The 57,671-nt window shown below is 69.6% G+C and carries 44 protein-coding genes and 3 pseudogenes (1 of these 47 running past the window's edge); 35 read left to right on the top strand and 12 right to left on the bottom strand.

The features are described from left to right. The 5 genes from FPZ47_RS03400 to FPZ47_RS03380 all read left to right on the top strand — a co-directional run. Positions 1-794 carry the 3' portion of a serine/threonine-protein kinase gene (locus FPZ47_RS03400; RefSeq protein WP_144949013.1) on the top strand. It extends 1,273 nt beyond the left edge of the window, so 794 of the gene's 2,067 nt are visible here — the last part of the coding sequence; the start codon falls outside the window, past its left edge; it ends in the stop codon at positions 792-794. Between the two features lie 46 nt (positions 795-840). Next, the gene (uvrB, locus tag FPZ47_RS03395) at positions 841-2,997 is read left to right on the top strand and encodes an excinuclease ABC subunit UvrB (RefSeq protein WP_144949009.1); all 2,157 of its coding nucleotides are present in this window, start codon (positions 841-843) and stop codon (positions 2,995-2,997) included. 100 nt (positions 2,998-3,097) lie between these two features. After that, the gene (locus FPZ47_RS03390) at positions 3,098-3,373 is read left to right on the top strand and encodes a YgaP family membrane protein (protein ID WP_144949080.1); all 276 of its coding nucleotides are present in this window, start codon (positions 3,098-3,100) and stop codon (positions 3,371-3,373) included. A 370-nt stretch (positions 3,374-3,743) separates the two neighbouring features. Next, positions 3,744-5,024, top strand: coding sequence for an NAD(P)/FAD-dependent oxidoreductase (locus FPZ47_RS03385; protein WP_144949006.1), 1,281 nt, complete (start codon positions 3,744-3,746; stop codon positions 5,022-5,024). 76 nt (positions 5,025-5,100) lie between these two features. Then, complete coding sequence (locus FPZ47_RS03380) at positions 5,101-5,730, top strand: class I SAM-dependent methyltransferase (protein WP_144949003.1); 630 nt, start codon at positions 5,101-5,103, stop codon at positions 5,728-5,730. Between the two features lie 53 nt (positions 5,731-5,783). Here the strand turns inward: FPZ47_RS03380 and FPZ47_RS03375 are convergent, their stop codons facing one another. After that, the gene (locus FPZ47_RS03375; protein ID WP_144949000.1) at positions 5,784-7,361 is read right to left on the bottom strand and encodes a mannosyltransferase; all 1,578 of its coding nucleotides are present in this window, start codon (positions 7,359-7,361) and stop codon (positions 5,784-5,786) included. A gap of 307 nt (positions 7,362-7,668) precedes the next feature. Between FPZ47_RS03375 and FPZ47_RS03370 the strand changes: the two genes are divergently transcribed. Then, positions 7,669-8,112 carry a universal stress protein gene (locus tag FPZ47_RS03370; protein WP_144948998.1) on the top strand — a complete coding sequence of 148 codons (444 nt, stop codon included), beginning with the start codon at positions 7,669-7,671 and terminating at the stop codon, positions 8,110-8,112. A 13-nt stretch (positions 8,113-8,125) separates the two neighbouring features. Here the strand turns inward: FPZ47_RS03370 and FPZ47_RS03365 are convergent, their stop codons facing one another. Further along, positions 8,126-8,812, bottom strand: coding sequence for an MBL fold metallo-hydrolase (locus FPZ47_RS03365; RefSeq protein WP_145039326.1), 687 nt, complete (start codon positions 8,810-8,812; stop codon positions 8,126-8,128). A 106-nt stretch (positions 8,813-8,918) separates the two neighbouring features. Between FPZ47_RS03365 and FPZ47_RS03360 the strand changes: the two genes are divergently transcribed. Next, positions 8,919-9,707 carry a hypothetical protein gene (locus FPZ47_RS03360; protein WP_144948991.1) on the top strand — a complete coding sequence of 263 codons (789 nt, stop codon included), beginning with the start codon at positions 8,919-8,921 and terminating at the stop codon, positions 9,705-9,707. A gap of 63 nt (positions 9,708-9,770) precedes the next feature. On the opposite strand, the gene FPZ47_RS03355 is transcribed toward FPZ47_RS03360, so the two are convergent. Continuing rightward, positions 9,771-10,802: a DUF2293 domain-containing protein gene (locus FPZ47_RS03355; protein WP_144948988.1), complete on the bottom strand. Its 1,032-nt coding sequence runs from the start codon at positions 10,800-10,802 to the stop codon at positions 9,771-9,773. Positions 10,803-10,930: 128 nt separating this feature from the next. On the opposite strand from FPZ47_RS03355, the gene FPZ47_RS03350 reads away from it, so the two are divergent. Beyond that, positions 10,931-11,599 carry a helix-turn-helix domain-containing protein gene (locus tag FPZ47_RS03350; RefSeq protein WP_144948985.1) on the top strand — a complete coding sequence of 223 codons (669 nt, stop codon included), beginning with the start codon at positions 10,931-10,933 and terminating at the stop codon, positions 11,597-11,599. A gap of 89 nt (positions 11,600-11,688) precedes the next feature. Here FPZ47_RS03350 and FPZ47_RS03345 read toward each other — a convergent pair whose 3' ends face one another. From FPZ47_RS03345 to FPZ47_RS03325, 5 genes and pseudogenes are all read right to left on the bottom strand, one after another. Further along, positions 11,689-11,949: a Txe/YoeB family addiction module toxin gene (locus tag FPZ47_RS03345; protein ID WP_144948983.1), complete on the bottom strand. Its 261-nt coding sequence runs from the start codon at positions 11,947-11,949 to the stop codon at positions 11,689-11,691. Then, on the bottom strand, positions 11,946-12,194 hold the full coding sequence (locus FPZ47_RS03340; RefSeq protein ID WP_144948980.1) for a type II toxin-antitoxin system Phd/YefM family antitoxin: 249 nt from the start codon (positions 12,192-12,194) through the stop codon (positions 11,946-11,948). The genes FPZ47_RS03345 and FPZ47_RS03340 overlap by 4 nt, the downstream gene beginning before the upstream one ends. 144 nt (positions 12,195-12,338) lie before the next feature. After that, positions 12,339-13,250: pseudogene (locus FPZ47_RS03335) on the bottom strand (DEAD/DEAH box helicase family protein); the annotation flags it as partial. Between the two features lie 220 nt (positions 13,251-13,470). After that, a complete protein-coding gene (locus FPZ47_RS03330; protein ID WP_144948977.1) occupies positions 13,471-13,908 on the bottom strand; it encodes a type II toxin-antitoxin system VapC family toxin in 438 nt (145 codons plus the stop codon). Further along, complete coding sequence (locus tag FPZ47_RS03325; RefSeq protein ID WP_144948974.1) at positions 13,905-14,174, bottom strand: hypothetical protein; 270 nt, start codon at positions 14,172-14,174, stop codon at positions 13,905-13,907. The genes FPZ47_RS03330 and FPZ47_RS03325 overlap by 4 nt, the downstream gene beginning before the upstream one ends. Before the next feature lie 113 nt (positions 14,175-14,287). On the opposite strand from FPZ47_RS03325, the pseudogene FPZ47_RS29220 reads away from it, so the two are divergent. Then, positions 14,288-14,749: pseudogene (locus tag FPZ47_RS29220) on the top strand (hypothetical protein); the annotation flags it as partial. Between the two features lie 555 nt (positions 14,750-15,304). Here FPZ47_RS29220 and FPZ47_RS03315 read toward each other — a convergent pair. Further along, positions 15,305-17,878 (bottom strand): SEC-C domain-containing protein, encoded by a 2,574-nt coding sequence (locus FPZ47_RS03315; RefSeq protein ID WP_144948968.1) that lies wholly within the window; start codon positions 17,876-17,878, stop codon positions 15,305-15,307. Between the two features lie 117 nt (positions 17,879-17,995). On the opposite strand from FPZ47_RS03315, the gene FPZ47_RS03310 reads away from it, so the two are divergent. The 3 genes from FPZ47_RS03310 (at position 17,996) to uvrA (ending at position 21,784) form a co-directional block, all read left to right on the top strand. Continuing rightward, positions 17,996-18,256 (top strand): type II toxin-antitoxin system VapB family antitoxin, encoded by a 261-nt coding sequence (locus FPZ47_RS03310; RefSeq protein WP_144948965.1) that lies wholly within the window; start codon positions 17,996-17,998, stop codon positions 18,254-18,256. Next, positions 18,253-18,648 (top strand): type II toxin-antitoxin system VapC family toxin, encoded by a 396-nt coding sequence (locus tag FPZ47_RS03305; RefSeq protein ID WP_144948962.1) that lies wholly within the window; start codon positions 18,253-18,255, stop codon positions 18,646-18,648. The genes FPZ47_RS03310 and FPZ47_RS03305 overlap by 4 nt, the downstream gene beginning before the upstream one ends. 220 nt (positions 18,649-18,868) lie before the next feature. After that, the gene (gene uvrA, locus FPZ47_RS03300) at positions 18,869-21,784 is read left to right on the top strand and encodes an excinuclease ABC subunit UvrA (RefSeq protein WP_144948959.1); all 2,916 of its coding nucleotides are present in this window, start codon (positions 18,869-18,871) and stop codon (positions 21,782-21,784) included. A 75-nt stretch (positions 21,785-21,859) separates the two neighbouring features. On the opposite strand, the gene FPZ47_RS03295 is transcribed toward uvrA, so the two are convergent. From FPZ47_RS03295 to lysX, 3 genes are all read right to left on the bottom strand, one after another. Then, positions 21,860-22,111 carry a PspA/IM30 family protein gene (locus FPZ47_RS03295; protein WP_144948956.1) on the bottom strand — a complete coding sequence of 84 codons (252 nt, stop codon included), beginning with the start codon at positions 22,109-22,111 and terminating at the stop codon, positions 21,860-21,862. 14 nt (positions 22,112-22,125) lie between these two features. After that, complete coding sequence (locus FPZ47_RS03290; protein ID WP_210419825.1) at positions 22,126-23,571, bottom strand: alpha/beta hydrolase; 1,446 nt, start codon at positions 23,569-23,571, stop codon at positions 22,126-22,128. Between the two features lie 117 nt (positions 23,572-23,688). Further along, complete coding sequence (gene lysX / locus FPZ47_RS03285; RefSeq protein WP_246133284.1) at positions 23,689-27,006, bottom strand: bifunctional lysylphosphatidylglycerol synthetase/lysine--tRNA ligase LysX; 3,318 nt, start codon at positions 27,004-27,006, stop codon at positions 23,689-23,691. Positions 27,007-27,415: 409 nt separating this feature from the next. Between lysX and infC the strand changes: the two genes are divergently transcribed. The 23 genes and pseudogenes from infC to FPZ47_RS30560 form a co-directional block, all read left to right on the top strand. Beyond that, positions 27,416-28,024, top strand: a complete 609-nt coding sequence (gene infC, locus FPZ47_RS03280) for a translation initiation factor IF-3 (RefSeq protein ID WP_144949073.1) — start codon at positions 27,416-27,418, stop codon at positions 28,022-28,024. 39 nt (positions 28,025-28,063) lie between these two features. Further along, positions 28,064-28,258: a 50S ribosomal protein L35 gene (gene rpmI, locus FPZ47_RS03275; RefSeq protein WP_144948950.1), complete on the top strand. Its 195-nt coding sequence runs from the start codon at positions 28,064-28,066 to the stop codon at positions 28,256-28,258. Positions 28,259-28,337: 79 nt separating this feature from the next. Then, entirely contained in the window at positions 28,338-28,727 is a 390-nt protein-coding gene (gene rplT, locus FPZ47_RS03270) for a 50S ribosomal protein L20 (RefSeq protein WP_144948948.1), read from the top strand. A gap of 16 nt (positions 28,728-28,743) precedes the next feature. Then, positions 28,744-29,541: a TrmH family RNA methyltransferase gene (locus FPZ47_RS03265; RefSeq protein WP_144948945.1), complete on the top strand. Its 798-nt coding sequence runs from the start codon at positions 28,744-28,746 to the stop codon at positions 29,539-29,541. A gap of 117 nt (positions 29,542-29,658) precedes the next feature. Next, a complete protein-coding gene (locus tag FPZ47_RS03260) occupies positions 29,659-30,588 on the top strand; it encodes an adenylate/guanylate cyclase domain-containing protein (protein ID WP_144948942.1) in 930 nt (309 codons plus the stop codon). Between the two features lie 9 nt (positions 30,589-30,597). After that, complete coding sequence (locus tag FPZ47_RS03255; protein WP_246133283.1) at positions 30,598-31,401, top strand: rhomboid-like protein; 804 nt, start codon at positions 30,598-30,600, stop codon at positions 31,399-31,401. A gap of 159 nt (positions 31,402-31,560) precedes the next feature. Beyond that, positions 31,561-32,604 carry a phenylalanine--tRNA ligase subunit alpha gene (gene pheS, locus FPZ47_RS03250; protein WP_144948939.1) on the top strand — a complete coding sequence of 348 codons (1,044 nt, stop codon included), beginning with the start codon at positions 31,561-31,563 and terminating at the stop codon, positions 32,602-32,604. Next, positions 32,604-35,099 (top strand): phenylalanine--tRNA ligase subunit beta, encoded by a 2,496-nt coding sequence (pheT, locus tag FPZ47_RS03245; protein WP_144948936.1) that lies wholly within the window; start codon positions 32,604-32,606, stop codon positions 35,097-35,099. The genes pheS and pheT overlap by 1 nt, the downstream gene beginning before the upstream one ends. A 403-nt stretch (positions 35,100-35,502) precedes the next feature. Next, positions 35,503-37,203 (top strand): PE family protein, encoded by a 1,701-nt coding sequence (locus FPZ47_RS03240; RefSeq protein WP_144948933.1) that lies wholly within the window; start codon positions 35,503-35,505, stop codon positions 37,201-37,203. Positions 37,204-37,449: 246 nt separating this feature from the next. After that, positions 37,450-39,054 carry a PE family protein gene (locus FPZ47_RS30155; RefSeq protein ID WP_210419823.1) on the top strand — a complete coding sequence of 535 codons (1,605 nt, stop codon included), beginning with the start codon at positions 37,450-37,452 and terminating at the stop codon, positions 39,052-39,054. 150 nt (positions 39,055-39,204) lie between these two features. Further along, positions 39,205-40,308: a PE family protein gene (locus FPZ47_RS30150; RefSeq protein ID WP_144948931.1), complete on the top strand. Its 1,104-nt coding sequence runs from the start codon at positions 39,205-39,207 to the stop codon at positions 40,306-40,308. A 158-nt stretch (positions 40,309-40,466) separates the two neighbouring features. Further along, positions 40,467-42,041, top strand: coding sequence for a PE family protein (locus tag FPZ47_RS03225; RefSeq protein WP_144948928.1), 1,575 nt, complete (start codon positions 40,467-40,469; stop codon positions 42,039-42,041). Positions 42,042-42,449: 408 nt separating this feature from the next. After that, positions 42,450-47,690, top strand: a complete 5,241-nt coding sequence (locus FPZ47_RS03220) for a PE family protein (RefSeq protein ID WP_168209347.1) — start codon at positions 42,450-42,452, stop codon at positions 47,688-47,690. A gap of 117 nt (positions 47,691-47,807) precedes the next feature. Continuing rightward, positions 47,808-48,867: pseudogene (argC, locus tag FPZ47_RS03215) on the top strand (N-acetyl-gamma-glutamyl-phosphate reductase). Next, positions 48,822-50,057 carry a bifunctional glutamate N-acetyltransferase/amino-acid acetyltransferase ArgJ gene (argJ, locus tag FPZ47_RS03210; RefSeq protein ID WP_425461782.1) on the top strand — a complete coding sequence of 412 codons (1,236 nt, stop codon included), beginning with the start codon at positions 48,822-48,824 and terminating at the stop codon, positions 50,055-50,057. Before argC ends, argJ begins: the two are co-directional and overlap by 46 nt. After that, the gene (gene argB / locus FPZ47_RS03205) at positions 50,054-50,977 is read left to right on the top strand and encodes an acetylglutamate kinase (protein ID WP_144951487.1); all 924 of its coding nucleotides are present in this window, start codon (positions 50,054-50,056) and stop codon (positions 50,975-50,977) included. Before argJ ends, argB begins: the two co-directional genes overlap by 4 nt. Continuing rightward, positions 50,974-52,173 (top strand): acetylornithine transaminase, encoded by a 1,200-nt coding sequence (locus FPZ47_RS03200; RefSeq protein WP_281291834.1) that lies wholly within the window; start codon positions 50,974-50,976, stop codon positions 52,171-52,173. The genes argB and FPZ47_RS03200 overlap by 4 nt, the downstream gene beginning before the upstream one ends. Next, the gene (gene argF, locus FPZ47_RS03195) at positions 52,170-53,093 is read left to right on the top strand and encodes an ornithine carbamoyltransferase (RefSeq protein WP_144951490.1); all 924 of its coding nucleotides are present in this window, start codon (positions 52,170-52,172) and stop codon (positions 53,091-53,093) included. The genes FPZ47_RS03200 and argF overlap by 4 nt, the downstream gene beginning before the upstream one ends. Then, a complete protein-coding gene (locus FPZ47_RS03190) occupies positions 53,090-53,584 on the top strand; it encodes an arginine repressor (RefSeq protein WP_144951492.1) in 495 nt (164 codons plus the stop codon). Before argF ends, FPZ47_RS03190 begins: the two co-directional genes overlap by 4 nt. 26 nt (positions 53,585-53,610) lie before the next feature. Then, positions 53,611-54,807, top strand: coding sequence for an argininosuccinate synthase (locus FPZ47_RS03185; RefSeq protein WP_144951493.1), 1,197 nt, complete (start codon positions 53,611-53,613; stop codon positions 54,805-54,807). A gap of 79 nt (positions 54,808-54,886) precedes the next feature. Beyond that, the gene (gene argH / locus FPZ47_RS03180; RefSeq protein WP_144951496.1) at positions 54,887-56,302 is read left to right on the top strand and encodes an argininosuccinate lyase; all 1,416 of its coding nucleotides are present in this window, start codon (positions 54,887-54,889) and stop codon (positions 56,300-56,302) included. 118 nt (positions 56,303-56,420) lie between these two features. Continuing rightward, positions 56,421-57,482 carry a type III polyketide synthase gene (locus FPZ47_RS03175; RefSeq protein ID WP_144951498.1) on the top strand — a complete coding sequence of 354 codons (1,062 nt, stop codon included), beginning with the start codon at positions 56,421-56,423 and terminating at the stop codon, positions 57,480-57,482. A 45-nt stretch (positions 57,483-57,527) separates the two neighbouring features. Beyond that, on the top strand, positions 57,528-57,671 hold a 144-nt coding region (locus tag FPZ47_RS30560; RefSeq protein WP_168209346.1), incomplete at its 3' end, for a polyketide synthase docking domain-containing protein.

The raw sequence follows: 57,671 nt of genomic DNA, 5'->3' as shown, positions 1-57,671 counted from the left end.
CGGTGCCCGGCGCCGCACCGCCGGCGAGAACCGGCGGGCCGGCGCTGGACGGCACCTACCGGTTGACCTACGACCACGGCAAGCAGACCGCCAACGGCATCCCGATTCGTCACGACGGGACCGGCGCCGACTGGTGGGCCTTCCGTTCGGCGTGCACGACCAACGGGTGCGCGGCCACCGCGACCCGGCTCGACGACGCCACTCACCAGACGGCCGCCACGACCGGCGGCGGCCACACCGACACGCTGCGCTTCGTCGGCGGCTACTGGCAGGGCACCCCGCAGCAGCAGCGGGTGGGCTGCACGCAGCCCGACGGGCGAACCCGGGCCACCCAGCAGGAAACCATCGCATGGTCGTTGGCGCCGCAGGCCGGCGGGACGCTGCGCGGCACGGTCACCGAGGCCGTGCTCAGCAACGAGTGCGGCGCACGGGGAGCGGTGGTGCGGGTACCCGTGGTGGCCACCCGGGTCGGTGGCGTGCCGCCGGGCGTGCACCCGGCCGACCCCACCGGGGCGGCCGGCGCCGCGAACCCGCTCCCGGCGCCGGGGGCGCCGCCCGTCCTGGGCGGGCTGTGCGCCGACATCGACAAGCTGGCCTACGACCCGACCAACAACGAGCAGATCGTGTGCGAGGGCAACGCCTGGGCCAGGGCCCCCATCACGAACGGGGTGCACGCCGCCGGAAGCTCCTGCGACCGCCCCGGGCTTCCGGCGTTCGCCATGACCACCTCCAACGACGGGCACCTGCTCGAATGCGACCCGGTCACCCGGGTGTGGACCCGCCCCGCCGGGTAGCGCCGGCTCCGGGCCGCGTGTCGGTGGGTCGCTCTACCCTGGACACATGGCTTTTGCTACCGAGCACCCGGTCGTCGCGCACTCGGAATACCGGGCGGTCGAGGACGTGGTGCGCAGCGGGGCGCGCTTCGAGGTGGTCAGCCCCCACGAGCCCGCCGGCGACCAGCCGGCCGCCATCGACGAGCTGGAGCGGCGCATCCGGGCCGGCGAGCGCGACGTGGTGCTGCTCGGCGCCACCGGTACGGGTAAATCGGCGACCACCGCGTGGCTCATCGAGCGACTGCAACGGCCCGCGCTGGTGATGGCGCCGAACAAGACGCTGGCCGCGCAGCTTGCCAACGAGCTGCGAGAGATGTTGCCGCACAACGCGGTCGAATACTTCGTGTCGTACTACGACTACTACCAGCCGGAGGCCTACATCGCGCAGACCGACACCTACATCGAGAAGGACAGCTCCATCAACGACGACGTCGAGCGGCTGCGGCACTCCGCGACGTCGTCGCTGCTGTCGCGCCGCGACGTGGTGGTGGTCGCGTCGGTGTCGTGCATCTACGGCCTGGGCACCCCGCAGTCCTACCTGGACCGCTCGGTGGAACTGCAGGTCGGCACCGAGGTGGCCCGGGACGCCTTGCTGCGGCTGCTGGTCGACGTCCAGTACACGCGCAACGACCTGTCGTTCACCCGCGGCGCGTTCCGGGTGCGCGGCGACACGATGGAGATCATCCCGTCGTACGAGGAGCTGGCGGTCCGCGTCGAGTTCTTCGGCGACGAGGTCGAGGCGCTGTACTACCTGCACCCGCTGACCGGCGAGGTGATCCGCCAGGTCGACTCGCTGCGAATCTTCCCGGCCACCCACTACGTGGCCGGTCCCGAGCGGATGGCCCAGGCGATCGCCACCATCGAGCAGGAGCTCGCCGGGCGCCTCGCCGAGTTCGAGGCCCAGGGCAAGCTGCTGGAGGCCCAGCGGTTGCGGATGCGGACCAACTACGACATCGAGATGATGCGTCAGGTCGGTTTCTGCTCCGGCATCGAGAACTACTCGCGCCACATAGACGGGAGGTCGGCCGGGTCCCCTCCCGCCACGCTGCTGGACTACTTCCCGGAGGACTTCCTGCTGGTCATCGACGAGTCACACGTCACCGTGCCGCAGATCGGCGGCATGTACGAGGGCGACATGTCGCGCAAGCGAAACCTGGTGGAGTACGGGTTCCGGTTGCCCTCGGCGGTCGACAACCGGCCGCTGACCTGGGAGGAATTCGCCGACCGCGTCGGGCAGACGGTGTACCTGTCGGCCACGCCCGGCCCCTACGAGCTGGGCCAGGCCGGCGGCGAGTTCGTCGAGCAGGTGATCCGCCCCACCGGCCTGGTGGACCCGAAGGTGGTGGTCAAGCCGACGAAGGGCCAGATCGACGACCTCATCGGCGAGATCCGCAAACGCACCGCCGCCGACCAGCGGGTGCTGGTGACCACCCTGACCAAGAAGATGGCCGAGGACCTCACCGACTACCTGCTCGAGATGGGCATCCGGGTGCGCTACCTGCACTCCGAGGTCGACACGTTGCGCCGCGTCGAACTGCTGCGCCAGCTGCGGTTGGGCGAATACGACGTGCTGGTGGGCATCAACTTGCTGCGGGAGGGCCTGGACCTGCCGGAGGTGGCGTTGGTGGCGATCCTCGACGCGGACAAGGAGGGCTTCCTGCGGTCGTCGCGCAGCCTGATCCAGACGATCGGGCGCGCCGCCCGCAACGTCTCCGGGGAGGTGCACATGTACGCCGACACCATCACCGCGTCGATGAAAGAGGCCATCGACGAGACCGAGCGGCGACGGGCCAAGCAGATCGCCTACAACGAGGCCCGCGGCATCGACCCACAACCGCTGCGCAAGAAGATCGCCGACATCCTCGACCAGGTCTACCGCGAGGCGGACGACACGGACGTCGGGATCGGCGGGTCGGGCCGCAACGCCTCCCGCGGCCGGCGCGCGCAGGGGGAGCCCGGACGCGCGGTGAGCGCGGGCGTGTTCGAGGGTCGCGACACCGCGAACATGCCGCGCGCCGAGCTGGCCGACCTCATCAAGGACCTCACCGCGCAGATGATGGCGGCCGCCCGCGATCTGCAGTTCGAGTTGGCCGCCCGGTTCCGCGACGAGATCGCCGACCTGAAGAAGGAACTGCGGGGGATGGACGCCGCCGGCCTCAAGTGACGGATGGTTTGTTTCGCACTTGGCGGGGAACCCCTGACAAAACCAGGCCGTCCGGGATGGCCGCCTTGTGTGCCACGACGCGGGAGGGGTTGAAGTGTTGATGCAGATCGGCCGAGGCACCGCACCGATTGAACGGGGAGCGTTCGGGATGCCCCGGCCGCAAGGTTGGCCGGTGGAGCGGATCATTCACCTGTTGGCGGGTGGCATGGTGCTGGTGACTCTGGCTCTGGGGCGAAAATATTCAGCCCGTTGGAGGATTCTTACCGGTTTCGTGGGAGTCAACCTGCTGCTCGACGCGGCGGTGGGCTGGTGCCCGACCAGTGTTCTGCTGCATCGAATCGGCATCCCCACCGAGATCGAGCGGGAGTCTCGTTGAACCACGTAGTGGTAGCGGATGGTTTGGCTTCTGCGGACGAGGTCTTGCGAGATGACGTTGGCATTGGCCAGTCGCTGGTCTTGCTGCGTCGACACCTCATCGCCGTGGATGCGGTTACGGGAGCGAACGCGCGGGTGATGTTGGTTCGCCTGGCCAGTCGATTGTCGCCGAGATCGGTTGCAGCGGAAGAGTCAACACAAAGGAGGTACAACATGATTAGAATTAGAAGTCCGGCTGCCGTGAGGCCAATGCCGAGTCTCGCCGTCGACATCGACCGACCGAGTTTCCCCGGCCTCGGCGGGGCCCGAACCGGTTGGCGCCCTCCGGGTGATCGGGGCGCGGGTGGCCAGGCCGCAGGGGCGGTGGCGTCATGAGCCGCGCGCGTCCTGGGGTGGTGATCCTGGGCAGCAGCTTCGCGGGGCTGACCACCGCACGCTTTATCCGGGCACAGTGCGGCGAGGCGGTCGACATCACGGTGATCGACCGCAACCCGTACCTGATCTTCGTGCCGAACATTCCGATGGAGGTGTTCGCCGATCACGACCCGCTGGTGACGATGAACATGGAAACGGTCCGGTTCCATGACCGCGACGGCAATGCGTTCATCAACGCCTCGGTAACCGCCATCGACCCCGACGCCAAGCAGGTGGTTTTCACCCCGGCCGATCGCGCGGGCTCGGCGCCCGAGGCAATCCGCTACGACTATCTCGTGGTGGCACTGGGCAACCGACTGGCCTATGACCGGATCGAGGGTTTCGGCGAGTTCGGCGACACCGTCTCCAGCGGACACTACGGTAACAAATTGCGGCGCAAGCTTTTCGGCGGTGGTTATCGGGGCGGTCCGATCGCGATCGGGTCTGCCCGATTCCACCAGGGCCTCGAGCACAAGCCCGACTGGCTGCCGGTCGCCGAGGCAGCCTGCGAAGGGCCACCGCTGGAGTTGGCGCTGTCGATGGAGCACTGGCTCGGCGAGCACTCGATGGGCGACGCCCACAAAATCACGTTGTTCACCCCGGGTGGCACGATCGCCGAGGACGCCGGTGAACAGATCGTGAAGGAGTTCCTGGGGCTGGCCACCGACATGGGTTTCGGATACCTGTCCGACACCGAGGACGTCTCGCGACTCACTGCCGACGGCATCGAGTTCGCCAACGGCCACAGCGTGGAAGCCGAATTGAAGATCCTCATGCCCGACTGGGTGCCGCACGCATTTCTGAAGGATCTGCCGATCACCGACGAGTACGGTTTCGTGCTCACCGGCACCGACATGCGCAACTCCGATCATCCCGAGGTTTTCGCCGTGGGTGACGCCGCAGCGCTGACCGTGCCCAAGCTCGGTTCGCTCGGCCACCAGCAGGCCGAGATCGTGGCCCGCCAGATCGCGGTCGAGGTCGGAAGCCTCGACCGGGCCCAGATCGGTGACGCCTATCGACCTGAGATCATCTGCTTTGGCGACATGGGCGGACACAAGGGTTTCTACATCCATTCCGACACCTGGTACGGCGGAAAGACCAGCGTCTTCAAGATGGGCTACGCGGCGTGGGCGATGAAGATGGCGTTCAAAGAGATGTACTTCCGAACCGGCGGCAAGCCCGCCTCTTGGGGGATGCCCGCCACCGAGTTCACCATGGACCGGCTGCCGCTCCCGTGACGACTGTGGGCGTTGCCTTAGGTCAGCGGCCCATCGCTACGACACCGTTTGATAGACAGCAGGATTAGAGCATGCCATGGATGTGCAGGCGTGGGATAGCCGCTACGGCGAGGCCGGACTGTTGTGGGGGATCGAACCGAACAGGTTCGTCGCCGCTGAACTCGCTGAGGCATCGCCGGGACGCGCGCTGGATGTGGCGTGCGGTGAGGGCCGAAACGCGATCTGGTTGGCCGGCCGCGGCTGGCACGTCGTCGGTGTCGACTTCTCCGTGCGGGGACTGGAGCGGGCAGCGCAGTTGGCGAGCCACGCCGGGGTCGCCGACCGGGTCGACTTCCAGCGGGCCGATGTGGTGAGCGAGGCGCTGCCGACCGGATCGTTCGACGCGGTCATCGTCGCCTATCTGCAGCTGGCGCAGGGCGCGCGTCGGGCCGCGCTGCGCAACGCCGCGGCAGCGGTTGCACCCGGTGGCACGCTGCTCGTCGTAGGCCATGACACCACCAACCTCACCGAGGGAGTCGGCGGGCCTCAGGATGCCGAGGTGTTGTTCTCCCCGGATGACGTGGTCGCCGACCTCACCGGCCTGACGGGGTTCGTGGTGCAGAAAGCGGAGCGGGTTCGGCGGCCGGTCCCCGACGCCGAGCGGGACGCGGTCGACTCGTTGGTGCGCCTGCGACGCGAAACCCGCGACGAAGAGAGCCGCACATGATCTGCCGACGGGTGTTGGGCGACCGGGAGCCGGCCTGAACGCTCGGACCGCCGTCACCGTGTCGACTTGACCACCTGCGAGTAGTGGAACTGCCAGCGCTCGACGATGTGGAACCCGAGGTAGCCCGGGAAGCGGTACGCGGGGGCGCGTCCGAACGTCCCCGGCGGCAACGACGACCCGGCCTGGTGATCCGGCAGCGCACCGTCCTTGTTGGTGATGGTCCAGATCGTGGAGCACTGGTTGATCTTGGCCGTCGTCAGCCACACCGCGACGTGCCCGTCCCACAGCCAGCCCACCTTGGGCCCGTACGCGCCGCGCCCGACGTCGATCAGCGACCGGAATGCCCCCGGCCGCGTGGCGAGCAGCGCGCGGACCGGCCCGGGCCGCCAGCCCACGGTGTTGTCCACCAGCAGGCAGTCCCCCGCAGCGGCATGGGAGCCGATCAGGTCGGCCACCTGGCTGTAATCCCAGCCCTCTTTGGCGTACGGCCAGCGCTGGATGAACAGGTAGTTCGGCACCGCGGCGACGGCGAGCACCAGCACCACCCCGGCCATCGGCCACGGCCTGCGGGCGATCGTGGTGATGCAGACCGCCATGATGACGGCCACCGCGGGCGTGGTGAGGATCAGGTAGCGCGGGAAGTAGATCGGTTCGGCGACGGCCGAGTACCCGACGACGAGGCCGGTCGGGACCAGGATCCACGCCGCGCATAGGACCACCAGGTTGCGCGTCGCGCCGGCCGGGGCGGATACGCCGCTCAGCCGGGCCGCGGCCGCCGCGACGACCAGCACGGCCGCGAGAACGGCGAAGGGAACGCTGTGGTCGAAATACTGCCGCAGGACGATGTCGAAGGCGTAATGCCAGCTGACCGGGAAGAGCCAGTTGACCTGGAAGACCTGGCCGTGGGCGAACACGAGGAACGGTGTCATCAGCCCGACCGCGGCGGCCGAGGCGACGGCCCACCGGATGACCGGCGACTTGCGGGCCCCTGCGGGGGCCAGCAGCGGCAGCGCCACGGCGTACACGGTCACCAACAGGATCAGGTTGAGGCTGAGCAGGATCGACACCGCCAGGCCCAGCGCATACCCCACCCACAACCGCGCCGCGTTGCGCTGGACGGCGGCGACGAGCAGCACGGTCAGCCACATGGCCGCCGCGACCGCGAACGCGTAGGACCGTGCTTCCATCCCCGCCCAGGTGATGCGCGGCAGGATGGCGAACACGGCACCGGCGCACACCGCGGTCGCCCGCGGCGTGAACTGCCTGGTGAACACCGTGACGCCGGCGGCGGCGGCGCCCACGGCCAGCGCGCTGGGCAGCCGCGACCAGAATTCGGTGGGCGGGAAGATCGCGAACCAGCCGTGCATCACCAGGTAGTAGAGGCCGTGGACGGCGTCGATGCGGCCCAGCAGCCGCCACAGCTCGGGCAGCGTCCGGCTCGCCGCCGCCGAGATCGTCGCTCCCTCGTCGAACCACAGCGAAGGCCGGCACGCCCAGGCGGCGCTGACGACGGTGGCGAGCGCGGCGACCGCCCACGGGTCGAGCAACCTGCCGCATGGCAGGCGCCGCTCCGCGGCTCCCGCGGCCCCGGGGGTCTCAGAAACGCGCTGCTCGAGAGTGTGCATGGACATGACGCCTCTTACTGTAGGGCGCGGCCGATTACCTGTTCACCGGGCGCGCGCCGCGCCGGTGGCCGCGGCGCCGGCGCGGCAGACCCGCCCGCGGTCGGCGAAAATGGTGAAAAGCGCTGCAAATCAAGGCTTCCCGGATTCGTCGGGGACATTTCACGATTTGCCATCGGGGAGGATTGTCCGTCGGCCCGACGCGGACCCGCAAACGCTGGTCCTGCCGCGCCACGCGCAGGTGCGAATCTTTTCCCTGCGCGATGGGCAAACGCGATACTGTCATCTGGCTGACCAACCGGAAATGGGAGGGTGAATGGGCGCCTATCAGGTCGTGGTGGTAGGAACTGACGGCTCGGACTCGTCGATGCGCGCGGTGGATCGGGCGGCGCAGCTCGCCGGGCTCGACGCCAAGTTGATCATCGCGTCGGCGTATTTGCCCCAGCAGCAGGACGCCCGGGCCGCCGACGTCCTGGGGTCGGAGAGCTACAAGGTGTCCGGCACCGCGCCGATCTACGCGATCCTGCGCGACGCCAAGGAGCGCGCGCTGGCGGCGGGCGCCAAGAACGTCGACGAGCGGCCGATCGTCGGCGCCCCGGTCGACGCCCTGGTGCAGCTGGCCGAGGAGGAGAAGGCCGACCTGCTCGTCGTCGGCAACGTCGGCCTGAGCACCATCGCGGGACGGCTGCTGGGATCGGTGCCGGCCAACGTGTCCCGGCGGGCCAAGGTCGACGTGCTCATCGTGCACACCACGTCGTGACGAGCCGCCGGCCCTAGAAGCCGCGTTCGCGCCATTCGCGCAGGTGGGGGCGTTCGGCGCCCAGCATCGTGTCGTCGCCGTGACCGGGATAGACCACGGTGGCGTCGTCGTACACGTCGAAAACCCGGGTGGTGACGTCCTCGAGCAGCTGGGTGAAATCCCCGGGCTGCCACGTCTTGCCCACGCCGCCCGGGAAGAGGCAGTCGCCGGTGAACAGCTGGGTGACGCCGCCGGTCGCCTCGCCGTCGAGGGCCAGCGCGACCGACCCGGGCGTGTGCCCGCGCAGGTGGATGACGTCGAACGTCAGCTCGCCGATCTGCACCGTGTCGCCGCCGGCCAGCAATCGGTCCGGTTTGACCGGCAGCGCTTCGGCGTCGATCTCGTGGGCGGCGGTCGGGGCGCCGGTCGCCTCGGCGACCGCCGCCAGGGCCTGCCAGTGGTCGAAGTGCTGATGGCTGGTCACGATCAGCGCGATCTTGGGCGCGTAGCGGCGGATGAGGCCCAGCAGCGTGTCGGCGTCGTTGGCCGCGTCGATCAGCAGCGTCTCCCCGGTCGCGGAGCAGGTCACCAGGTAGGCGTTGTTGTCCATCGGCCCCACCGAAGCCTTGATGATCGTGGCGCCGGGCAGGATGCGGCGGGCGGCGGTGCCGGGGTCGACGTGTCCGGTGTAGTCGCTGTGAAGGTCGTCGGGGGCAGACATACCGTCGAGATTACGGGTGCGCCCCACCGAAGCGCGATCACTACGCAACTCCCAAGGAATCGTGGCGCGGGTGCGATCGTGCGTGCGACGACTCACTCCTGATCGTTTGGACGGTCCCTCGCGCAGCCGTGACTTCCTGCTCGGTCTCGCAGGTGTCGGCTGGGGTGGCGATCTTGATAGGCTTGTGCCCATGCTGGCAGCTCGCAGCGACATGACGATCGACGAAGTGCTCCCGCAGTTCCTGGCCGAGCAGCGAAAGCGGCTCGCGGAACGGACGTATCGCCGGTATGAGGAGGTCGTCGAGCTGCTGCGGGATTGCCTCGACGGGTACGCCTACCAGTCCCTGGACGACATAGAGCGTCACCGCTGGGAGGAGGAGTTCGCGAGCCACGAGGACGGTGCCTTCTGCCGCCTGTTCGGTCCGGAGAAGATCGCGGAGAACCTCGGCGAATTCCTCGACTACTTCATGGTGCGCAAGGTGATCGCCGGCCAGGATCTGCTGAAGGCTGCCGGCACGGTCACGGGCAAGTTGGTGCGTTGGCTCGGGGAGCGCGGCTACATCGACGGATCATCCGCCGATCAGGCTGGTGAACAAGCCCGTGAGGCCGCGCGCGATCTGCCGATGGCCGATCGCCTGGGCGCGCTGCTGCACGACGTCACCCGGCAGGCGCCTGCCATCGACCCGGATCACGTCGACGCCGGGGACTGGGTCGAGGACTACCTTCAGATCGTCGAGGTGGGGCCCGGCAAGATCTGGTTCGAGAATGGTGTCGGGCCGATCGCCGTGCCGCGAAAGGCAAGCGATCTCGCCCGCCCCGGCTGGTCGGTGTTCGTCACCGCGGCGAGAATTGCCAAGCGCTGGCACTTGCTCGAGGTCGGTGTCGTCTACCCCTGACATTCAGAGAGTCCCGCGGCGCCGCTTCGCCGGGATCCTTGCCAATGCCGCAGCGCCTGTCCATCAACCCCAGGTGCGCAGCACCTCGTCGACGCGTTCGTGTACCTGACGTCGAGCGGTTTCGCGGTCGATACCTGACATCAGCAACTGGTCGTAGTCGGTGTCGACGTGCCGGACCGAGGCCGCAACGGCACGTGTTACCGCCCCCGGATCGAGTGCCCGCCCTGCCGCGCTGCGTCCGATCCGCCCGCTGCCGCGGCTCGCCGCGTGACGCGCGATTGCCTCGGCCCGGCCGGCGGGGCAGCGCGGAAATCGTGCCCGGATGGCGGCGGCGAGGTCGGCCTGGAACCGCACGTCCTCGTCGGCCCTGCCCAGGGCGTTGCGATCCCTGCGGCGGGCGCGTATCTCCGCGTCGGACAGGCATTCCTGTTCTGCACGCTCAATCGCATCAGGCTCGACCAGAATTCCTGTGCGCTCGTAGCGTTTGCGTGACCGGCTCCACCGCACCACCACCGCCGAAAGGCGGCTGGCTCGCTTTGCACGCCTGGTCAGCGCGGCATCGCCGGCGGGCAGGAAGACCAGATGTGCCAGATCGGCGCAGTCCACACACAGCGGGCCCGCGTCCTCCATGAACAGCACGTCGCCGGTACCGCCGCACGATGTGCACGTCCATTCGTTGACCGCCCAGATCACGACAAGGTCCGGCGGACGGCTCTGCCGTTCGACCGTGCGCTGGGACAACTCCGGCGCCACCCAGTGCGTCCGATACGCCCGCTCGATTCCGTCGTCGCCGCTGACGCTGAATCGAAGCGGGCGCCGATCGCGAGTCCGGGCGAGGTAAGCGGTCTCTGACGGATTGAGGCTGTTGTGTTGCGCCCAGCGCCGCAACTCCGTCATCGCCGCCGTGATCTTGGGCAGGTTTGCCTGCACGACGCGCTCCAACGAGTCGACCCGGCCCTGCCGCCACCTGTCGAGGTGTGAAGGCGCCAGCCAGCCCAGGCCGAGCAGCACATCGATCGCGCTGACGTACCGCTGTCGGGTCAGCGCCTCCTCGGCGGTTAGCCTGACTCGCCGCTCCAGATCCTGACGTGCCATAGCTCGTTCGACCCTAGCCCGCCGGCATCACCGGCGTGGTGCTCGGCCGGCCGGTGAATTTCCGGATTTCCCGGCGTGTCGTCGGCCTGCTGACGGCCGTGCGCCCTCGACTGAGAAATACTGCAGGCATGAGTGATGATGTGCTGCTGCAAGACGTTCGGCGCTTGCGGGCGAAAGGCGCCTCGCCCAAAGAGATCGCCCGAAAGTTGCGGGTGTCGCCCGCCAAGGTCGCACCGCTGGTCCGGTTGATCGCCGCGCAGGACGCCGAGTCCCAACCCCGGCCCGACGTCGCCGAGTGTTGGATCAGCCCGGGGTGGCACGACGGGCTGACGTTCGCGCCGCACCCGGACTGGCCCGTCGACCCGGCTGCCGCAGACAGCGGGGGCGGGCTGGTCACGGTGATGGTGGTGCGCCCAGACCAGCGGTCCCGCAGCCGCGTGTGCGTGTACCTGGTCGACACGTTCTGCCTCGGCGTCAAAAACGCGATGGGCCCCGAAACGGTGTCCACCAACAAGCTGACCAAGCTTCGCCACACGGTGTTTGCCGGATACGACGGGCTCGCCGTGTCCGCACCACTGGAGTTGGCCCAACATCTGGTGTTCGGCGCGATCGAATTCGCACGTGGGCTCGGATTCGAACCCCATCCCGACTTCGCGGCCGCGGCCGACCACCTCGGTGTGTGGTCGGGGCCCTGCCCGATTGAGTTCGGATACAACGGATCTCCGTATTACATCGAGGGTCCGTACGACGATGTCGGCGCCATCGCGAAGACGCTGGTCGGCACCCGGACCAGATAAGCACGCGCCCCTTTGCCGGCTCGAAGAGCGGCGAATCCTGTTGCGCTGCAACATTTAGGCGAAGTCGCCAACACCGCCGCAGCAGCTGCTCACTTGGTGTAGCGGTAACGCGCCTGCAGGACGACAATTGCGGTGTCGGTCACGAGGTAAACCAATCGGTGCTCCTCGGTGATGCGCCGTGACCATCCGGCTTGAATTCCATATTTCAGTGGTTCGGGCTTACCTATCCCGGTGTGCGGATCGCGCACGGTGGCGTCGATCAGCTTGTTGAGGCGCTTCAATGTGGAACGGTCGGTGTCTTGCCAGTGGCGGTAGTCCTCCCACCCCTGCGGCGTGAAAAGCAGATTCACTCGCGATCAAGGGGTTGCTCGGTGACCTCCCCGCGCCGATAGGCCTCGTGGGCGTCGAGAAGCCGACGGGCGTTGGCAGGGGAACGAAACAGATACGCGGTCTCCACCCAGGCCGCATAGTCATCTGCTGACATCAGGACCGCGTTTCCGCGCTTGGAGATGATCTCGACGGTTGTCCTGTCACTGTTGACTTGCTCAATGAGAGGGAAGAGCCTCTTGCGGGCCTCGCTCGCGGTGAGAGCCATGACCATCACCTCCGATTTCTCTGGTACAAAATATTGTACCGCATGATCCGGTTCGCGGTCGGTCGACCGGCGGAACTACCCGCTACTTCGACCTGAAAAAGTCGCGCCGGTACTGAGCCGCGGTGTTGGGTAGTGCCTGTACGGTTGCGTGTCCTTGCCGGTCGCGCCCAGGTCGCGCAGCACCCGGCCCACCATCGCCTTCGGGGTCTCCTTGAACGGGTCGTCGGTGCGATCGCCCTTGAGGAGCAGGCGCGTGTTGCGCGCGACGTTGCGAATCTCCTTGGCGTCCTTGAGCTGAAAGGCGTGAAAATTCGTGATCACGATACGGGCCTGCTCCAGGCCGCCCTTGAGGTCGGCGGGGATCAAGTCACGAAGGTCGTAGTAATTCTCGGGGTCCTCCGGCAGCAGCACCCGCAGCCGGTCCCTGATAGTGATGCCCGGCGTGACGACCAGGAAGCGGTTGCAGAAGCGAGCGTCCCGCGGTGTCTGCGCCTTGTTCAGCGTCTGCCAGGCGATCAGCATCGCCATCACCACGGTCTTGCCCGCGCCGGTCGCCATCTTCAACGCGGCTCTCGGCAGCCCGCCGTTGTGGGCGTCGTTGTGCGGTTGAAGTCGCCGACGCCAATCGGTCACGCCCTTGCGGCCGGCGACCTCGGTGAGGAAGATCGCCGTCTCGGCGGCCTCACGCTGACAGAACAGCACCCTGTTCTTCCCGGTCCGGGTCGGCCCAGTGCTGCAGGTCGGCCCAGTGCTGCAGCAGCTTGCGGCTGATCGGCGTAACCCCGGAGTGTCCCCACCTCTGCGCCACGCGGCGACGTCGCGGCGAAGGTCGTTGATCAGGCTGTTCCGCTCGCGCCGCTCGCCCGTGGCGTCGAAGTCGAACGCGCTTTGCCCTGCGTCCGTGCCCTTCTTGGCTACCGTGATGGGGATGAACGACTCGCTGGGCCGGCGGCCCTCGCGGACCTGGCCCGTCGGGCCTTGGGGGCCCACCTCGTAATAGCGGTCGGGCTGCTCGTAGGGCGAGTTGAGGATCGGATTGTCGATCGATTCACTCACCACGGTGCTCTTTCCTGCTCGGTTTCCTTGTGCAGATCCTGCCAGCAACGGGAATATGCGTGCGCGAAAAGTGTCATCGTCGGCCACGATAGAACGCGCTACCGACACAGCGCCCAGCGAGCAGCGGGAATGCCGAATTCCTCTCCCTCAGGTAATTTGCGCTCGGTCCAGCACGCGGGAGATCCTCTCGGGGCATGTCCCGGTGGACTTGCTCATCGGATCAGCGGTCACCGCCGCGTGCCGGTTGGACCGTGATGATCGGGCAGCCGATCGGGGCGCCGGATCGTTCGATGCGAGCATCACTGGTGAGCAGCGCGGCCCCGTGACGTTCCGCGCTGGCGAGGTAGATGGCGTCGGGATATCGCAGGAAGGTTTGGGCGAGTGCCCACGCGCGCCTGACGTCGGTCCAGGGCGTGGCTTCGATGGTGATCTCCAGGGCCTCCGCGTCCAGCAACGCCTGTTCGATCTCGGCGGCCTGCAACGGATGCCCAGGTCGGTTTGCGGCTGCCGCGAGGCCGGACAGGATCTCTACGGCCAGATGTCCCGGGGCCAGGAGAGATTCGGAAGCGGGGTGATCGGCGAGTGCCTGGCGGGCTGCCTGACCCCGAGCCCCGGAGTCGGTCACCGCGTCAATGACTACCGAGGCGTCCACGATCACGTGGCACGGCCCAATTGCGCCCCTCGCGCTGCGTACGCGTCATCGATGGCGTCGAGCACCGCTTGACGGTCCTGCTCGTCGACTTCGCGCTGATTTACCAGCCGTGCCGCGACCCGGCGCAACGCTTCACGTCGGCGCAGATGAGCGGCCTGCGCGTGCACTGCCTCAAGCAGGTAGGCCTGTAGTGACATATTTCGCGCAGCCGCCGCGGACCGGATCTGGTCGAGGTCATCAGACGGAACATCGCGGATCAGCACACTGGGCACCGTGAGATGCTATTACCAGTGATATCGATATTGCAAGCAACGTAGAGCCTCGGGTCAACATCCCGGCGGTGTATCTCAGACTGGGCATAATCACCCTCGTGGCAGCCAAGCGCATGGACCGCGAACAATTCTTCGGAGTGGTGTCCGGGCTCGACGAGGAACGCCTGCGCAAGGCGTTGTGGAATCTCTACTGGCGCGGCACGGCGAACGTGCGGGAGCGCATCGAGGTCGAGCTGGCCGGCGACGGGAAGGCTCGGCCGCCGCGGCGCGCACCGGCGCCGGCCGATCCGGAGACGGTGCGCGACGAGGTCGACGACTTCGTGTCGCTGGCCCGGGCGGGCGCTTACCTGGGCGGGGACCGGCGGGTGACACCGCGCGAGCGGTCACGCTGGCGCTTCACCTTCAAGCGGCTCGCCACCGAAGCCCAGGATGCGCTGCGCGCCGAGGATGCCGGGCCCGCGGCGTCCGCGCTGGAGCAACTGATCGACCTGGCTTGCGACGCCCGCGGTTACGACTATTTCCGCTCCGAGGATCCGGTGGCGGCGGCGGGTTTCGTCGTCTCCGATGCGGCGGCGGGGTTGTGGGCCTGGACGTGGGAACGCCAGGGGTTTCAGGCATTCGCCGAAACCGCTGCACCGCAGTTGATTCGGTGGGAGTCCCGGCACGGCTGGACCCGCTACGGTGACGGCCCGGTCAGGGCGAAGGAGACGACGCTGGCCGTCGTGCTCGCGCGGATGCTGCGCGTTGCCGACACCTGGGAAGGCTTCGCCGAACAGTACGTGCGGGCGCTGGACCGGCTGTCGGGCGGCGGCGCATCGGCGCGCCGAACCCGGAGTTCCGGCGACGCCGGGCGGGAGCGGGCGGGCGCGCTGGCGGACTGGCACGGCCTGCTGCTGGAAAATCTCGCGGACACCGACGGCGGCCCGCTGGACAGGATCGCCGCCCACGCCGCGTTGGGCGGTCCTGAGCAGACGTTTCTGGCCGCGCGGCTCGCGCACCGCCGCGGCAACACCGACATCGCCCGCGACCTGGCGGCACGGTGTCTGCACACGCTGCCCGGCCACCAGCAATTCCGCGAATTCGCCGCGGAGGTCGGCGTGACGCCCCCGGTGTGAACGCCGCCAGCCCGGCTACCGCAGGCCGAGCGCGGCGCGCAGCCGGTCGGCGTCCATGCCGCCGCGGGCGGCCGCGCCGGCGGGAAAGCTGTCGAGGAGTTTGATCAGGTCGCCGCGCCGGGTGGGGTCGTCGGCGGCTTGGCGCGGCGTATACCCGTTGAGTGCGGGGATGGGCTCATTGATCCAGCGGGTTTCGTATTCGCGGATGAACTCGCCGAGAAACCCGGCCACCTCGGGGTCGTCGGGGTCGAGCGCGCCCGCGCCGGTAGTCGGCAGCTGTTTGGCCAGCTTGGCCGCCTCGCGGGTGTCGCGCACGGGGCGCCGGTCGTCGTCGAGCACCCTCATCGCCGGATCGAGGCGTGCCAGCGTGGCCAGCACGCGATCCATCCGCTTTTCGCTGTTGGTCTCGATGCGCAGCGTGTCGCCGTCGAGGACCAGGGTGGCGCGGATCCGTTGCAGGCCATCGGTAATGACGTGCTCGAACCACTGCGCCGGCTCCTCGCCGTCGACCCGGTCGTAGGCCTCGTCGAGCGCGCCCTGGATGCCGGCCGGGTCACCGACGCGCACGACGGCCTCGCAGATGGCCAGCGGATCGCCCTCGGTGTTGACCAGCGTCGGCGGCGCGAACCGGCGGGTCAGCTGCGCCACCAGCGTCACCGGGTCGGGTTCGTTGTCGAGCAGCGCGATCAGCGGGTCTCGCTCGTGCAACGCGACCGGTTCGATCCCGCCGAAGATCACCATCGCGTCCCCGGTGGGCATCACGCGGGCGCACACCAGCTGCCCGGGCTGCAGTTGACGGCTGGCCGTCCGCTCGACCACCTCGTGGGTGTCGCCGGTGCGCACGTCGCGCACGGTGACGCCCTGGCCGGGCCGCACCTGCTCGACCTCGAACACCGACCGTTCCACCAGCAGCCATTGCTGCGCCAGCAGCCGCTCGTCGTCGGGCAGCAGCGAGCCGCGCACCTCGAGGAACTCCGCGAACGCGCCGCCCTCGAACAGCACCGCGTCCAGCACCAGGGGATCGGCCAGCGCCGCGGCCAGCGCGTCGTCGGGGTCGTCGTCGTCGGGGTCGTGATACCGCCAGCGTTCGTAGTTCACCTCGGCCAGCAGGCCGGTCCAGCCGCTCACCAACGTATGGTGGCACGCCTTTGCATACAACCAGTTCACCCGCTCGGCCAGCGGCAGTTCCTCGCGGCCGAGATGGCATTTCTTGTACTTGCGGCCCGACCCGCACCAGCACGCCTCGTTGCGGCCCAGGTCGCGGCGCGGCTGGGCGCGGTGCCGCTCCAGCAGCTCCACCAGCGGGTGGTCGGGTTCGACGCCGGCGCGGCGCAGCAGCGCCAACCCGCGTTCGGCGTCGCCGCGATCGGAGGCGACGCGGGCCAAATCGACCAGTACCGGCGGCCAGTCGGTGTTCATCGACTCGGCCGCCAGCAATTCGCGTTCGGCCGCGTCGACATCGCCGGTCCGCTCGTGGGCGACGGCGCGCAGCCACCGCAACGCCACCCGCGCCGAGCGGGGCACCTTGGGCTCCAACACCTCGGCGAACAGGCCCAGCGCGGCCGCCCCGGCCGGGTCGGCGTGGACGGTCTCGGCCACCAGCAGCTGCGCCAGCAGCGGGTCGGCCAGCGCGGCGCCGAGCTGACCGCCCAGCTCGAGGAACGGGCTGGTCGCGGGCTCGGTCGCGTCCCCGCCGGCTTCGGACGCAACGTCCTGCGGCGGTTCGTCGGCGCCGAGCAGCACCAGCGCCATCCGCTCATGCAGCTTGATCAGCGTGTACAGCGCGAATGCGTCGTCGGGGTCGAGATCGTGGCGCAGGGCCAGCACCGCGCACCCGCGGTCGAACTGCCACACGGCGAAGTCGAACCCGGCGGGTGCCAGCCACTCGCCTTGATGTGCTAGACCGCAGTTTTCGGCGATCTCGCACAGCGGTGCCAGCGGCTCGGTGAACACCGCGGGATCTTCGGCGCACGCGGTCCAGACCGCCTCGGCGAAGAACGTCGGCTCGTCGGGGTCGAGCAGGTCCGCCAGCCGGGCGCCGACGCCGGCGCCGGGCGTGGGTGTGCCGATCAGCTCGACCGCGAGGCCGTCGGCGGTCAGCCGCATCCCGACCAGGTCGCCCGCGGCGGCCCCCAGCGCCGCCAGCGTGCCCGGCTCCAGCAGCAGCGCCCCGTCCGGGTCGACCGCGGTGGCCGGGATGTCACGCTCTTCGAGCAGTTCGTCGTCGAACGAGTCCAGCACCAGCTGCACCGCCGAGCCGTCGGCGAGCCGGCCGAACTGCTCGTGCTCGCAGAGCGTGATGATCGGGTCCAGGTCCGGGGTCACCGCGAGCAGGTCGTGGACCGCCTCGTTCGCGCCGAGCCGGTGAGTGAACACCCGCCCAGCCAGCAGCGTGGGCAGCCACCCCCATCGATCATCAGCCAACTGCACTGCACGGCAATCGATTTCCAGCCGAAGCGCGCCCAGGACGGCGTCCGAGTTGGTCACGCCGGCATCCTGCAGCCGACGTGCGATGTCGTCCTCGTGCAAGGGGCCGTGTTCGGCCAGGATTGCCGCCAGGGTCTGCATCGGATCGATCTTTGCCGCCATGCCGGCCACTCTATGTCGCGCCAGGCCCAGCCGCGCCGACGGCCACGAGCTTAGGCTGGCAGTGCCCAGCCGTACTCTGTGATGCCGGTGCCATTGCCGGGGTAGAAAGGTACCAATGTGGCGCTGAACATCAAAGATCCGTCAGTGCACCGGGCGGTCAAGCAGATCGCGAAAATCACCGGTGAATCTCAAGCTCAGGCGGTGGCGATTGCGGTGAACGAGCGCCTGGCCAGACTGCAGAGCGACGATCTCACCACCCGGCTCTTGGCCATCGGCCATAAGACCGCGACCCGGATGAGCCCAGAATCGATGAGCCCAGAGTCAAAGCGGCTCGACCACGCTGCTCTGCTCTATGACAGGCGAGGTCTGCCGGCGTGATCGTCGACACGTCGGCGATCACTGCGATTCTGAGGGAAGAGCACGACGCCGCGGTCTACGCTGCCGCGATCACCACTGCCGATACACGCAGACTGTCTGCAGTTAGCTACCTCGAATGCGGGATAGTCCTGGACTCCCAGCGTGACCCGGTCGTTAGCAGAGGCCTCGACGACCTCATCGGCGAAGCCGATTTCATCATCGAACCGGTGACCGAACATCAGGCACACCTGGCCCGCCGGGCATACGCAGATTTCGGCAATGGCAGCGGCCACCCCGCGGGATTGGACTTCGGCGATTGCATCTCCTATGCCCTGGCGATCGACAGACGCGAGCCGCTGCTGCGGAAAGGCAACGACTTTGGGCACACGGGCGTCCAAACGGCGCTGGACTGATGGTGGTCGGCTACAGCCGTCAGGAATACGCACCGAGATGCCAAGCGCGAAGTCGAGAGACATGACCGACCGAAAATCAAGATCAACAACCACTGCCTACAAATCTGTCGCGCGCCCCCGCACTTACCGCGGTACGGGTCCGGCGCTGCATGTCGGCGTGGGCGCATAGCATGGATCGCGCCGTGCGCAGTAAACGCCTCGTGGCAAGGAAAGGGGCAGTGTGGCTGAACGCCTGATCGTCAAGGGCGCCCGCGAGCACAACCTGCGTGGCGTCGACCTCGACCTGCCCCGCGACGCGCTGATCGTGTTCACCGGGCTGTCCGGGTCGGGCAAGTCGTCGCTGGCGTTCGACACGATCTTCGCCGAGGGGCAGCGCCGCTACGTGGAGTCGCTGTCGGCCTACGCCCGCCAGTTCCTGGGCCAGATGGACAAGCCGGACGTCGACTTCATCGAGGGCCTTTCCCCGGCGGTGTCGATCGACCAGAAGTCGACCAACCGCAACCCGCGGTCGACGGTCGGGACGATCACCGAGGTGTACGACTACCTGCGGCTGCTGTACGCGCGCGCCGGCACGCCGCACTGCCCGGTCTGCGGGGAGCGGATCGCCCGCCAGACCCCGCAGCAAATCGTCGACCAGGTCCTGGCGATGCCGGAGGGCACCCGGTTCCTGGTGCTCGCTCCGGTGGTGCGCACCCGCAAGGGCGAGTTCGCCGACCTGTTCGAGAAGCTCAACGCCCAGGGCTACAGCCGGGTGCGGGTCGACGGCGTGGTGCATCCGCTGACCGATCCGCCGAAGCTGAAGAAGCAGGAGAAGCACGACATCGAGGTGGTGGTGGACCGTCTCACCGTCAAGGCCGGCGCCAAGCAGCGGCTCACCGACTCGGTGGAGACGGCGCTGAACCTGGCCGACGGCATCGTGGTGCTGGAGTTCCCCGATGATCGGGCCCATGAACACGACCGCCCCCGCGAGCAGCGGTTCTCCGAGAAGCTGGCCTGCCCCAACGGGCACGCGCTGGCGGTCGACGACCTGGAGCCGCGGTCGTTCTCGTTCAACTCGCCCTACGGGGCGTGCCCCGAGTGCAGCGGCCTGGGTATCCGCAAGGAGGTCGACCCCGAGCTGGTGATCCCGGATCCGGACCGCACGCTGGCCGAGGGCGCGGTGGCGCCGTGGTCGGCGGGTCACACCGCGGAGTACTTCACCCGGATGATGGCCGGGCTCGGCGAGGAGCTCGGCTTCGACGTCGACACCCCGTGGCGCAAACTGCCGGCCAAGGCGCGCAAGGCGATTCTGGAGGGTTCCGACCACCAGGTGCACGTGCGCTACCGCAACCGCTACGGCCGTACCCGTTCGTACTACGCCGATTTCGAAGGCGTGCTGGCGTTCCTGCAGCGCAAGATGGCGCAGACGGAATCCGAGCAGATGAAGGAGCGCTACGAGGGCTTCATGCGTGACGTGCCCTGCCCGGAGTGCGAGGGCACCCGGCTCAAGCCGGAGATCCTCGCGGTGACACTGGCCGCAGGGGAGGGTGGTGCCAAGTCGATCGCCGAGGTCTGCGCGCTGTCGATCTCCGAGTGCGCGGATTTTCTTCAGCGCCTCACCCTGGGCCCGCGGGAGCGGGCGATCGCCGGGCAGGTGCTCAAGGAAATCCAGTCGCGGCTGGGTTTTTTGCTCGACGTCGGGCTGGAGTACCTGTCGCTGTCGCGGGCGGCGGCGACGCTGTCGGGCGGCGAGGCCCAACGCATCCGGCTGGCCACCCAGATCGGGTCCGGCCTGGTGGGGGTGCTCTACGTGCTCGACGAGCCGTCCATCGGGCTGCATCAGCGCGACAACCGTCGACTCATCGAAACCCTCACCCGCTTAAGGGATTTGGGGAACACGTTGATCGTGGTCGAGCACGACGAGGACACCATCGCCCACGCCGACTGGGTCGTCGACATCGGCCCGCGGGCCGGCGAGCACGGCGGTCAGATCGTGCACAGCGGAACCTACAGCGAACTGCTGACCAACAACGACTCTCTGACCGGCGCCTACCTGTCGGGCAAGGAGAGCATCGCGATTCCCGCCGTGCGGCGTCCCGTCGACCCGCGCCGGCGGCTGACTGTCGTGGGCGCGCGCGAGCACAACCTGCGCGGCATCGACGTGGCGTTCCCGCTGGGCATGCTAACCTCGGTGACCGGCGTGTCGGGTTCGGGTAAGTCCACGCTGGTCAACGACATCCTGGCCGCGGTGCTGGCCAACCGGCTCAACGGCGCCCGGCAGGTCCCGGGCCGCCACACGCGGGTCACCGGGCTGGATCACCTCGACAAGCTGGTGCGGGTCGACCAGTCGCCGATCGGCCGCACCCCCCGCTCCAACCCGGCCACCTACACCGGGGTGTTCGACAAGATCCGCACCCTGTTCGCGGCCACCACGGAGGCGAAAGTCCGTGGCTACCAGCCCGGTCGGTTCTCGTTCAACGTCAAGGGCGGCCGTTGCGAGGCCTGCACCGGTGACGGCACGATCAAGATCGAAATGAACTTCCTGCCCGACGTGTACGTGCCCTGCGAGGTGTGCCGCGGCGCCCGGTACAACCGGGAAACCCTTGAGGTGCACTACAAGGGCAAGACGATCGCCGAAGTGCTGGACATGTCGATCGAGGAAGCGGCGGAGTTCTTCGAACCGATCAGCAGCATTCACCGCTACCTGCGCACGCTGGTCGACGTCGGGCTGGGTTACGTCCGGCTCGGCCAGCCCGCTCCGACGCTGTCCGGCGGCGAGGCGCAGCGCGTCAAGCTGGCGGCCGAACTGCAGAAGCGCTCGACCGGGCGGACCATCTACATCCTCGACGAACCCACCACCGGGCTGCATTTCGACGACATCCGCAAGCTGCTGAACGTCATCAACGGCCTTGTCGACAAAGGCAATACGGTCATCGTCATCGAGCACAACCTGGACGTGATCAAGACGTCGGACTGGATCGTCGACATGGGCCCGGAGGGCGGCTCCGGGGGCGGAACCGTTGTCGCACAAGGCACTCCGGAGGACGTTGCCGCGGTCCCGGAAAGCTACACCGGGAAGTTCCTCGCCGAGGTCGTCGGCCGTGCTCCCGCGCGCGCCCCGCAGCGGCCCGGCCGGCGGCGCAAAGTCACGGCCTGAGTCTGCGGTCACCGCGCCGAAACTGCACCCGGCGCGGGCGTTCGTCGCATCCGAACGCGCTGACCGCAGACTCGATCAGCCCGGCGGGCGGTCGCCGTCGTCGACGCGCATCGACTCCCGGATCTGCGCCAGCCGCTCGGCGGCCGCGCGGCTGCGCTGCGCGTACTGCTCCTCGACCGATCGCCCCTCGGGCGACTCGGCGTCCAGTTCGGCGGCGCCCAGCGACGTCGCGTAGCGGTCCTCGATCTTGTCCCGGACGGATTCGAAGGTGGGCACACCGGCGTCGTCGTGTCCGGCGCCGGCAACGGCTTCAGGTTCGTCGGGCATGCGACTCCGGGCGGCTACCTGGTGGAGCCGCCGCGGGAACGCTGGGCCGGAACCACCACCGGGGCGGAGGCCACAGCGGGCGGCGACGCACCGGGCAACGGGGTCCGCGGCACGCCCGGGGTGCCGATCTGGCCGGACAGCCAGGGCAGCGCCGCCGCGAAGGCCCGGTCGGCGAACGGCCAGTCGTGCCGGCCCGGTTGGGGAAGCACGGCGCAGTCGATCCCGTTGGCGCGACCGAGTGCGCACAGCGAGTAGGCGGCCGCGGTCTGGTTGGTCGGGTTGGCGGCGGCGTCGCGGCCGGCGAGGCGCATCGCGCCCGTGTCGGCGATCGCCACGTCACGGCGTGGTGCCGACGGACCGTCTGCCGAGATCGCGAACCATCCGGCCACCCGGGTGTAGGGCCCGTGCCGGGTGATCACCGTGGTCGGGTCGAAGGCCGCCCACGCGTCGCCGTTGCCGCCGAACAGTCTGGCGATCGTCTGCGCCTTGTTCCCGGCGTTGGGGGAAAGGTCCCCCGCGATGTCGACGAACGCGCTGAACATCTCGGGGTGCATCACGGTGAGGTCCACGGCGCAGGTGCCGCCCATGGACCAACCCGCGACGCCCCAGTGCGCGCGGTCGGGGCTGACCCCGAACGTGGAAACCAGGTATGGGACGACGTCTTTGGTGAGGTGGTCGGCCGCGTTGCCGCGCACCCCGTTCACGCATTCGGTGTCGTTGTTGAACGCGCCGCCGGAATCGACGAACACCAGCACGGGCGCCTTGCCCTCGTGCGCGGCCGCGAAGTCGTCGATCGTCTTGACCGCGTTGCCCGCGCGCGTCCAGTCCGCGGGCGTGTTGAACTGTCCGCCGATCATCATCACCGTCGGCAGGTGCGGCGGTGGGCTCGCGGCGAACCAGGCGGGCGGAAGGTAGACGAGCTCACCCCGGTGCTTGAAATGCGATGCCACCGAGGGGATCGCGACCGGCAGCACGCTGCCGTGCGACGGCCGGGTGCCTTTGGCCGCCATCGCGGTGACGGTGGCCTGGTCGGTTTGGTCGGGCAGCGGGCCGGAAACCATTTGATTCCAGGCGGATTGCACGGTGGGGAAGTAGCCGACCCACAGGTTGACCGCCAGCGCGGCGCTGAGCAGACACAGCGGCACGGCCGTCAGGGCCGCGCCGCGCCGCCAGCGGCGCGCGCTGCGCCAGCCCAGCGGGAGCAGCGCCGCGGCCATCCCCGTCAACGCGATCCAGAGCCAGACCGCGGCCGGTGCCGGGTCGTTGGAAAGACCGCGGTCGGCGAGGTACCAGTGCGTCGTGTACGCCGCCGCACCGCCGACCGATGCGGCCACCGGCAGCCGCACCGTGCACCAGCGCCGGGATCGCCGGCCGACGGCCAGCGCCAGGATCACCGCGGCGACGACCTGGGTGGTGACGGGCACCCAGCCATGCATCACTGAGATGTGGCCACTTGCCATCAGCTGCGCCGCGGCGTGGTTGGACGCTGTCACATGAACGATTGTGGTCCATCGTCAGCCACGCTGGAACGTATTCACCGAATGTTCGCCGTGGACTCGTTGGGAGTCGCCGCCCGGCTAGTGCGGCTTTGCCAGCGGGAACGGCAGCGTCTCGCGGATGCTGCGGCCGGTGATCAGCATGACGACGCGGTCGATGCCCATTCCCATCCCGCCGGTCGGCGGCATCGCGTACTCCATGGCTTGCAGAAAGTCCTCGTCGAGCTGCATGGCCTCGGGGTCCCCGCCGGCGGCCAGCAGCGACTGCTCCTGCAGGCGGCGCCGCTGCTCGACCGGGTCGGTCAGCTCGCTGTAGGCGGTGCCCAGCTCAACCCCCCACGCCACCAGGTCCCACCGCTCGGCCACGCCGGCCCGGCTGCGGTGCGGCCGGGTCAACGGCGACACGGACGTCGGGAAATCGGTGTAGAACGTCGGCCGCTCGGTGCGGTCCTCGACCAGGTGCTCGTACAGTTCGAGCACCACCGCGCCGGCATCCCAATGCGGCCGGTAAGCAATGTGCGCGGCGTCGCACAGCCTGCGCAGCGCCGCCAGGGACGTGTCGGGGTCGACGCGTTCGCCGAGCGCTTCGGACACGGCGTCGTGCACCGACTTCACCGGCCACATACCGGAGATGTCCACCGGTTCCAGGTCGGCGCCGTGGGCGCCGCCGCGGGGCCGCATCACGATCTGCTCGCCGTGGGCGGCCGCGGCGGCATTCTGGATGAGTTCGCGGCAGCCGTCGATCCACACCGTGTAGTCGGCATGCGCCTGGTAGGCCTCCAGCAGGGTGAACTCCGGGTTGTGGCTGAAGTCGACACCCTCGTTGCGGAACGCCCGGCCCAGCTCGAACACCCGCTCCATGCCGCCGACGCACAACCGCTTCAGGTAGAGCTCCGGGGCGATGCGCAGGAACAGGTCCATGTCGTAGGTGTTGATGTGGGTGACGAACGGGCGGGCGGTGGCGCCGCCGTGGACCTGCTGCAGGATCGGTGTCTCGACCTCGATGAATCCCTTGGCGAACAACGTGTCCCGCACCGAGCGCACGACGCTGCTGCGCGCCTTGATCAGCTCGCGCGACTCGGGATTGACCGCCAGGTCGACGTAGCGGGTCCGCACCCGAGCCTCCGGGTCGGTGAGCCCGTTCCACTTGTTGGGCAGCGGCCGCAGGCACTTGCCGAGCATCCGCCAGTCGCGGACGATCAACGAGCGGGTCCCGTTTTTGCTGAAGCCCATGTGCCCGGTCATTTCGACGAGGTCGCCGAGGTCGACGGCGCCGGTGAAGTCGGGGGCGTCGCCGTCCAGTCGGGAACTCTCGAGCAGCACCTGCAGTTCGCCCGACCAGTCCCGCAACTGCGCGAACAGCACGCCGCCGTAATCGCGTATCCGCAGAATCCGGCCGGACACCGAGACGGTCTCCCGGTCGTCGGCCTCGAGCGCCGCGGCGATGGTGTGGCTGGGTGGAGCGCCCACCGGGTAGGCGTCAACACCGCTGCGCTGCAAGGCTTTCAGCTTGGACAGGCGCACCCTTACCTGCTCGGGCAGGCGGCCGTGCGACCGCTGCCCGTCGGCCTCCGCGCGCCGCAGCCCGCTCACGTCGGGTGCCGACCCGTCGGCGTGCAGCAGCCCGGACTCGACCAGCCGGGCCGGCACGGCCGGGTGGTGGCCGGTGTGCGCCTTGTCGCGCCGGCTGAACGGCAGGACCAGGAAGCCCTCCGCGATCACCGAGGCGACGCCGACCCGCGGGATCAGCCGGGCGTCCTCGTAGCACGCGTACCGGGGAACCCATTCGGGCTGGTACTTCATGTTCGAGCGGTACAGCGTCTCCAGCTGCCACCACCGGGAGAAGAACAGCAGCAGCCCGCGCCAGAGCCGGGCGACCGGGCCGGCGCCGAGCTGGGCGCCCTGTTCGAACGCCGACCGGAACATCGCGAAGTTCAGCGAGATGCGGATGATGCCCAGCTGTTCACCGCCCAGCGCCAGTTCGCTGACCATGAGCTCGATGGTCCCGTTGGGGGACTGCGGGGAGCGGCGCATCAGGTCCAGCGAGACGCCGGTGGTTCCCCACGGAACCAGCGACAGCATCGCGACGACCTTGCCCTGGCGATCGAGCGCCTCGACCAGCAGGCAGTCCCCGTCGGCGGGGTCGCCGAGCCGGCCCAGCGCCATCGAGAAGCCACGTTCGGAGGCGGTGTCGCGCCACGCGTTGGCGCGTTCGATGGTCGCGGTCATCTCGTCGGCGGGAATGTCGCGATGCCGTCGGATCCGCACCGTGAGCCCGGCCCTGCGGGCCCGCGTGACCGCCTGGCGCACCCCGCGCATGTCCGGCCCGGACAACCGGTAGTCGGCGGTCCGCAAGATGGCCTCGTCACCCAGCTCCAGCGCGTTGAGGCCGGCCTCACGAAAAGCCTGCGCCCCCTCCGAACTGGCGCCCATGACGCCGGGTGCCCAGCCGTATGCCTTGCAGAGGCTCAACCACGCGGCGATGGCCTGCGGCCACGCTCTGCGGTCACCGATCGGGTCGCCGCTGGCCAGGCAGACCCCGACCTCGACCCGGTAGGTGATGGCGGCGCGGCCGCTGCTCGCGAACACCACCGACTTGTCGCGGCGCGTCGCGAAGTATCCCAGGGAGTCGTTGTTGCCGAACAGCTCGACCAGCCCGCGGATGGCGGACTCGTCCTCCCCGGTCAGCGCGTTCTCGGCGCGCTGGGACTGGAACAGCACGATCGTCGCCGCGATCAGCGCGAGCGCGCCGAACAACCCGAAGATCGCGTTGAGGATCAGGTGCGGCCGGCCGCTGAACAGGTCCGAATCGGCCAGGGCGAAGCCGAACACGCGGTTGACCACGTAGGGCAGCCGGTCCTGGCGCGCCAGCGACCCCGGCCAGAGCTCGACCAGTCCCCAGGACACCACGATCCCGATCGCCTCGGCGACAACCAGCACCGCGGCCGCCTTGAACAGTGCGCCGCTGCGCACCTTGGCCCAGAACTCCCGATACGCCAGCACCAGCACGACGGCCGCCACGACGTGCACCGCGAACCCCAGGTTTTCGCCGAGGATCTCGGCCGGGGTGTTGTCGCCCGCGGCGATCTCGCCGGCATTGAGCACCGCCGAAAGGACCATGTTGCCCAGCAACAGCACCCAGGCGATGCGCTTGCGTGCCGTCAGGGCGGCGGCCAGCAACGCCAGGACGAACGACCAGGCGACGCTGGTGTCGGGGAAGTTGAACAGGTAGCTGTTGATGAATTCCCGCGGCACCCTGATCAGCACGCGGACCAGCGGCGACACGCTGGCCACCAGCGACAGCGTCGCGATGACGCCCACGGTCCAGCCGGCGGCCGCCGGGACCCAGTGATACCGGGAAGTCGACCGGCTGCCGGAACGAGGCGTAGCGACAGTCACAGACCGCGAGGATATTCGCTCAATCCTGGAAAAGCCTTGCGAAGCGCCCGGCATGGCGCACGGACTTCGGCGGCGGGTGCGGGCCACCGACAGGCGCAAGTGCGGGGAAAGGCTCCGGTGCTGCTAAACTCACCTCTGCGACCATCCTGGCGAACGCCTGGAAAGTTAAGTGGAGTCCCACTCCCACCGCTGGCCGGCAGAATTGACGAGGCTCAGCGGTCCGGTCACAGGCACCTCCGGTGCGTGTTCCGCGGTGACGCGGGCGGCTTGGCTGTTCTCGCCGCGATCGGTCGGCATGGGCCCTGCTGGAGCAGGGCTTTTTTGCTGGTGGTGTGGTTCTCCCCTGGCGGATCCGGACGGCCCGGGCGCTGGTCGTGACTACCCGACAACGCCCACCCAGGGAGGCCCCATCAGCACTGAGACCCGCGTCAACGAGCGCATCCGCGTACCTGAGGTCCGATTGATCGGCCCAGGGGGGGAGCAGGTGGGCATCGTGCGCATCGAAGACGCACTGCGCGTCGCCGCGGACGCCGATCTCGACCTTGTCGAAGTTGCCCCGAACGCCAGACCACCGGTCTGCAAGATCATGGACTACGGCAAGTTCAAATACGAGACGGCGCAAAAGGCGCGCGAATCCCGCCGGAACCAGCAGCAGACCGTCGTCAAAGAGCAGAAGCTGCGACCCAAGATCGACGACCACGACTACGAGACCAAGAAGGGCCACGTGGTGCGCTTCCTGGAGGCGGGGTCGAAGGTGAAGGTCACCATCATGTTTCGCGGACGTGAGCAGTCGCGGCCCGAGTTGGGCTACCGGTTGCTCCAGCGGCTGGGCGCGGACGTCGCCGAGTACGGATTCGTCGAAACGTCGGCCAAGCAGGACGGCCGCAACATGACGATGGTGCTGGCGCCGCATCGGGGCGCGAAGACCCGCGCCAGGGCGCGGCATCCGGAAGGACCGGGGGCCGGGCCGGCACCGGATTCCGACGGAAGCGATGAACCCACGCCTTCATCGAACTGACCTGAGACCCGGACAGCAGACCAGCAGAACGGAAGAGACATGCCCAAGGCCAAGACCCACAGCGGGGCGACAAAGCGGTTCCGGCGCACCGCGACCGGAAAGATCGTCCGCCAGCGCGCCAACCGCCGGCACCTGTTGGAGCACAAGTCGACAAAACGGACTCGGCGGCTGGATGGCCGCACGACCGTTTCAGCCAACGACACCAAGCGTGTCAAATCGATGCTGAACGGCTGACCGACGCGCCGGGCCGGGACGCGAGCGACCCGGCACCGGCACCTGACCAGTTACACCCGAACGAGAGTGGGAACATCTCATGGCACGCGTAAAGCGCGCGGTCAACGCCCAGAAGAAGCGGCGCAGCATCCTGAAGGCCTCGAAAGGCTATCGGGGTCAGCGCTCCCGGCTTTACCGCAAAGCCAAAGAACAGCAGCTGCATTCACTGAACTACGCCTACCGCGACCGCCGGGCGCGCAAGGGGGAGTTCCGCAAGCTGTGGATCTCGCGGATCAACGCGGCCGCGCGCGCCAATGACATCACCTACAACCGGCTGATCCAAGGGCTCAAGGCCGCGGGCGTCGACGTGGACCGCAAGAACCTCGCCGACATCGCGGTCACCGACCCGGCGGCGTTCAGCGCGCTCGTCGAGGTGGCTCGCGCGGCGCTGCCCGAGGACGTCAACCGTCCGTCGGGAGAGGCTGCCTGAGTCCGGGCGCCCTTCGGTGCTGACCGAGCGCTCGGCCCGGGTGGTCGCGGCGGTCAAACTGCATCGCCACGTCGGGCGCCGGCGTGCGGCGCGATTCCTGGCCGAAGGCCCCAACCTGGTCGAGGCCGCCGGCCTGAGCGGGCTGGTCCGCGAGGTCTTCGCCACCGAACCGGCGGCGCAGCGGCACGCCGCGCTGGTGGGCGCGCTGGAATGCCCGGTCCACCTCGTGACCGAGCGGGCCGCCAAGGCGCTCTCCGAGACCGTCACGCCGGCGGGCCTGGTCGCGGTGTGCGAACTGCCGGGAACCCGGCTCGAGGAGGTGCTGGCCGGGCGGCCCCGGCTGGTCGCGGTGGCCGTCGAGATCGGCGAGCCGGGCAACGCGGGCACGCTGATCCGCATCGCCGACGCCATGGGCGCGGGGGCGGTGCTTTTCGTCGGCCACGGCGTCGACCCGTACAACGGCAAATGCCTGCGGGCGTCGGCCGGCAGCATGTTCTCGGTGCCGGTCGTCGTCGCGCCCGACGGGCACGACGCCCTCGCGGCGCTGCGCGGCGCCGGCCTGCAGGTGCTGGCCACCGCGCTGGACGGTGAGACGCGTCTGGACGACACCGACCGGTTGCTCAGCGCGCCGACGGCGTGGCTGTTCGGGCCGGAATCCCACGGCCTGCCGGCCGAGTTCGCCGCGGCCGCGGACCACCGGGTGTGCATCCCGATGGCGGGCGGCGCCGAGAGCCTCAACATCGCCGCCGCCGCGGCGATCTGCCTCTACCAGAGCGCGCGGGCCCTGGGTCTGCTGACGCCGGCCTGCCCGTAGGGGGCTACCGGCCCCCGCCCGGCCGATCACGGCCTGAGCGGCCCTTTCGTTGCGACGTGCGACACATGGGGCGCGTGTCGTTGCCTGCCTCCGCGAGAAGCACCTAACGTGGGATGAGTGGAAGTCGCGCCCCCCGATCCGGACACGGGCGAAGTCGAAGAACCGGTGGCAACCGCGGCGCCCTCGACTCTTCGGCGGCTCCCTCCGGTGTCGATACAGAACGCCACCCAGTGGTGGCACACCACCAACCACAACCCCGGGGTGGTCGGCCTGATCCGGCGGGCCCGCCGGATGCTGCCGGGTGATCCCGAGTTCGGCGATCCGCTGTCCACCGCGGGCGACGGCGGACCCCGTGCCGCGGCACGCGCCGCCGACCGGCTGCTGGGCGATCGTGGTGCCGCGTCGCGCGAGGTCAGCCTGGGTGTGCTGCAGCTGTGGCAGGCGCTGACCGAGGCGGTCTCCCGGCGTCCGGCCAACCCGGAGGTGACGCTGGTCTTCACGGACCTGGTCGGGTTCTCGTCCTGGTCGTTGCAGGTCGGTGACGACGCGGCCCTGACGTTGTTGCGGCAGGTCGCGCAGGCCATCGAGCCGCCACTGCTGGACGCCGGCGGGCACATCGTCAAACGGTTGGGCGACGGGCTGATGGCGGTGTTCGGCGACCCGACGGTCGCCGTGCGGGCCGCGCTGGCAGCCGACAAGGCGCTGCGATCGGTCGAGGTGGCCGGCCACACCCCGCGAATGAGGGTGGGCATCCACACCGGACGCCCGACGCGGATGGCCTCGGACTGGCTCGGCGTCGACGTCAACATCGCGGCCCGTGTGATGGAACGGGCCACCAAAGGTGGAATCATGGTGTCCGGTTCGACGTTGGACCTCATACCCCAGACCGAACTCGACGCCTTGGGCATCTTCGCAAAACGCGCACGTAAACCCATGTTTGCGGCCCAGCCCGCCGGGCTGCCCGCAGACTTGGCGATCTATCGCCTCAAAGCCCGCAGGGAGTTGGCAGTTTCCGATGACAGCGACCAAGCCGAATCACAGGCATAGTGGGTGTCGATGATCTACGGCATCTTGTCCCGGCTCGGCCGGGTCCGGTTCACCGTCGGCTACGTGGCCGTGCTGCTGGCCGTCAGTTCCGCGCTGATCGTCCTGGGTCCCCAGGCGCGCGCGGTGATCATTCAGCACGCCAGCACCAACCTGCACAATCTGGCCCGTGGGCACCTGGGCACCCTGCTGGGTAGCGCCCTGGTCGTCGATGCCGGTCCGCTGTACTTCTGGCTGCCGTTTCTGACGTGCATGCTCGTCCTCGCCGAGCTGCACCTGCGCACCATCCGGCTTTTCGTGGCGTTCGTCGTCGGCCATATCGGGGCGACGCTGCTGGTTGCCGCCGCGCTGGCCGCGGCCGTCGAGTTGCGCTGGCTGCCGTTGTCGGTCACCCGGGCCAGTGACGTCGGCATGAGCTACGGCGCCCTTGCCGTCCTCGGGGCGATGACCGCGGTGATTCCCCGGCGCTGGCGGATGGCGTGGGTCGGCTGGTGGGTGGCCGCGGCCATCGCCTCGGCGATCGTCGGTGGCGATTTCACCGATGCCGGTCACACCGTCGCCGTCGTCCTGGGCGTGCTGGTGTCGTCCCGGTTCCGCCAGCCGATCTACTGGACCCCGGCGCGCAGCATGATGCTGGTCGCGTCGTCGGGCTTCGGGTTCCTGCTGCTGGCCCATCACTGGGCGACGATGGCCGCGGCGCCGGTTTTCGGTGCCCTGGGCGCGGTGCTGGCCTACAAGATCGACCAGATGGTCACGGCGCGCAGGGCGGTGCTGGTTCCGGCGCCGGACGTCGCGCGGCCGGTCGCGTCCGGATAGTCTGCCCGGCCCCGGCCGCCCGGCGCGCAACTCGAGGGGCTCCGGACCCGATCGCATATGATCGGCACTCGGCCGGTGCCGCGCCTGGGCGGATTAATCGGGCGCGCCCGGCGACGATGCGGGCAACTGGACAGCCGTGAGCAAGGAGAGTGTCGCCGCGTGGGTGAGCAACCCGTCGACCTGTCGCCGGACGCGTTGGCCAAGGCGGTCGCCGCCGCCCGGGAGGCCATCGCCGGCGCCGGCGACCTCGACGCGCTGGCGCGCATCAAGACCGAACACCTCGGTGACCGTTCGCCGTTGGCGCTGGCCCGCCAGGCGCTGGCCGCCGTGCCCAAGGAGGAACGCGCCGACGCCGGCAAGCGCGTCAACACCGCACGCGCCGAGGCCCAGCGCAGCTACGACGACCGGCTGGCGGCGCTGCGGGCCGAGCGGGATGCGGCGGTGCTGGTCGCCGAGGCCATCGACGTCACCCTGCCGTCGACCCGACAGCCGCCCGGCGCCCGGCACCCGATCACGATCCTGGCCGAGCACATCGCCGACACCTTCGTCGCCATGGGCTGGGAGGTGGCCGAGGGGCCGGAGGTCGAAACCGAGCAGTTCAACTTCGACGCCCTCAACTTCCCGGCCGACCACCCCGCCCGCAGCGAACAGGACACCTTCTACATCGCGCCCGAGAACTCCCGGCAGCTGCTGCGCACCCACACCTCACCGGTGCAGGTGCGCACCCTGCTCGAGCACGATCTGCCCGTCTACATCGTGTCGATCGGCCGCACCTTCCGCACCGACGAACTCGACGCCACCCACACTCCCGTCTTCCACCAGGTCGAGGGCCTGGCGGTGGACCGCGGCCTGACCATGGCCCACCTGCGCGGAACGCTGGACGCGTTCGCGCGCGCCGAGTTCGGTCCGTCGGCGCGCACCCGGATCCGGCCGCACTTCTTCCCGTTCACCGAGCCCTCCGCCGAGGTGGACGTGTGGTTCGCCAACAAGAAGGGCGGCGCCGACTGGGTGGAGTGGGGCGGCTGCGGCATGGTGCACCCCAACGTGTTGCGGGCCGCCGGAATCGATCCCGAGGCGTATTCGGGCTTCGCGTTCGGCATGGGCCTGGAACGCACCTTGCAGTTCCGCAACGGCATCCCGGACATGCGCGACATGGTCGAGGGCGACGTCCGGTTCTCGTTGCCGTTCGGGGTCGGGTCGTGATGCGGCTTCCCTACAGTTGGCTGCGCGAGGTGCTGCAGGCCGGTGCCCCGGGCTGGGACGTCGCCCCCCACGAGCTCGAGCAGACGCTGGTGCGCATCGGCCACGAGGTCGAACAGGTGGCGCCCCTCGGTCCGGTCGACGGCCCGCTGACCGTGGGGCGGGTCGCCGCGATCGAGGAGCTCAGCGGCTTCAAAAAGCCGATCCGGGCGTGCCTGGTGGACGTCGGCGAGGGACGGCAGCGTGAAATCGTCTGTGGGGCAACGAACTTCGCCGTAGGTGATCTCGTCGTGGTGGCGCTGCCCGGCGCCACGCTGCCGGGCGGCTTCGCCATCGCGGCCCGCAAGACCTACGGCCGCAGCTCCGAGGGGATGATCTGCTCGGCGACCGAACTCGGGCTGGGCACCGACCATTCCGGGATCCTGGTGCTGCCGCCGGGCACGGCCGAACCGGGGGCCGGCGGCGCGGCGGTGCTGGGTCTCGACGACGTGGTCTTCCACCTGGCCATCACGCCCGACCGGGGCTACTGCATGTCGGTGCGCGGCCTGGCCCGTGAGATCGCGTGCGCCTACGACCTGACGTTCGTCGACCCCGCGGACGTCAAGCCGTTGCCGGTGGCGGGGGAGGCCTGGCCGCTGACGGTGCAGGCCGGCACCGGCGTGCGGCGGTTCGCGCTGCGCCCGGTCACCGGGATCGACCCGGCCGCGGTGTCGCCGTGGTGGCTGCAACGGCGGCTGCTGCTGTGCGGCATCCGCGCGACATCCCCGGCGGTGGACGTCACCAACTACGTGATGCTGGAACTGGGCCACCCGATGCACGCCCACGACCGCAACCGCATCACCGGGGGACTCGGGGTGCGCTTCGCCCGGCCCGGCGAGACCGTCGTCACCCTCGACGACGTCGAGCGGCGGCTGGATGCGGCCGACGTCCTGATCGTCGACGACGCGGCGACGGCGGCCATCGGCGGCGTGATGGGCGCGGCGAGCACCGAGGTGCGCGCCGACTCCACCGACGTGCTGCTGGAGGCGGCGGTGTGGGACCCCGCCGCGATCTCGCGGACCCAGCGCCGGCTGCACCTGCCCAGCGAGGCCGCGCGGCGGTACGAGCGCGGGGTGGACCCGGCGGTCTCGGTGGCCGCGCTGGACCGCTGCGCGACGCTGCTCACCGACATCGCCGGGGGCGCGGTGTCCGACGCCCTGACCGACTGGCGTGGCGATCCGCCGCGTGATCGCTGGTCACCACCGCCGATCCGGATCGGCGCCGACCTGCCGGACCGTTTTGCCGGTGTCGCGTACGCCCCGGGGACGACGGCCCGTCGGCTGACGCAGGTCGGGGCCGCGGTGACCCCGGACGGAGCAGCGGACGGCGCGCTGACCGTGACGCCGCCGAGCTGGCGGCCGGACCTGGTGCAGCCCGCCGACCTCGTCGAGGAGGTGCTGCGGCTGGAGGGGCTCGAGGTCATTCCGTCGGTGCTGCCGTCGGCGCCCGCGGGCCGGGGGCTCACCGCGGCGCAGCGGCGTCGCCGTGCGATCGGAAAGTCGCTGGCCCAGTCCGGCTTCGTCGAGATCCTGCCGACGCCGTTTTTGCCGGCCGGCGTCTTTGAGCTGTGGGGACTGCCCGACGACGACCCCCGGCGCGCCACCACGCACGTGCTCAACCCGCTGGAAGCCGACCGTCCGCACCTGGCGACCACCTTGCTGCCCGCACTGCTGGAAGCTTTGGGGCGCAACGTATCCCGCGGTCTTGTCGACACCGCGTTGTTCGCCCTCGCCCAGGTGGTCCAGCCCACCGAACAGACGCGGGCCATCGAGCCCATCCCCGTGCACCGGCGCCCGACCGACACCGAGATCGCCATGCTGGACGCGTCGCTGCCGCGCCAGCCCCAGCATGTCGCGGCGGTGCTGACGGGCCTGCGGGAACCGCGGGGCCCGTGGGGGCCGGGCCGGCGGGTCGAGGCGGCCGACGCGTTCGAGGCGGTCCGCATCGTGGCGCGCGCCGGCGGCATCGAGGTGACGCTGCGGGCGGCCCAACGGCTGCCGTGGCATCCGGGCCGGTGCGCCGAGGTGCTCGTCGGTGGCACCGTCGTCGGTCACGCGGGCCAGTTGCATCCCGCCGTGGTCGAGCGGGCGGACCTGCCCAAGGGCACGTGCGCGATGGAGCTCAACCTGGACGCGATTCCGATCGTCGCCGCGTTCCCCGCGCCGCGGGTCTCGCCGTTCCCGGCGGTGTTCCAGGACGTCAGCCTGGTCGTGCCGGCCCGGGTGCCGGCGGCGGCGGTCGCCGACGCCGTGCGTGAAGGCGCCGGCGAACTGCTCGAGGACATCGCGCTGTTCGACGTCTTCACGGGTCCGCAGATCGGCGAGGACCGCAAGTCGCTGACGTTCGCACTGCGCTTCCGGGCACCGGACCGCACGCTCACCGAGGATGACGCCAGCGCCGCCCGCGACGCCGCGGTGCGGTGTGCCGCCGAACGCGTCGGCGCCGAACTGCGCGCCTGAGTCCGGTCCTCGCCGCCGCCGTAGGTCCCGCGGCCCCGTCATCGCGCCGCCGTGGTTCTGCGGACCGGGGACTTCGGGCACCGCGAGGCGGGGCCTCTTCGGTCCGATCCCGAGAAAATTGCGGACACTACTTGCAAGTAATCTACTTGTGGGTAATATCAGTGCTCGTCCGGCTGACCTGGGGCACTGTTGTCGTGGTGAACCCTCGCGTCCGGGATGATCGTAAAGGTTCCGGCTAGGGATTGGGTGTTGAATCATGCTGTCAGCAGGCGCTTTTCGGAGTGATCCGAAATAATTTCGGCATATTAGCGCTTGCGCCCAACCGGGAGCTTGTTGAAGCCACGCACAACCACGTAACAGCGGGTGACCGCTGGTCATTGGGTACTGAGTCAAGGAGATTGACATGTCATTTGTGATCGCGGCACCGAGTCTGGTGGAGAGCGCTGCCACGGATTTGGCGGGTATTCGTTCGTCGCTGGCGGAGGCCGCGTCGACCGCGGCGTTTCCGACCACGGGGATTGCCAGCGCGGCGCAGGACGAGGTGTCGATCGCGGTCGCGACGCTGTTCGGCAACGTCGGTCAGGAGTTTCAAGCGCTGAACGCCTCGGCGCAGATGTTCCACGCACAGTTCGTCGAGTTGATGAACACCGGTGCCGGTGCCTACGCGGCGGCCGAGGCGGCCAATGCCGGGCAGACCCTGGTCAACGGGGGGATTGTCGGCAACATCGGCGGGACTCTGGGCGGGTACCTCGGCGGTGCGGAGGCCGCCGCCGGCCAATTCGGTGCCTCGGTCGGCGCCGGCCTGAACGGCGCCGTGACGGCGGTGCAGGCCGACGTCAACGCGGTCTCGTCGGCCATCCTCGGCGCGCCCGCGTCCGTGACGGGCGCGATGCAGGCCGGCGCGCAAGGGATTTCGCAGGCCGTCACCGGTTTCGGGAACCAGTTCCAGGCCCTCGCCACCGGCGGCGTGCCCGGGCTGATCACCAGCGCGAACGTCTTCGCCAACCAGATCGCGGGCCCGTATGACACGCTAGTCTCCAATACCCTCGGCAATCTGCAAACCATCGCCACCACGACGATCAACAACCCGTTCCCGTTCCTCAATCAGCTCGTGCACAACCAGGTCGGTTATGCGCAGACAATCGCCACGGCGATCGGGACCGGTCTCGTCAACCTGCCCACCGAGTTGGCCAACCTGCCGGCGACCATCCAGGCGGGCATCCAGGGCCTGCTGGCCTTCAACCCGGCGCCGTACGTGCAGGAGTTCATCAACCAGCAAATCGGCTACGTCCAGACGGTCGTCACCGGCCTGCAGAGCGCAGGGCAGGACTTCCTCACCGAGTTGGCGGCGTTGCCATCGGCTTTGCAGACCGGTTTCCAGGATCTGCTGGCGGGCAACGTGACTGGGGCGCTCAACGCCGTCCAGCAGGGCTTCCAGAACCTGTTCGTGACCGGCCTCAGCGCCCAGGCCAACCTCACAACCGGAATTATCACGGTCAACCCGACGGGCACGTTGGGAGATCTGCTGCCGATCCTGAACATCCCCGGCGAGATGGCGCAGAACTTCGTCAACTTCCTGCCCCCGTCCATCCCCACCCAGATCGCGCAGAACTTCACCAACCTGCTCACGACGTTCACGAACGCGGCGGTGACGGCACAACTGGGCGCCACCACACTCACCCTCAACGTTCCCCCGCTGGCAACGCTCGCGTTCGACCTGGTGGGCGCGCCGCTGACCACGTGGAACGCGATGCAATCGAGCGTGGGCGCGTTCCTGGGTGCCGTGCAGACGGGGAACGTCTCGGGTGCCATCGCCGCGGTCCTCGACGCCCCGGCCGTCGTCGCCAACGGTTTCCTCAACGGCCAGATGACGGTCGCCCTGCCGCCGTTCGATCTCATTGGGTTGCCCTCGCAGACCATCATCCCCGTCGGCGGGATCATCAGCCCGCTCAACCCCGGCACGATCCTGCTTGACGGTTCCCCGTTCCCGGGGCCTGGGGACACGCTCGGCACCACCTTCGGCGGTATCGTTCCCGGCCTGCTGAACTACTTCCCGCAGGCACTGGCCGAGGCCATCGGCGCGCCGCTGATCACCGTCCCGTAATGGGACGGGGCCAGGATACCGGGCAGCTCGCCGGTGTCCTGGCCCGCAATCCGCGTTGGCGATGTGCCGGCCGGAAGGTCCCGGCCCGACACGCGGCGATGGCTTCACAAATGACCGCAGTGCCTGATTTCCGGGTTAACACCGCAAAGACGTCACTTTTGCTGCGCACACTAACCACGCGTGTCTAAGATCCATTGCCTCTGACGGCCGCCGGGTGACCGTCGATCGAGTCGATGGGAGACGGACATGTCGCCTCTGGTCGTGGCGCCGGAAAACGTCCGGGTCGCGGCCCAGGGTCTGGCGGGCATCCACGACGCGCTGGCCCAGGCCACGGCCACCGCCGCGGCTCCCACGACAGCCGTGCTGGCCGCGGCCGAAGACGAGGTGTCCGCCGGGATCGCGGCGGCCTTCGGGGCCTTCGGGCAGCAGTATCAGTCGATCAGCGTCCAGGCGCAGGTCTTTCACGAGCAGTTCGTCGCTGTGCTGAACGCCGGTGCCGGGGCCTACCTGGGCACCGAGGCCGCCAACGCCGCGCAGAACTTGCTGGGCGCCGCCAACGGTTCGGGCGGTGCGGCGTCCGCCGTCTCGGTCCTCGGCGGCACGCCGGTGGGCCACACCGTCGGGGCAGCCCTGACCGCTCTGCAGAACGGCAGTGCGGTGTCGGCGCTCTCGGGTCAACTCGGCTCCGGACTGCTGCAGGCCGGCGCGACCACCGGCCTGGCCACCGTCGCCACCCCCTACCAGGCGCTGTTCGACCACACGGTCGCCAACCTGCAGATCCTCGGCGACAGCTGGCTGGCGAACCCCGCGCCGTTCCTGCACCAGTTCCTGGTCAACCAGACGGGCTACGCGCACGCGATCGCGGCGGACATCCAGTACGTCGTTACGAACTTCCCGACGGTGCTGGCCGACCTGCCCGCGAACATCCGGGCGGCGGTGCAGGCGCTGTCGGCCTTCAACGCGGTTCCCTACATCCAGCAGTTCGTCGACAACCAGATCGCCTACACCCAGATCTGGCTTACGTCGCTGCAGAACGCCGCCCACGACTTCGGCGCGGGTCTGCAGCAGTTGCCGGCGGCCTTCCAATCGGCCTTCCACGCCCTGGCGACGGGCAACATCAACGGCGCGGTGAGCGACCTACAGCAGGGTCTCACGAACCTGTTCGCCACCGGCATCGACGTCTCGACCACCGGAAGCTTCCCCCCTGGGCCGCTGATCGCCAACGTCCGCCTGACGGGCGCCCTGGCGGATCTGTCGCCCATCCTCGCCGTTCCGGGCATGCGGACCGAGTACCTCACCAGCCTGTTGCCGGCCGGCTCGATCCCGGCGCAGATCACCCAGAATCTGACCAACGTGTTCGACACGGTCACCGACACCTCGCTCGTCGCGAATGTCCTGCTCAAAACGGTCCTTTTTCCTCCGTCGGTCACGCTCTCCCTGACCGCCACCGCGGGGCTGCCGACCGCACTCGCCCTGGATGCGCTGGGGGCGCCAGTCAACGCGGCGAACGCCTTCGGGGCCAGTACCACGGCGTTCGTCGGCGCGGTGCAAACCGGCAACTGGGCGGGGGCGGCCACCGCGTTGGTCGACGCACCGGCCGTCGTCACCGACGCCTTCCTCAACGGCCAGTCGACGCTGCCGATCGCGTTCGAAGTCTCGGGTAACCCCGCGGTCCTCAACCTTCCGTTGAACGGCATCCTCGTCCCGCCCACGCCGTACACCGCGACGGTCACCGTGCCCCTCGTCGGACCGATCACCACCGCCGTCGGCGGCACCCCGCTCAGCGGACTCGCCACCGGTTTGCTGATCTACGCGCCCGAACAACTCGCGCTGGCCATCGGCGCAGCTTAATGCCCGCTGAGGCCGCAAAAACCCGGACTCGCTCCCGACACGCGCCGAGTTGACCACACGAGAATTAGGTTTTCCGCCCACATGTGAGTGTGATCACAGTAGTCTCAAATCTCCCACGTTTCGCGCGGTAACAGTCGATGGGAGACGCAGATGTCCTTTGTGGTCGCGACGCCAGACATGGTCGCGACGGCAGCACAAAACCTCGCGAGCATTCATTCGACGCTGAGTGAGGCGAGCGCGACGATCGCGGGCCCCACGACGGGAGTGGTGGCCGCGGCCCAGGACGAGGTCTCGGCGTCGGTGGCGCAGATGTTCGGCGCCTTCGGCCAGGAATACCAGGAGATCAGCGCCCAGACGCAGGCGCTTCACCAGCAGTTCGTCAATTTGCTGAACTCCGGCGCCACCGCCTACGCCGCTACCGAGGCGGCCAACGTCCAGCAAACCCTGGCCGCCGCGGTTAACGCACCCGCGAAGACGTTGCTCGGCATCGAGTCCGACGCCGCGGCCGCCGGGCAGAACGTGGGTGCGGGCGCCGTCGCGAATGCGGCCGCGTCCGCCAACTCGATCGCCGCCCCGTATGAAAGCTTGCTGGCCAACACCAACGCCAGCCTGCAAAGCATCGGCACCAGCTGGGCAACCGTGACCGAGCCCGCCCTGGCGCAGGCGTTCACCACCCAATTCGGCAACCCGCAAACGCTATTGACCGCGGTGTCGAGTGGAAATCTGCAGCCGCTGTCGGCCATTGCCGCGCGACTGGTGCAGGGCAACATCAACGTGCTCGGAGACGTCGCCGATCCGCTGTCGGTGTCGGTCACGTCGTTGACGCAGACCAACGCATCGCTGGCGATCCGGGTCGGGCTGCCAGAGCTGCTGGCGTTCGACGCGCTGGGGCCGCCGGTCAACGCGGCCGTCGCGCTGCAGTCAACCAGCGCAACGTTTTTCGGTGCTCTGCAAGCCGGGAACCCGGTGGGGGCGGTAACGACGCTCCTCGGCGCTCCGGCGACTGTCACCAACGCCTTCCTCTATGGCGAGGTGACGCTGCCGGTCGGGTTGCCCCTGCCCGGAGTGCCGGCGGTCGCCCAGATCCCCTTCGGGGGTTTACTCGCCCCGCTTTCGCCCTTGTCGACGACGGCGACGCTGTCCGGTTCGCCGCTGCCGCACAACGTCACCATCAGCGGCCCGCCCGTCGGCGGCCTCATTCCCGCCCTGACGGAGTATGCGCCCCAGTTGCTCGCGTCGGCCTTCGAAAACTGAACCGGACAACATAATGGTCGGGGTCATCGCTTTGACCTGGGACCGGGCTCTGCGAAAACAAGGATTTTCGGCAGCGAAGGTGTCGGACCGCTATTGATCTGAAGTTTGCCTTGACGGCCATCCGGTGACAGCGGTTGTTACATCGGTGGGGGACGAACATGTCGTTTGTGGTGGCGGCGCCGGACATGATCCAGACGGCGGCCGAGGATCTGGCGGGAATCCGGTCGGTGCCGGCCGAGGCCGTCACGACCTTCGCGGCGCCCACGACCGCGGTGGCGCCTGCGGCCGGTGACGAAGTGTCCGCGGCCGTTGCCGCGATGTTCGGCGACTTCGGTAAGGAGTTCCAGTCCCTGAGCGCTCACGCGCAAGCGTTCCACGCCGAGTTCGCCGACGTGATCGACGCCGGCGTCGGCGCGTATCTGAGCACCGAGATCGCCACCGCCGAACAGACGCTCGCGAACGTTCTCAACGCGCCCGCCCGGGCAATGCCGGGACTCGGGGCCGCGCCGGGTATCGGCGGCCTGCTCACCGGCGGCACCGGCGGTCTCACCGGAATCCTCGGCGGGCTCGGCAACTTGGGCCCGCTTGGCAGCACCCTCGGTTCGCTGCTGCCGGGGCTGCCCAATATTCTTGGAGGACTTGGCAACTCGTTGACCGGGCTCACGAACTCGCTACTGCCCGGCCTGCTGCAGATCAACATCGGCGACGCGGGACCGTACGTCACCGGAATTGCCGGACCCTACGAAGAGCTTTTCTACAACACGTGGAACAACCTGCAGAGCATCGGCGCGACCTGGTTGGCCGATCCCTTCCCGTTCCTGCGCCAGTTCCTCGCCAACCAGATGGGCTACGCCCAGACCATGGCGACCTCCTTCGGGAACGCGGCCCAATCGATCGAGGCGCACGCGTCGGCCCTGCCCGCGGCGTTCCAGATGGCATCGCGAGCCTTCTCAGCCGGCAATTACGCCGGCGGGCTGACGGATGTGGAGACCGGACTGCAGCGCGTATTCTCCGGCGTCGGCCCGGACCTTGCGCCGATCCCGGCCATACCCGGCCGCATCGCGCAGAACATGACCAGCCTCGTGCAGAACGTGACGAATACGAGCATCACCCCGACGTTGGACGTGTCCGCTCTGACCACCAATCCGCCCGACTTGGCCAGTGCGACGTTGGCCAGTGCGACGTTGGCCAGTGCGACATTGGCCAGTGCGACATTGGCCAGTACGACATTGGCCAGTGTGACATTGGACCGTGCGACGTCGGCCAACGTCGTCGGGCTACCGGTGGTCCTGGGCGTCGATCTGCTGGGCGCGCCGGTCAGCATGCCCGAGGCGGCGGGTTCCAGCGCGGCCGCGTTCACTGCCGCAGTGCGGGCCGGCAATCCCGCAGGCGCGATCGCCACCCTCATCGATGCGCCCGCCGTCATCGCCAACGGCTTCCTCAACGGCCAGGCGACGTTCCCCTACGGGCTGAACCTGTCGAGCCTGACCGGTGACCTGTCGAGCGTGGCGAACGTTGCTGTGGTCGGGAACTTCGCACTCGACGGAATCCTGGTTCCCTCCCCCCGGCTATTACACAGCGACGGTCATGGTCACCCTGCTGGACGGTGCTGTCTTGCCCCCGCTCACTGTCGGTCTTGGACCCGGCAGCACGCCCTTCTCCGGCATCCTGCCCTTCCTGGTGAACTACGCGCCCGAACAGCTGGCCCAGGCGATCGGCGCCGCCACCGCTGATCTCGCTGCCGCTCTGGACACAGTCCGTGCCCGGTCGACAATCGTGTTGCTTCGTGGAAGGTATTGGAATTTCGGGCGTTTCGCAGACCGAGGGCGACGCACGCGATACAGTGATTTTCGACACATGTTTGATAGAGCCGTGTTTCGGAGTTTCGGCGGTTGGTCGTCGCCTTCGTTTCCCGTATGACATAAATCTCACTTGAGCACCAAGCCGTCCGGTGATCCCAAGGTACGCAAGCATTTTCGCTCGGCAGACCCGCGCCGGAGTCTTCGCTGACGGCGCGCGCGACGCTGCTGAAAGCATTCGTTTTCGATATAGCCAGGTGTCACGCTACTAGTCTTCGATTCACCTAGGGGTGATTCGGGCTCGTGGAGTCACATTTCGTTCATTCGCAGGGGGAGATGGACATGTCGTTTGTAGTCGCGTTGCCGGAGCTTATCGAGACAGCAGCCCAGGATCTTGCGGGCATTCGTTCGGCACTCGACGAGGTCGCCTCGGCGATAGCCGCCCCGACGACTGCGGTGATGCCCGCCGCCCAGGACGAGATTTCGCAATCGATCGCAACGCTGTTCGGCAGATTCGGCCAGCAGTATCAGACCCTCAACACCGAAGTGGCGGCCTTCCACAATCAGTTCGTCAGCACCTTGAGCGGCGGCGCGGCCGCATACGTGGGCGCTGAGGTCGCCAACGGCGCCTCGCTGCTGCAGGGCGGCGGCTCCCTGACCGCGGATCTCGGCGCCGCGCTGTCCGGGCTGGGTGTCAACATCAGCGGGGCGCTGTCGACGAGCATCAACGCCGGGCTGGCGGGCAGCATCGGCGGTGCCCTGGGCACAGCCATCGGCGCCGGGGCCAGCGGCCTCTTCCTGCAGACCGGTGGCGCCCTGCTGCAGGGTGTCGGCGCCGGCCTGGTCCAGACCGGCAACGCCATCGTGAGCCTCGGCACGGCCCTGGAAAGCAGCGGTGCCGCCCTGTCGAGCCTGGGCGCCGGGCTGAGCGCCCAGGCGGGCGCGGCCCTCAACGCCCTCCTGAACGGCAGCCTGGCGGCCCAGCTGGGCGCGTCGCTGTCGGCCAGCCTCACCGGCGGCCTCAACGGCCTGGCGAACCTGGGTGCCGGGCTGAACGCCGCGTTGCAGACCGGGGGTTCGCTCGTCGGAAACCTGGGCGCGGCGCTGAACGATCTGGGCGGGTCGCTGACCGCGGCGCTGTCCGCCGGCCTCAACGGCTCGCTGACCGGCCTGGCCGGCCTGTTCGGCCTGCCGGCGTCGCTGGCGGCCAGCCTGCAGACCGGCCTCAACGGGCTGTTGAGCACCGGGGGCATGTTTGCGGCCAGCCTGGGTGCCGGCCTGAACGGGCTGCTGCAGACCGGTGCGTCGCTGGCCGGCGACATCGGCGCGGCCCTCAACGACCTGGGCGCCTCGCTCAACGTCGGTTTGTCGGCGATGCTGAGCGGCTCGCTGGCGGGCCTGGGCCCGCTGGGCGCGCTCATCCAGGCAGGCCTGAGCGGAGGCCTCAGCGGCCTGCTGAACACGGGCGGAATGCTGGCGTCCGAACTGGGTGCCGGCCTGAACGGGTTGCTGCAGGCCGGCGGGTCGTTCGCGGCCGATCTGGGCTTGGCCCTGTCCGGGCTGGGCGGCTCGCTGAGCGCGGCGCTGCAGCTGGCGATCAGCGGCAACCTGGCCGGTCTCGGCGCGCTGCTGGGCCTGCCGGCCTCCCTGGCGGCCAGCCTCGGTGCCGGCGTCAACGGGCTGATCAACACCGGGGTCAACCTCGCGGCGAACTTCGGCGCGGGCCTGAACGGGTTGCTGCAGACCGGGGTGTCGCTGGCCGGTGACATCGGCGGGGCGCTGTCCGGGCTGGGTGGTTCGCTCAGCGTGGCGCTGTCCGGTGCGCTGAGCGGCTCGCTGGCGGGTCTCGGCCCGCTGGGTGCGCTCATTCAGGCGGGCCTGACCGGTGGCGTCAACGGGCTGCTGACCACCGGCGCGGCGCTGGTCAGTGGCATCGGTGCGGGCCTGAACTCGTTGCTGCAGACCGGCGCGTCGTTCGCGACCAACTTCGGTGCGGCCCTGTCCGGGCTGGGCGGCTCGCTGAGCGCGGCGCTGCAGCTGGCCATCAGCGGCAACCTGGCCGGTCTCGGCGCGTTGCTGGGCCTGCCGGCCTCGCTGGCGGCCAGCTTGGGTACGGGCCTCAACGGGCTCATCAACGTGGGTGAGGCCCTGGCGGGCAACCTGGGCGCCGGATTGAACGTCCTGGTGCAGACCGGTGCGTCGCTGGCCAGTGACATCGGTGCGGCACTCAACGGGGTGGGCGGCTCGCTGAACGTCGCGTTGTCGACCGCGCTGAGCGCTTCGCTGGCCGGGCTCGGCCCGCTCGGGCTGGCCATCGAATCCGGTCTGACCGGCGGGCTGTCGGTGCTGGCCAACACCGGTGCGGCGCTGGCCGGCGAACTGGGTGCGGGACTGAACGCGCTGGTCCAGACCGGCGAGTCGTTCGCCGCCAACTTCGGTGCGGCCCTGTCCGGCCTGGGCGGCTCGCTGGGCGCCGCACTGCAGCTGGCCATCAGCGGCAATCTCTCGGGCCTCGGTGCGCTGCTGGGTCTGCCGGCCGCGCTGGGAGCCACCCTGCAGACCGGCCTGACCGGCCTGCTCAACACCGGCGCGAACCTGGCGGCCAACCTCGGTGGGGGCCTCAACGGGCTGCTGGACACCGGGGTGTCGCTGGCCGGCGACATTGGCGGGGCGCTCAACGGTCTGGGTGGCTCCCTCAACGTGGCACTCTCGGGCATGCTGAGCGGTTCGCTGGCGGGTCTGGGACCGCTGGGGGCGCTCCTGCAGGCGGGCCTGACCGGCGGGCTGTCGGGCCTGCTCAACACCGGCGGGATGCTGGCGACCTCACTGGGCGCCGGCCTGAACGGCTTGTTGCAGACGGGTGCGTCGCTGGCGGGCAGCTTCGGTACGGCGCTGTCCGGGCTGGGCGGGTCGCTGAGCGTGGCCCTCAACGCCGGCCTCAACGCCGGGGTGACCGGGCTCAGTGGGCTGATCGGGTTGCCGGCCTCGTTGGCGGCCGGCCTGCAGACCGGTCTGAACGGTGTGCTCAACGTCGGCGGCGCCCTGCTCAACGGCCTGGGCGGCGGCCTGAACGTGCTGGTGCAGACCGGTGCGTCGCTGGCCGGCGACATCGGCGCGGCGTTGAACAACCTGGGCGCCTCGCTCAACATCGGTTTGTCGGCGATGCTGAGCGGTTCGCTTTCGGGTCTGGGTCCGCTGGGCGCGCTGATCGAGGCGGGTCTGACCGGTGGTCTCAACGGCCTGCTGAACACCGGCGGGATGCTGGCTGCCGAGCTGGGCGCCGGCCTGAACGGCTTGTTGCAGACGGGTGCGTCGCTGGCGGGCAGCTTCGGTGCGGCGCTGTCCGGGCTGGGCGGGTCGCTGAGCGTGGCCCTCAACGCCGGCCTCAACGCCGGGGTGACCGGGCTCAGTGGGCTGATCGGGTTGCCGGCCTCGTTGGCGGCCGGCCTGCAGACCGGTCTGAACGGTGTGCTCAACGTCGGCGGCGCCCTGCTCAACGGCCTGGGCGGCGGCCTGAACGTGCTGGTGCAGACCGGTGCGTCGCTGGCCGGCGACATCGGCGCGGCGTTGAACAACCTGGGCGCCTCGCTCAACATCGGTTTGTCGGCGATGCTGAGCGGTTCGCTTTCGGGTCTGGGTCCGCTGGGCGCGCTGATCGAGGCGGGTCTGACCGGTGGTCTCAACGGCCTGCTGAACACCGGCGGGATGCTGGCGACCTCACTGGGCGCCGGCCTGAACGGCTTGTTGCAGACGGGTGTGTCGCTGGCGGGCAGCTTCGGTGCGGCGCTGTCCGGGCTGGGCGGGTCGCTGAGCGTGGCCCTCAACGCCGGCCTCAACGCCGGGGTGACCGGGCTCAGTGGGCTGCTCGGGTTGCCGGCCTCGTTGGCGGCCGGCCTGCAGACCGGTCTGAACGGTGTGCTCAACGTCGGCGGCGCCCTGCTCAACGGCCTGGGCGGCGGCCTGAACGTGCTGGTGCAGACCGGGGCGTCGCTGGCCGGCGACATCGGCGCGGCGCTGAACAACCTGGGCGGCTCGCTGAACGCGGCCCTGTCGCTCGGCCTGAGCGGCTCGCTGGCCGGCCTGGGTCCGCTGGGCGCGCTGATCGAGGCGGGCCTGACCGGTGGCCTCAACGGTCTTGTCAACACCGGTGCGACGCTGCTCAACTCCTTCGGCGCCGGCCTGAACGGGCTGATCCAGACCGGGGAGTCGCTGGCGGTGAACTTCGGTGCGGCGCTGGGCAACCTGGGCGGGTCGCTGAGCGCGGCGCTGCAACTGGCACTCAGCGGCAACCTCGCCGGCCTGAGCGGCCTGCTGAGCCTGCCGGCGTCGCTGGCGGCCACCCTGCAGACCGGCTTCAGCGGGCTGGCCAACGTCGGTGCGAACCTGGCAGGCAACCTGGGTGCCGGGCTCAACGTGCTGGTACACACCGCCGAGGGCCTGACCACCGACATCGGCGTGGCGCTGTCCGGCCTGGGCGGCTCGTTCGGCGCGAACCTGTCCGCCGCCCTGAACGCGTCGCTGGCGGGTCTCGGCCCGCTGGGTCTGGCCATCGAGGGCGGCCTGACCGGCGGACTGTCGGGCCTGGCGAACCTGGGTGGCACCCTGGCCGGCACGCTGGGTGCCGGCCTCAACGGGCTGATCCAGACGGGCGAGGCGTTCGCGGCCAACCTGGGCGGGGCGCTGTCCGGCCTGGGCGGGTCGCTGACCGCGGCGCTGCAACTGGCGCTCAGCGGCAACCTGGCGGGGCTGGGTGGTCTGCTGGGCCTGCCGGCCTCGCTGGCGGCCAGCCTGCAGACGGGTCTTAACGGGTTGATCACCACCGGGGCGAACCTGGCGGCCACCCTCGGCGGCGGCCTGAACGGGCTGCTGCAGACCGGGTTCGCCCTGACCGGCGGCCTCGGTGCCGCCCTCAACGGGTTCGGCACCTCGCTGAACGCCGCCCTGTCGCTGGCCCTGAGTGGCTCGCTGGCGGGCCTGGGTCCGCTGGAGGCGGTGATCCAGGCCGGCCTCAGCGGCGGGCTGAACGGCCTGCTCGACCTCGGTGGCACCCTGGCCGCCAGCTTGGGTGGCGGGCTGAACGCCCTCATCCAGACCGGCGAGAACCTGGCCGCCAGCCTGGGCGCGCTGCTCAGCACCAACCTGATGGTGACGATCAACGCCGCCCTGGCCGCGAGCCTGGGCGCGGCCCTGACCGGACTGGCCAACGCCGGGGGAGCCCTGACGGCCGGCCTGCGCGGTGGCCTGACGGGCCTGCTCAGCACCACGGCGAACCTGGTCGGTGGTCTGGGTGCGTCGCTGGCCGGACTGGGGCAGACGGGTGGCGCCATCGCCAACATCTGGGTGGACACCACCACGGCGATCGCCACCGAGCTCGGCGACGCCCTCGGCGCGACCGTCGGCGTGGCCTTCCCCGGCCTGTTCCAGACGGCCGAGTCCCTGGCCGTCGACCTCGGCGGTGCGCTCAACGGGGTCGCCCAGACCGGCGGCACCGTCGCGGGTTCGTTGGAGGCCGCCCTGAACGACCTGGGCGCCTCCCTGGAGGCCAGCCTGCAGGCCAGCCTCGGCATCGGCATCGCCGCGTAGGGCCGGTAAAAACTCCCGGCGAATGTGGTGCCGGGCTCCGAAACGGGGCCCGGCACCACATCTCCGTTCGGACCACCACGAGCCCGCCGGAATGGATTTGCGAACCTTTGCATAACCATGCAGAATCGTCGAAATGGCCGACGTGATCAGGGCTGCCGTCGCAGGGGCGACCGGCTACGCGGGGGGAGAGATCCTCAGGCTGTTGCTCGGACACCCGGCCTACTGCGAGGGCCGGCTTTCCATCGGGTCGGTGACCGCCGCGGCCAGCGCCGGCAGCACGCTCGGTGAGCATCACCCACACCTGACCCCGCTGGCCCATCGGGTGGTCGAGCCCACCGACCTTTCCCTGCTCGCCGGCCACGATGTGGTGTTCCTGGCCTTGCCGCACGGGCATTCGGCGGCGCTGGCCGAAGAGCTGAGCCCGCAGACCCTGATCATCGACTGCGGTGCGGACTTCCGGCTCACCGACGCCGCCGCGTGGGAGCGGTTCTACGGGTCCCCCCACGCCGGCAGCTGGCCGTACGGGCTGCCGGAGCTACCCGGGGGCCGCGAACGGCTGCGCGGCGCGCGCCGCATCGCGGTCCCGGGCTGTTACCCGACCGCGGCGCTGCTGGCGTTGTGGCCGGCGCTGGCCGACGGGCTGATCGAGCCCGCCGTCACCGTCGTCGCCGTCAGCGGCACGTCGGGCGCCGGTCGTGCCGCCAAGACGGACCTGCTCGGCTCGGAGGTCATCGGGTCGGCACGGGCCTACAACATCGCCGGCGCCCACCGGCACACCCCCGAGATCGCCCAGGAGCTGGGCGCGGTCGCCGACCGCGACGTCACGGTGTCGTTCACCCCGGTGCTGATCCCGACGTCCCGCGGCATCCTGGCCACCTGCACCGCGCGCACCGCATCGTCGCTGTCCCGGCTGCGGGCGGCCTACGAAAAGGCCTACCGGGCCGAGCCTTTCATCTATCTGATGCCGGAGGGCCAGCTGCCCCGCACCGGCGCGGTGATCGGCAGCAACGCGGCGCACGTCGCCGTCGCGGTCGACGAGGCCGCCGAGACCTTCGTGGCGATCGCCGCGATCGACAACCTGGTCAAGGGGACCGGCGGCGCGGCGGTGCAGTCGATGAACCTGGCGCTGGGTTGGCCGGAGACCGAAGGCCTTTCGGTGGTCGGGGTGGCGCCGTGAGGTTGCTGCGCGAGCAGGGCGTCACCGCCCCGGCCGGATTCCGGGCCGCCGGCATCGCCGCCGGGATCAAGGCGTCGGGTGCGCGGGATCTCGCGCTGGTCTTCAACGAAGGACCCGACTATGCGGCCGCCGGCGTCTTCACCAGCAACAAGGTCAAGGCCGCGCCGGTGCTGTGGAGCAAGCAGGTGCTCGGCACCGGACAGCTGCGGGCGGTCATCCTCAACTCCGGGGGTGCCAACGCCTGCACCGGGCCGGGAGGCTTCCAGGACACCCACGCCACTGCGGAGGCCGTCGCGGCCGCGTTGTCGGACTGGGGAACCGAGACCGGCGCCATCGAGGTGGCGGTCTGCTCCACCGGCCTCATCGGTGACCGGTTGCCGATGGACAAGGTGCTCGCCGGGGCACGCGAGATCGTGTGCGAGATGGCCGGCGGCCTGTCCGGGGGTGACGAGGCCGCCCAGGCCATCATGACCACCGACACGGTGGCCAAACAGGTTGCGGTGCATCATCCGAACGACTGGACGGTGGGCGGGATGGCCAAGGGCGCGGGCATGCTTGCCCCGTCGCTGGCCACCATGCTGTGCGTGCTCACCACCGATGCGGCCGCCGAACCGGCGGCCCTCGAGGCGGCGCTGCGCCGGGCCACTGCGCGCACCTTCGACCGGCTCGACGTCGACGGCAGCTGCTCCACCAACGACACCGTGCTGCTGCTGGCGTCGGGGGCCAGCGGAATCGCGCCGCCCCAGTCGGATCTCGACGAGGCCGTGCTGCGGGCCTGCGACGACCTGTGCGCGCAGCTGCAGGCCGACGCCGAGGGCGTCACCAAACGCGTCATCGTCACCGTCACCGGGGCCGCATCCGACGACGACGCGCTGACCGTCGCGCGCACGGTCGCCCGCGACAGCCTGGTCAAAACCGCGCTGTTCGGGTCCGACCCCAACTGGGGCCGGGTGCTGGCGGCCGTCGGCATGGCGCCGGCGCGTTTGAACCCCGACCGAATCTCCGTGTCGTTCAACGGTTCCGCGGTGTGTGTCGACAGCGTCGGGGTGCCCGGGGCGCGCGAAGTGGACCTGTCGGCGGCCGACATCGACGTCACCGTCGACCTTGCGGTCGGTGACGGGCGGGCCGCCATCCGGACCACCGACCTGTCGCACGCCTACGTCGAAGAGAACTCGGCCTACAGCTCATGAACATCGACACCCTGCCCACCCGGCTCAAGGCCGAGGTGCTGGCCGAGGCCCTGCCATGGCTCACGCAACTGCACGGCAAGATCGTCGTCGTCAAATACGGCGGCAACGCCATGGTCGACGACACGCTGAAACACGCCTTCGCCGCGGACATGGCGTTCCTGCGCAACTGCGGCATCCACCCGGTCGTCGTCCACGGCGGTGGCCCCCAGATCACCGCCATGCTGCGGCGCCTCGGCATCGCGGGCGACTTCAAGGGCGGCTTCCGCGTCACCACCCCGGAAGTGCTCGACGTGGCGCGGATGGTGCTGTTCGGACAGGTCGGCCGCGAACTGGTCAACCTCGTCAACGCGCACGGCCCCTACGCCGTCGGCGTGACGGGCGAGGACGCCCAGCTGTTCACCGCGATCCGGCGCAGCGTCAACGTCGACGGCGTGGCCACCGACGTCGGCCTGGTCGGGGACGTCGCCCACGTGAACAGCGCGCTGCTGCTGGATTTGATTGCGGCGCAACGTATCCCGATCGTCTCGACGCTGGCTCCCGACGAGGACGGCGTGGTGCACAACATCAACTCCGACACCGCCGCCGCAGCGCTGGCCGAGGCCCTGGGGGCCGCGAAGCTGCTGGTGCTCACCGATGTCGAGGGCCTCTACACGCAGTGGCCCGACCGGGAATCGCTGGTCAGCGAAATCGACATCGCCACACTGGCGCCACTGCTACCCACGCTGGAGGAGGGCATGATTCCCAAGGTCGAGGCGTGTCTGCGGGCCGTCACCGGCGGCGTGCCCAGCGCGCACATCATCGACGGCCGGGTCAAACACTGCGTGCTGGTGGAGCTTTTCACCGACGCGGGAACCGGAACCAAGGTGGTGCGCGCCGGCGACGATGCAGAGCGCAGCGATGCGGAGGAGCGGCGCAGGTGACAAGCGTGACGGGCACGGCCGAAATGCGGCACCGCTGGGAAGCCGTGATGATGAACAACTACGGCACCCCGACCGTCGCCCTGGCCGGCGGTGAGGGCGCCACGGTCACCGACGTGGACGGCAAGACCTACCTTGACCTGCTCGGCGGCATCGCGGTCAACGTCCTGGGCCATCGGCACCCCGCGGTGATCGAGGCCGTCACGCACCAGATGCAGACGCTGGGCCACACCTCGAACCTCTACGCCACCGAGCCCGGCATCGCGCTGGCCGAACACCTGGTCGCCCTGCTCGACGGGTCCGCGCCGGCCCGGGTGTTCTTCTGCAACTCCGGCGCCGAGGCCAACGAGGCGGCCTTCAAGCTGTCTCGGCTCACCGGCCGCACCAAGATCGTTGCGGCACAAGGTGGATTCCATGGCCGGACGATGGGTGCGCTCGCGCTGACCGGTCAGCCGAGCAAGGCGGCGCCCTTCGCCCCGCTGCCCGGCGACGTCACCCACGTGCCCTACGGGGACGCCGGGGCGCTGGCGGCCGCGGTCGACGACGCCACGGCCGCGGTGTTCCTCGAACCGATCCTGGGGGAGGGCGGCGTCGTCGTCCCGCCCGAGGGCTACCTGGCCGCCGCGCGCGACATCACCGCGCGGCACGGTGCGCTGCTGGCCATCGACGAGGTGCAGACCGGAATGGGCCGTACCGGAGCCTTTTTCGCCCATCAGCACGACGGCATCACCCCCGACGTGGTGACACTGGCCAAAGGGCTCGGCGGTGGACTGCCCATCGGGGCGTGCCTGGCCGTCGGACCGGCCGCCGACCTGCTGACACCCGGTCTGCACGGCAGCACCTTCGGCGGCAACCCGATCTGCGCCGCGGCGGCGTTGGCGGTGCTGCGGGTGCTGGAAGACGAGGACCTTATCCGGCACGCCGAGATGATGGGCAAGTCGCTGCGCCACGGCATCGAGGCGCTCGGCCACCCGCTGATCGATCACGTGCGCGGCCGCGGGCTGCTGCTGGGCGTCGCGCTGACCGCGCCGCGCGCCAAGGACGCCGAGGCCGCCGCGTGCGGGGCCGGGTTCCTCCTCAACGCCCCGGCGCCCGACGTGCTGCGGCTGGCGCCGCCGCTGATCATCACCGAAGCCCAGGCCGACAGCTTCGTCGCCGCGCTGCCGGGCATCCTCGACGCGGCCGGGACGCCGGCATGAGACACTTTCTGCGCGACGACGACGTGTCGCCCCAGGAGCAGGCCGAAATCCTCGCGCTTGCAAACGAATTGAAGAAGAATCCGTTCAGCTGCCGCCCGCTGGAAGGGCCCCGCGGCGTCGCCGTCATCTTCGACAAGAACTCCACGCGCACCCGGTTCTCGTTCGAGCTCGGCATCGCCCAGCTCGGCGGGCATGCCGTCGTCGTCGACAGCCACGCCACCCAGCTGGGTCGCGACGAGACCCTGCAGGACACCGCGAACGTGTTGTCCCGCTACGTCGAAGCGATCGTCTGGCGCACGTTCGGGCAGGAGCGGCTGGAGGCGATGACGTCGACCGCGACGGTGCCGGTGGTCAACGCGCTCTCCGACGAGTTCCACCCCTGCCAGGTGCTGGCCGACCTGCAGACCATCGCCGAACGCAAGGGGGCGCTGCGCGGGCTGCGGCTGTCCTACTTCGGTGACGGCGCCAACAACATGGCCCATTCGCTGATGCTGGGCGGGGTCACCGCCGGCATCCACGTCACCGTCGCGGCCCCGGACGGCTTCGTCCCGGACCGCGACGTGGTGTCGGCGGCCGAGCACCGCGCGCAGGCCACCGGCGCGTCGGTCACCGTCACCACCGACGCCGAGGCGGCTGCCGCGGGCGCCGACGTCCTGGTGACCGACACCTGGACGTCGATGGGACAGGAGGCCGACGGGCTGGATCGGGTCGGCCCGTTCCGTCCCTATCGGCTCAACCAGCGGCTGCTGAGCCTGGCCGACACCGAAGCCATTGTGCTGCATTGCCTTCCGGCCCACCGCGGCGAGGAGGTCACCGACGAGGTGATGGACGGGCCGGCCAGCGCCGTGTGGGACGAGGCCGAGAACCGCCTGCACGCGCAGAAGGCCCTGCTGGTGTGGCTGCTGGAGCGGGCGCGATGACCCGCCCGAAGGCGACACCGGAGACCACCCGGGCCGGGCGGCAGGCCCGGATCGTGGCGATCCTGTCGTCGGCGCCGGTGCGCAGCCAGAGCGAGCTGGCCGCGCGGCTGGCCGGCGAGGGCATCGACGTCACCCAGGCCACGCTGTCGCGGGACCTCGAGGAACTGGGCGCGGTCAAGCTGCGCGGCGCCGACGGCGGCGTCGGGGTCTACATCGTGCCCGAGGACGGCAGCCCGGTGCGCGGGGTGTCCGGCGGCACCGCGCGGCTGTCGCGGTTGCTGGGCGACCTGCTGGTGTCGGCCGACGCCAGCGGGAACCTCGCGGTGCTGCGAACCCCGCCCGGCGCGGCGGACTATTTGGCCAGTGCGATCGATCGCGCGGCGCTACCGTACGTCGTCGGCACCATCGCGGGCGACGACACCGTCTTCGTGGCCGCCCGTGAGCCCATGACCGGCGCCGAGCTGGCCAGCGCGCTGGAAAAGCTAACGTAAGCCTTTCAACCAAAAGGAGTTGGTTCATGTCAGAACGCGTCATCCTGGCGTATTCCGGTGGCCTGGACACGTCGGTGGCGATCAGCTGGATAGGTAAGGAGACCGGCCGCGAGGTCGTGGCGGTGGCGATCGACCTCGGCCAGGGCGGCGAGGACATGGAGGTCATCCGCCAGCGGGCGCTGGACTGCGGCGCCGTGGAGGCGGTCGTCGTCGACGCGCGCGACGAGTTCGCGCAGGGCTACTGCCTGCCCACCGTGCAGAACAACGCGCTCTACATGGACCGTTACCCGCTGGTGTCGGCGATCAGCCGGCCGCTGATCGCCAAGCATCTGGTGGCGGCCGCCCGCGAGCACGGCGGCACCATCGTCGCGCACGGCTGCACCGGCAAGGGCAATGACCAGGTTCGCTTCGAGGTCGGATTCGCCTCGCTGGCACCGGATCTCGAGGTGCTGGCGCCGGTGCGTGACTACGCCTGGACGCGGGAGAAAGCCATCGCGTTCGCCGAGGAGAACGCGATCCCGATCAACGTCACCAAGCGCTCGCCGTTCTCCATCGACCAGAACGTGTGGGGCCGCGCGGTGGAAACCGGTTTCCTGGAACATCTGTGGAACGCGCCCACCAAGGACATCTACGCCTACACCGAAGACCCGACCCTGAACTGGAGCACGCCCGACGAGGTGATCGTGGGGTTCGAGCGCGGGGTGCCGGTGTCCATCGACGGCACGCCGGTGACCATGCTGGAGGCCATCAAGGAGCTCAACGAGCGTGCCGGCGCGCAGGGGGTGGGGCGCCTCGACGTCGTGGAGGACCGCCTGGTGGGCATCAAGAGCCGCGAAATCTACGAGGCGCCCGGGGCGATGGTGCTGATCACCGCCCACGCCGAACTCGAACACGTCACGCTCGAGCGCGAGCTGGGACGGTTCAAGCGGCACACCGACCAGCGCTGGGCCGAACTGGTGTACGACGGGCTGTGGTACTCGCCGCTGAAGACGGCGCTGGAGACGTTCGTCGCCAAGACCCAGGAGCACGTCTCCGGGGAGATCCGGATGGTGTTGCACGGCGGCCACATCGCGGTGAACGGCCGGCGCAGCGCCGAATCCCTCTACGACTTCAACCTGGCCACCTACGACGAGGGCGACAGCTTCGACCAGTCGGCCGCCAAGGGCTTCGTCTACGTGCACGGCCTGTCGTCCAAGCTGGCCGCCCGCCGGGACGCGCGGTGACGTTTTCCCGGCGAGCAGACGCAAAAGCCCCCGACACCCCGGGCGCAACGGGACTTTTGCGTCTGCTCGCGGAGAAAAGGTGAGCACCCACGAGGGGTCGCTGTGGGGCGGACGGTTCGCCGACGGGCCGTCGGACGCGCTGGCCGCGCTGAGCAAGTCGACCCACTTCGACTGGGTGCTGGCCCCCTACGACATCACCGCCTCCAAGGCCCACACCGTGATCCTGTTCCGGGCCGGGCTGCTCACCGCGGAGCAACGCGACGGGCTGCTGGCCGGCCTGGACAGCCTCGCCTCCGACGTCGCCGACGGCAGCTTCGGCCCCCTGGCCGGCGACGAGGACGTGCACGCCGCGCTGGAGCGCGGGCTGATCGACCGGGTCGGGCCGGACCTGGGCGGGCGGCTGCGGGCCGGCCGGTCCCGCAACGACCAGGTGGCCACCCTGTTCCGGATGTGGCTGCGCGACGCGGTGCGCCGGGTGGCCGCCGGTGCGCTCGACGTGGTGGGCGCGCTGGCCACCCAGGCCGGGGCCCACCCGACCGCGATCATGCCCGGCAAGACCCACCTGCAGTCCGCGCAGCCGGTCCTGCTGGCCCACCACCTGCTCGCGCACGCCCACCCGCTGCTGCGCGACGTCGATCGCATCGTCGACTTCGACAAGCGCGCGGCGGTGTCCCCCTACGGCTCGGGCGCGCTGGCCGGCTCATCGCTGGGGCTCGACCCGGACGCCATCGCCGCGGACCTGGGATTTTCCGCCGCCGCCGAGAATTCGATCGACGCCACCGCGGCCCGGGATTTCGCCGCCGAGGCGGCGTTCGTCTTCGCGATGATCGCCGTCGACCTGTCGCGGCTGGCCGAGGACATCATCCTGTGGAGTTCGACGGAATTCGGCTACGCCAGGCTGCACGACTCGTGGTCGACCGGAAGCTCGATCATGCCGCAGAAGAAAAACCCCGACATCGCCGAGCTGGCGCGCGGCAAGTCGGGCCGGCTGATCGGCAACCTGACCGGGTTGCTGGCGACGCTGAAGGCGCAGCCCCTGGCCTACAACCGCGACCTGCAGGAGGACAAGGAGCCGGTGTTCGACTCGGTGGCCCAGCTGGAGCTGCTGCTGCCGGCGATGGCCGGGCTGGTGGCCAGCCTGACCTTCGACGTCGAGCGGATGGCGGCCCTGGCCCCGGCCGGCTACACGCTGGCCACCGACATCGCCGAGTGGCTGGTCCGCCAGGGCGTGCCGTTCCGGTCCGCGCACGAGGCCGCGGGCGGGGCCGTGCGGGCCGCCGAGGCGCGCGGCGTGGGCCTCGACGAGCTGACCGACGACGAGCTCGCCGCCGTCAGCCCCGAGTTGACGGCCCAGGTCCGGGAGGTGCTCACGATCGAGGGGTCGGTGTCCTCGCGCGACGCCCGCGGCGGCACCGCGCCGGCCCGGGTCGCCGAACAGCTGGGCGAGGTCAGGGCGGCCTGCGAGGACCTGCGGCACCGGCTACGCCGCGCCTGAGGCCGCGGTGTGCCGCAACGGCCCTTTCCGGGCGGATCGAAACGCAGACTAAACTTCCTCATCGAGGGATTCGGCCGAACCTTTCGGCCGCGATCCTCGTCTGCAGAAGGTGGGACCGATGAGTGTCGTCGCAGGAGTGTTCGGTGCATTACCGCCGCACCGCTATTCGCAGCGCGAATTGACCGATTTCTTCGTCAGCATTCCGGAATTCGAGGGTTACGAGGACATCGTCCGGCAACTGCACGCCAGTGCCAAGGTCAACAGTCGCCACCTGGTCCTGCCGCTGGAGCGCTATCCCACGCTGACCGAGTTCGGGGTGGCCAACCGGATCTTCATCGACAGCGCCGTCGACCTCGGATGCGAAGCCCTCGCGGGCGCCCTGGACGAGGCCGGGCTGGCGCCGCGGGACGTCGACGTGCTCATCACGACGACGGTGACCGGCCTGGCCGTGCCGTCCCTGGACGCCCGGATCGCGGGGCGGCTCGGCCTGCGCGACGATGTGCGGCGGGTGCCCCTGTTCGGCCTGGGCTGCGTGGCCGGTGCGGCGGGTGTGGGCCGCCTGCACGACTACCTGCGCGGCGCGCCCGACGGCGTCGCGGCCCTGGTCTCCGTCGAGCTGTGCTCGCTGACCTACCCGGGTTACAAGCCGTCGCTGCCCGGCCTGGTCGGCAGCGCGCTGTTCGCCGACGGGGCCGGCGCGGTGGTGGCCGTCGGCGAGCGCCGCTCCGAACAGGTGGGTGCCGCCGGGCCCGACATCCTCGACTCGCGCAGCCACCTCTACCCGGACTCGCTGCGCACCATGGGATACGACGTCGGGGCCGCGGGGTTCGAGCTCGTGCTGTCCCGGGAGCTGGCGGACACGGTCCGGCAGTATCTGCCCGGGGACGTCACGTCGTTCCTGGGCGACCACGGCCTGACCACGACCGACATCGGCGCGTGGGTCACCCACCCCGGCGGCCCGAAGATCATCGAGGCGATCACCGAGAGCCTGAACCTGCCGCCGCAGGCCCTGGAATTGACCTGGCGCTCGCTCGGGGAGATCGGCAACCTCTCGTCGGCGTCGGTGCTGCACGTGTTGCGCGACACCATCGCCAAACCGCCGCCCGCCGACAGCCCCGGGCTGATGATCGCGATGGGTCCGGGATTCTGTTCCGAACTCGTGTTACTGCATTGGCACTGATGCTTGATCGGGGACTCCGCTGAGCGATGTGAGAGGCCGGGCCCGGTGAACAGCAGCGACGAAGAGCTCGTCGGGGCCCTGCGGAAGACCCTGAAGGACAACGAGCGGCTCAAGCGGGAGAACCGGCAGTACCTCGCGCGGGCCACCGAACCGGTGGCGGTGGTGGGGATGGGTTGCCGCTACCCGGGT

It is taken from the genome of Mycobacterium helveticum (assembly GCF_007714205.1).
Lineage (GTDB): Bacteria > Actinomycetota > Actinomycetes > Mycobacteriales > Mycobacteriaceae > Mycobacterium > Mycobacterium helveticum.
Note: the sequence above shows the minus strand (reverse complement) of the source record. Positions and strands in the feature narration are given on the sequence as shown.

Bases quoted from the DNA above. Each gene is read 5' to 3' on its own strand.
- FPZ47_RS03190 (WP_144951492.1), top strand. From the start codon at position 53,090: ATGACCCGCCCGAAGGCGACACCGGAGACCACCCGGGCCGGGCGGCAG.
- FPZ47_RS03375 (WP_144949000.1), bottom strand. From the start codon at position 7,361: ATGTCCATGCACACTCTCGAGCAGCGCGTTTCTGAGACCCCCGGGGCC.
- FPZ47_RS03370 (WP_144948998.1), top strand. From the start codon at position 7,669: ATGGGCGCCTATCAGGTCGTGGTGGTAGGAACTGACGGCTCGGACTCG.
- FPZ47_RS03220 (WP_168209347.1), top strand. From the start codon at position 42,450: ATGTCGTTTGTAGTCGCGTTGCCGGAGCTTATCGAGACAGCAGCCCAG.
- FPZ47_RS03355 (WP_144948988.1), bottom strand. From the start codon at position 10,802: ATGGCACGTCAGGATCTGGAGCGGCGAGTCAGGCTAACCGCCGAGGAG.
- FPZ47_RS03390 (WP_144949080.1), top strand. From the start codon at position 3,098: ATGCAGATCGGCCGAGGCACCGCACCGATTGAACGGGGAGCGTTCGGG.
- FPZ47_RS03175 (WP_144951498.1), top strand. From the start codon at position 56,421: ATGAGTGTCGTCGCAGGAGTGTTCGGTGCATTACCGCCGCACCGCTAT.
- pheT (WP_144948936.1), top strand. From the start codon at position 32,604: ATGCGGCTTCCCTACAGTTGGCTGCGCGAGGTGCTGCAGGCCGGTGCC.
- FPZ47_RS03350 (WP_144948985.1), top strand. From the start codon at position 10,931: ATGAGTGATGATGTGCTGCTGCAAGACGTTCGGCGCTTGCGGGCGAAA.
- FPZ47_RS03385 (WP_144949006.1), top strand. From the start codon at position 3,744: ATGAGCCGCGCGCGTCCTGGGGTGGTGATCCTGGGCAGCAGCTTCGCG.
- argB (WP_144951487.1), top strand. From the start codon at position 50,054: ATGAACATCGACACCCTGCCCACCCGGCTCAAGGCCGAGGTGCTGGCC.
- FPZ47_RS03185 (WP_144951493.1), top strand. From the start codon at position 53,611: ATGTCAGAACGCGTCATCCTGGCGTATTCCGGTGGCCTGGACACGTCG.
- FPZ47_RS03365 (WP_145039326.1), bottom strand. From the start codon at position 8,812: ATGTCTGCCCCCGACGACCTTCACAGCGACTACACCGGACACGTCGAC.
- FPZ47_RS03315 (WP_144948968.1), bottom strand. From the start codon at position 17,878: ATGGCGGCAAAGATCGATCCGATGCAGACCCTGGCGGCAATCCTGGCC.
- FPZ47_RS03225 (WP_144948928.1), top strand. From the start codon at position 40,467: ATGTCGTTTGTGGTGGCGGCGCCGGACATGATCCAGACGGCGGCCGAG.
- FPZ47_RS30155 (WP_210419823.1), top strand. From the start codon at position 37,450: ATGTCGCCTCTGGTCGTGGCGCCGGAAAACGTCCGGGTCGCGGCCCAG.
- FPZ47_RS30150 (WP_144948931.1), top strand. From the start codon at position 39,205: ATGTCCTTTGTGGTCGCGACGCCAGACATGGTCGCGACGGCAGCACAA.
- FPZ47_RS03290 (WP_210419825.1), bottom strand. From the start codon at position 23,571: ATGGCAAGTGGCCACATCTCAGTGATGCATGGCTGGGTGCCCGTCACC.
- uvrB (WP_144949009.1), top strand. From the start codon at position 841: ATGGCTTTTGCTACCGAGCACCCGGTCGTCGCGCACTCGGAATACCGG.
- FPZ47_RS03240 (WP_144948933.1), top strand. From the start codon at position 35,503: ATGTCATTTGTGATCGCGGCACCGAGTCTGGTGGAGAGCGCTGCCACG.
- FPZ47_RS03340 (WP_144948980.1), bottom strand. From the start codon at position 12,194: ATGGCTCTCACCGCGAGCGAGGCCCGCAAGAGGCTCTTCCCTCTCATT.
- argF (WP_144951490.1), top strand. From the start codon at position 52,170: ATGAGACACTTTCTGCGCGACGACGACGTGTCGCCCCAGGAGCAGGCC.
- FPZ47_RS03255 (WP_246133283.1), top strand. From the start codon at position 30,598: ATGATCTACGGCATCTTGTCCCGGCTCGGCCGGGTCCGGTTCACCGTC.
- FPZ47_RS03380 (WP_144949003.1), top strand. From the start codon at position 5,101: ATGGATGTGCAGGCGTGGGATAGCCGCTACGGCGAGGCCGGACTGTTG.
- rplT (WP_144948948.1), top strand. From the start codon at position 28,338: ATGGCACGCGTAAAGCGCGCGGTCAACGCCCAGAAGAAGCGGCGCAGC.
- rpmI (WP_144948950.1), top strand. From the start codon at position 28,064: ATGCCCAAGGCCAAGACCCACAGCGGGGCGACAAAGCGGTTCCGGCGC.
- FPZ47_RS03295 (WP_144948956.1), bottom strand. From the start codon at position 22,111: ATGCCCGACGAACCTGAAGCCGTTGCCGGCGCCGGACACGACGACGCC.